At 72.3% G+C, this 53360-nt stretch carries 58 protein-coding genes and 4 tRNA genes (2 of these 62 cut by a window edge); 42 read left to right on the top strand and 20 right to left on the bottom strand.

The window, feature by feature from the left end; genetic code table 11:
- The 16 genes from thrS to FHS88_RS10415 form a co-directional block, all read left to right on the top strand.
- Positions 1 to 1381: the 3' portion of a threonine--tRNA ligase gene (gene thrS / locus FHS88_RS10490; protein ID WP_184484317.1), read on the top strand. Its footprint begins 560 nt before the window's first position; 1381 of the gene's 1941 nt are visible here — the last part of the coding sequence; its start codon lies beyond the left edge, outside the window; its stop codon occupies positions 1379 to 1381.
- A 139-nt stretch (positions 1382 to 1520) separates the two neighbouring features.
- Positions 1521 to 2045 (top strand): translation initiation factor IF-3, encoded by a 525-nt coding sequence (infC, locus tag FHS88_RS10485; RefSeq protein ID WP_184484315.1) that lies wholly within the window; start codon positions 1521 to 1523, stop codon positions 2043 to 2045.
- 9 nt (positions 2046 to 2054) lie between these two features.
- Entirely contained in the window at positions 2055 to 2468 is a 414-nt protein-coding gene (locus FHS88_RS10480) for a hypothetical protein (protein ID WP_184484313.1), read from the top strand.
- Between the two features lie 164 nt (positions 2469 to 2632).
- Positions 2633 to 4018, top strand: a complete 1386-nt coding sequence (gene ffh / locus FHS88_RS10475; protein WP_184484311.1) for a signal recognition particle protein — start codon at positions 2633 to 2635, stop codon at positions 4016 to 4018.
- A gap of 24 nt (positions 4019 to 4042) precedes the next feature.
- A complete protein-coding gene (gene rpsP / locus FHS88_RS10470) occupies positions 4043 to 4381 on the top strand; it encodes a 30S ribosomal protein S16 (RefSeq protein WP_184484309.1) in 339 nt (112 codons plus the stop codon).
- A 37-nt stretch (positions 4382 to 4418) separates the two neighbouring features.
- Positions 4419 to 4922 (top strand): ribosome maturation factor RimM, encoded by a 504-nt coding sequence (gene rimM, locus FHS88_RS10465; protein ID WP_184484592.1) that lies wholly within the window; start codon positions 4419 to 4421, stop codon positions 4920 to 4922.
- Positions 4919 to 5659, top strand: coding sequence for a tRNA (guanosine(37)-N1)-methyltransferase TrmD (trmD, locus tag FHS88_RS10460; RefSeq protein ID WP_184484307.1), 741 nt, complete (start codon positions 4919 to 4921; stop codon positions 5657 to 5659). The genes rimM and trmD overlap by 4 nt, the downstream gene beginning before the upstream one ends.
- Before the next feature lie 24 nt (positions 5660 to 5683).
- Positions 5684 to 6088, top strand: a complete 405-nt coding sequence (rplS, locus tag FHS88_RS10455) for a 50S ribosomal protein L19 (RefSeq protein ID WP_184484304.1) — start codon at positions 5684 to 5686, stop codon at positions 6086 to 6088.
- Positions 6089 to 6145: 57 nt separating this feature from the next.
- Complete coding sequence (gene leuC / locus FHS88_RS10450; protein WP_184484302.1) at positions 6146 to 7576, top strand: 3-isopropylmalate dehydratase large subunit; 1431 nt, start codon at positions 6146 to 6148, stop codon at positions 7574 to 7576.
- On the top strand, positions 7576 to 8187 hold the full coding sequence (gene leuD, locus FHS88_RS10445) for a 3-isopropylmalate dehydratase small subunit (RefSeq protein WP_184484300.1): 612 nt from the start codon (positions 7576 to 7578) through the stop codon (positions 8185 to 8187). Before leuC ends, leuD begins: the two co-directional genes overlap by 1 nt.
- A 66-nt stretch (positions 8188 to 8253) precedes the next feature.
- Positions 8254 to 9369 carry a 3-isopropylmalate dehydrogenase gene (leuB, locus tag FHS88_RS10440; RefSeq protein WP_184484298.1) on the top strand — a complete coding sequence of 372 codons (1116 nt, stop codon included), beginning with the start codon at positions 8254 to 8256 and terminating at the stop codon, positions 9367 to 9369.
- Between the two features lie 106 nt (positions 9370 to 9475).
- Positions 9476 to 9552 (top strand) — tRNA-Arg (locus FHS88_RS10435).
- Positions 9553 to 9577: 25 nt separating this feature from the next.
- Positions 9578 to 9654: transfer RNA gene (locus FHS88_RS10430), tRNA-Arg, on the top strand.
- An 87-nt stretch (positions 9655 to 9741) separates the two neighbouring features.
- Positions 9742 to 10491 carry a trehalose-phosphatase gene (otsB, locus tag FHS88_RS10425; protein WP_184484296.1) on the top strand — a complete coding sequence of 250 codons (750 nt, stop codon included), beginning with the start codon at positions 9742 to 9744 and terminating at the stop codon, positions 10489 to 10491.
- Positions 10478 to 12274 carry a glycoside hydrolase family 15 protein gene (locus tag FHS88_RS10420; RefSeq protein ID WP_184484294.1) on the top strand — a complete coding sequence of 599 codons (1797 nt, stop codon included), beginning with the start codon at positions 10478 to 10480 and terminating at the stop codon, positions 12272 to 12274. The genes otsB and FHS88_RS10420 overlap by 14 nt, the downstream gene beginning before the upstream one ends.
- Complete coding sequence (locus FHS88_RS10415) at positions 12259 to 13623, top strand: alpha,alpha-trehalose-phosphate synthase (UDP-forming) (RefSeq protein WP_184484292.1); 1365 nt, start codon at positions 12259 to 12261, stop codon at positions 13621 to 13623. Before FHS88_RS10420 ends, FHS88_RS10415 begins: the two co-directional genes overlap by 16 nt.
- Positions 13624 to 13628: 5 nt before the next feature.
- Here the strand turns inward: FHS88_RS10415 and FHS88_RS10410 are convergent, their stop codons facing one another.
- Positions 13629 to 15020: a M20/M25/M40 family metallo-hydrolase gene (locus tag FHS88_RS10410; RefSeq protein ID WP_184484290.1), complete on the bottom strand. Its 1392-nt coding sequence runs from the start codon at positions 15018 to 15020 to the stop codon at positions 13629 to 13631.
- Between the two features lie 98 nt (positions 15021 to 15118).
- Here FHS88_RS10410 and FHS88_RS10405 point away from each other — a divergent pair, with 98 nt between their 5' ends.
- The 4 genes from FHS88_RS10405 to FHS88_RS10390 all read left to right on the top strand — a co-directional run bounded on the left by FHS88_RS10405 (position 15119) and on the right by FHS88_RS10390 (position 18793).
- On the top strand, positions 15119 to 15976 hold the full coding sequence (locus FHS88_RS10405; protein ID WP_184484288.1) for an isocitrate lyase/PEP mutase family protein: 858 nt from the start codon (positions 15119 to 15121) through the stop codon (positions 15974 to 15976).
- A gap of 17 nt (positions 15977 to 15993) precedes the next feature.
- The gene (locus tag FHS88_RS10400) at positions 15994 to 17118 is read left to right on the top strand and encodes an alpha-hydroxy acid oxidase (RefSeq protein ID WP_184484286.1); all 1125 of its coding nucleotides are present in this window, start codon (positions 15994 to 15996) and stop codon (positions 17116 to 17118) included.
- Complete coding sequence (locus tag FHS88_RS10395; RefSeq protein ID WP_184484284.1) at positions 17115 to 18332, top strand: MFS transporter; 1218 nt, start codon at positions 17115 to 17117, stop codon at positions 18330 to 18332. Before FHS88_RS10400 ends, FHS88_RS10395 begins: the two co-directional genes overlap by 4 nt.
- Before the next feature lie 89 nt (positions 18333 to 18421).
- A complete protein-coding gene (locus tag FHS88_RS10390) occupies positions 18422 to 18793 on the top strand; it encodes a response regulator (protein ID WP_184484282.1) in 372 nt (123 codons plus the stop codon).
- Between the two features lie 14 nt (positions 18794 to 18807).
- Here the strand turns inward: FHS88_RS10390 and FHS88_RS10385 are convergent, their stop codons facing one another.
- The 4 genes from FHS88_RS10385 to FHS88_RS10370 form a co-directional block, all read right to left on the bottom strand.
- Positions 18808 to 19188 (bottom strand): rhodanese-like domain-containing protein, encoded by a 381-nt coding sequence (locus FHS88_RS10385; RefSeq protein ID WP_184484280.1) that lies wholly within the window; start codon positions 19186 to 19188, stop codon positions 18808 to 18810.
- Positions 19189 to 19273: 85 nt separating this feature from the next.
- Positions 19274 to 19657: an MAPEG family protein gene (locus FHS88_RS10380; protein ID WP_184484278.1), complete on the bottom strand. Its 384-nt coding sequence runs from the start codon at positions 19655 to 19657 to the stop codon at positions 19274 to 19276.
- Positions 19657 to 20130 carry a YbaK/EbsC family protein gene (locus tag FHS88_RS10375; protein ID WP_184484276.1) on the bottom strand — a complete coding sequence of 158 codons (474 nt, stop codon included), beginning with the start codon at positions 20128 to 20130 and terminating at the stop codon, positions 19657 to 19659. The genes FHS88_RS10380 and FHS88_RS10375 overlap by 1 nt, the downstream gene beginning before the upstream one ends.
- Positions 20131 to 20140: 10 nt before the next feature.
- Positions 20141 to 20533 carry an MAPEG family protein gene (locus FHS88_RS10370; RefSeq protein ID WP_184484274.1) on the bottom strand — a complete coding sequence of 131 codons (393 nt, stop codon included), beginning with the start codon at positions 20531 to 20533 and terminating at the stop codon, positions 20141 to 20143.
- A 50-nt stretch (positions 20534 to 20583) separates the two neighbouring features.
- Between FHS88_RS10370 and hemW the strand changes: the two genes are divergently transcribed.
- The 4 genes from hemW (at position 20584) to FHS88_RS10350 (ending at position 24214) form a co-directional block, all read left to right on the top strand.
- A complete protein-coding gene (gene hemW / locus FHS88_RS10365) occupies positions 20584 to 21735 on the top strand; it encodes a radical SAM family heme chaperone HemW (protein ID WP_408902381.1) in 1152 nt (383 codons plus the stop codon).
- A 57-nt stretch (positions 21736 to 21792) separates the two neighbouring features.
- Positions 21793 to 22644 (top strand): SirB1 family protein, encoded by an 852-nt coding sequence (locus tag FHS88_RS10360; RefSeq protein WP_184484270.1) that lies wholly within the window; start codon positions 21793 to 21795, stop codon positions 22642 to 22644.
- A 71-nt stretch (positions 22645 to 22715) separates the two neighbouring features.
- Positions 22716 to 23489 carry a (Fe-S)-binding protein gene (locus FHS88_RS10355; RefSeq protein WP_184484268.1) on the top strand — a complete coding sequence of 258 codons (774 nt, stop codon included), beginning with the start codon at positions 22716 to 22718 and terminating at the stop codon, positions 23487 to 23489.
- Entirely contained in the window at positions 23486 to 24214 is a 729-nt protein-coding gene (locus FHS88_RS10350; RefSeq protein ID WP_184484266.1) for a 2OG-Fe dioxygenase family protein, read from the top strand. The genes FHS88_RS10355 and FHS88_RS10350 overlap by 4 nt, the downstream gene beginning before the upstream one ends.
- Here the strand turns inward: FHS88_RS10350 and FHS88_RS10345 are convergent.
- Genes FHS88_RS10345 through FHS88_RS10335 form a run of 3 tightly spaced genes read right to left on the bottom strand, consistent with a single transcriptional unit; the run spans position 24211 to position 27763 of the window.
- Complete coding sequence (locus FHS88_RS10345; RefSeq protein WP_184484264.1) at positions 24211 to 25026, bottom strand: amidohydrolase family protein; 816 nt, start codon at positions 25024 to 25026, stop codon at positions 24211 to 24213. The genes FHS88_RS10350 and FHS88_RS10345 overlap by 4 nt on opposite strands.
- A gap of 53 nt (positions 25027 to 25079) precedes the next feature.
- Positions 25080 to 25922 (bottom strand): hypothetical protein, encoded by an 843-nt coding sequence (locus FHS88_RS10340; RefSeq protein ID WP_184484262.1) that lies wholly within the window; start codon positions 25920 to 25922, stop codon positions 25080 to 25082.
- A complete protein-coding gene (locus tag FHS88_RS10335) occupies positions 25922 to 27763 on the bottom strand; it encodes a gamma-glutamyltransferase family protein (RefSeq protein WP_338146519.1) in 1842 nt (613 codons plus the stop codon). Before FHS88_RS10335 ends, FHS88_RS10340 begins: the two co-directional genes overlap by 1 nt.
- Positions 27764 to 27842: 79 nt before the next feature.
- On the opposite strand from FHS88_RS10335, the gene phnN reads away from it, so the two are divergent.
- Entirely contained in the window at positions 27843 to 28376 is a 534-nt protein-coding gene (phnN, locus tag FHS88_RS10330; RefSeq protein WP_184484260.1) for a phosphonate metabolism protein/1,5-bisphosphokinase (PRPP-forming) PhnN, read from the top strand.
- 4 nt (positions 28377 to 28380) lie between these two features.
- Here the strand turns inward: phnN and FHS88_RS10325 are convergent, their stop codons facing one another.
- From FHS88_RS10325 to phnG, 8 genes are read right to left on the bottom strand one after another with little or no spacing between them, the layout of a single operon-like run.
- A complete protein-coding gene (locus tag FHS88_RS10325) occupies positions 28381 to 29061 on the bottom strand; it encodes a DUF1045 domain-containing protein (RefSeq protein ID WP_184484258.1) in 681 nt (226 codons plus the stop codon).
- Positions 29058 to 30200, bottom strand: coding sequence for an alpha-D-ribose 1-methylphosphonate 5-triphosphate diphosphatase (locus FHS88_RS10320; protein ID WP_184484256.1), 1143 nt, complete (start codon positions 30198 to 30200; stop codon positions 29058 to 29060). Before FHS88_RS10320 ends, FHS88_RS10325 begins: the two co-directional genes overlap by 4 nt.
- Positions 30197 to 30895: a phosphonate C-P lyase system protein PhnL gene (gene phnL, locus FHS88_RS10315; RefSeq protein WP_184484254.1), complete on the bottom strand. Its 699-nt coding sequence runs from the start codon at positions 30893 to 30895 to the stop codon at positions 30197 to 30199. Before phnL ends, FHS88_RS10320 begins: the two co-directional genes overlap by 4 nt.
- A complete protein-coding gene (gene phnK / locus FHS88_RS10310; protein ID WP_184484252.1) occupies positions 30892 to 31650 on the bottom strand; it encodes a phosphonate C-P lyase system protein PhnK in 759 nt (252 codons plus the stop codon). Before phnK ends, phnL begins: the two co-directional genes overlap by 4 nt.
- Positions 31647 to 32507, bottom strand: coding sequence for an alpha-D-ribose 1-methylphosphonate 5-phosphate C-P-lyase PhnJ (locus FHS88_RS10305; protein WP_184484250.1), 861 nt, complete (start codon positions 32505 to 32507; stop codon positions 31647 to 31649). Before FHS88_RS10305 ends, phnK begins: the two co-directional genes overlap by 4 nt.
- The gene (locus tag FHS88_RS10300) at positions 32504 to 33589 is read right to left on the bottom strand and encodes a carbon-phosphorus lyase complex subunit PhnI (RefSeq protein WP_184484248.1); all 1086 of its coding nucleotides are present in this window, start codon (positions 33587 to 33589) and stop codon (positions 32504 to 32506) included. Before FHS88_RS10300 ends, FHS88_RS10305 begins: the two co-directional genes overlap by 4 nt.
- 3 nt (positions 33590 to 33592) lie before the next feature.
- A complete protein-coding gene (phnH, locus tag FHS88_RS10295; RefSeq protein ID WP_184484246.1) occupies positions 33593 to 34168 on the bottom strand; it encodes a phosphonate C-P lyase system protein PhnH in 576 nt (191 codons plus the stop codon).
- Positions 34165 to 34611, bottom strand: coding sequence for a phosphonate C-P lyase system protein PhnG (gene phnG / locus FHS88_RS10290; protein WP_184484243.1), 447 nt, complete (start codon positions 34609 to 34611; stop codon positions 34165 to 34167). Before phnG ends, phnH begins: the two co-directional genes overlap by 4 nt.
- 96 nt (positions 34612 to 34707) lie before the next feature.
- Between phnG and phnF the strand changes: the two genes are divergently transcribed.
- Together phnF and FHS88_RS10280 are read left to right on the top strand one after the other, a co-directional pair.
- Entirely contained in the window at positions 34708 to 35436 is a 729-nt protein-coding gene (gene phnF / locus FHS88_RS10285) for a phosphonate metabolism transcriptional regulator PhnF (protein ID WP_338146517.1), read from the top strand.
- A 5-nt stretch (positions 35437 to 35441) separates the two neighbouring features.
- Complete coding sequence (locus FHS88_RS10280) at positions 35442 to 36638, top strand: alpha-D-ribose 1-methylphosphonate 5-triphosphate diphosphatase (RefSeq protein WP_184484239.1); 1197 nt, start codon at positions 35442 to 35444, stop codon at positions 36636 to 36638.
- On the opposite strand, the gene FHS88_RS10275 is transcribed toward FHS88_RS10280, so the two are convergent.
- Positions 36604 to 36679 (bottom strand) — tRNA-Asn (locus FHS88_RS10275). The two genes, FHS88_RS10280 and FHS88_RS10275, sit on opposite strands and share 35 nt — an antisense overlap.
- 61 nt (positions 36680 to 36740) lie before the next feature.
- Positions 36741 to 36811: transfer RNA gene (locus FHS88_RS10270), tRNA-Cys, on the bottom strand.
- A 108-nt stretch (positions 36812 to 36919) separates the two neighbouring features.
- On the opposite strand from FHS88_RS10270, the gene FHS88_RS10265 reads away from it, so the two are divergent.
- The 7 genes from FHS88_RS10265 (at position 36920) to FHS88_RS10235 (ending at position 44982) form a co-directional block, all read left to right on the top strand.
- Complete coding sequence (locus tag FHS88_RS10265) at positions 36920 to 37576, top strand: protein-L-isoaspartate O-methyltransferase family protein (protein WP_184484237.1); 657 nt, start codon at positions 36920 to 36922, stop codon at positions 37574 to 37576.
- A 178-nt stretch (positions 37577 to 37754) separates the two neighbouring features.
- Positions 37755 to 39278, top strand: a complete 1524-nt coding sequence (locus FHS88_RS10260; RefSeq protein ID WP_338146515.1) for a TolC family outer membrane protein — start codon at positions 37755 to 37757, stop codon at positions 39276 to 39278.
- On the top strand, positions 39275 to 39832 hold the full coding sequence (locus tag FHS88_RS10255; RefSeq protein WP_338146514.1) for a DUF2497 domain-containing protein: 558 nt from the start codon (positions 39275 to 39277) through the stop codon (positions 39830 to 39832). The genes FHS88_RS10260 and FHS88_RS10255 overlap by 4 nt, the downstream gene beginning before the upstream one ends.
- Positions 39833 to 39882: 50 nt before the next feature.
- Positions 39883 to 42582, top strand: a complete 2700-nt coding sequence (locus FHS88_RS10250) for a valine--tRNA ligase (protein ID WP_184484235.1) — start codon at positions 39883 to 39885, stop codon at positions 42580 to 42582.
- A gap of 23 nt (positions 42583 to 42605) precedes the next feature.
- A complete protein-coding gene (gene ilvD / locus FHS88_RS10245; RefSeq protein WP_184484233.1) occupies positions 42606 to 44324 on the top strand; it encodes a dihydroxy-acid dehydratase in 1719 nt (572 codons plus the stop codon).
- Between the two features lie 96 nt (positions 44325 to 44420).
- The gene (locus tag FHS88_RS10240; RefSeq protein ID WP_184484231.1) at positions 44421 to 44642 is read left to right on the top strand and encodes a hypothetical protein; all 222 of its coding nucleotides are present in this window, start codon (positions 44421 to 44423) and stop codon (positions 44640 to 44642) included.
- Between the two features lie 19 nt (positions 44643 to 44661).
- The gene (locus FHS88_RS10235) at positions 44662 to 44982 is read left to right on the top strand and encodes a hypothetical protein (RefSeq protein ID WP_184484229.1); all 321 of its coding nucleotides are present in this window, start codon (positions 44662 to 44664) and stop codon (positions 44980 to 44982) included.
- A 6-nt stretch (positions 44983 to 44988) separates the two neighbouring features.
- Here the strand turns inward: FHS88_RS10235 and FHS88_RS10230 are convergent, their stop codons facing one another.
- Both FHS88_RS10230 and FHS88_RS10225 read right to left on the bottom strand, forming a co-directional pair.
- Positions 44989 to 45756: an exodeoxyribonuclease III gene (locus FHS88_RS10230; RefSeq protein WP_184484227.1), complete on the bottom strand. Its 768-nt coding sequence runs from the start codon at positions 45754 to 45756 to the stop codon at positions 44989 to 44991.
- 97 nt (positions 45757 to 45853) lie between these two features.
- Positions 45854 to 46207: a HesB/IscA family protein gene (locus tag FHS88_RS10225; protein WP_184484225.1), complete on the bottom strand. Its 354-nt coding sequence runs from the start codon at positions 46205 to 46207 to the stop codon at positions 45854 to 45856.
- 110 nt (positions 46208 to 46317) lie between these two features.
- Between FHS88_RS10225 and FHS88_RS10220 the strand changes: the two genes are divergently transcribed.
- From FHS88_RS10220 to scpB, 8 genes are all read left to right on the top strand, one after another.
- Positions 46318 to 47466, top strand: coding sequence for a deoxyguanosinetriphosphate triphosphohydrolase (locus tag FHS88_RS10220; RefSeq protein ID WP_184484223.1), 1149 nt, complete (start codon positions 46318 to 46320; stop codon positions 47464 to 47466).
- 88 nt (positions 47467 to 47554) lie between these two features.
- The gene (locus FHS88_RS10215) at positions 47555 to 48079 is read left to right on the top strand and encodes a hypothetical protein (protein WP_184484221.1); all 525 of its coding nucleotides are present in this window, start codon (positions 47555 to 47557) and stop codon (positions 48077 to 48079) included.
- An 83-nt stretch (positions 48080 to 48162) separates the two neighbouring features.
- Positions 48163 to 50001, top strand: a complete 1839-nt coding sequence (locus FHS88_RS10210; protein WP_184484219.1) for an arginine--tRNA ligase — start codon at positions 48163 to 48165, stop codon at positions 49999 to 50001.
- 33 nt (positions 50002 to 50034) lie between these two features.
- The gene (locus tag FHS88_RS10205) at positions 50035 to 50766 is read left to right on the top strand and encodes an SPOR domain-containing protein (RefSeq protein ID WP_184484217.1); all 732 of its coding nucleotides are present in this window, start codon (positions 50035 to 50037) and stop codon (positions 50764 to 50766) included.
- Positions 50767 to 50827: 61 nt separating this feature from the next.
- Positions 50828 to 51856: a beta-N-acetylhexosaminidase gene (gene nagZ, locus FHS88_RS10200; protein ID WP_184484215.1), complete on the top strand. Its 1029-nt coding sequence runs from the start codon at positions 50828 to 50830 to the stop codon at positions 51854 to 51856.
- Positions 51856 to 52566: a site-2 protease family protein gene (locus tag FHS88_RS10195; protein WP_184484213.1), complete on the top strand. Its 711-nt coding sequence runs from the start codon at positions 51856 to 51858 to the stop codon at positions 52564 to 52566. Before nagZ ends, FHS88_RS10195 begins: the two co-directional genes overlap by 1 nt.
- Positions 52563 to 53324, top strand: a complete 762-nt coding sequence (locus FHS88_RS10190; RefSeq protein WP_338146512.1) for a segregation and condensation protein A — start codon at positions 52563 to 52565, stop codon at positions 53322 to 53324. The genes FHS88_RS10195 and FHS88_RS10190 overlap by 4 nt, the downstream gene beginning before the upstream one ends.
- On the top strand, positions 53305 to 53360 hold the 5' end (the start) of the coding sequence (scpB, locus tag FHS88_RS10185) for an SMC-Scp complex subunit ScpB (RefSeq protein ID WP_408902380.1). The gene runs 766 nt beyond the window's last position; only the first 56 of its 822 coding nucleotides appear in the window; the start codon lies at positions 53305 to 53307; the stop codon falls past the right edge of the window. The genes FHS88_RS10190 and scpB overlap by 20 nt, the downstream gene beginning before the upstream one ends.

Below are 53360 nucleotides of genomic sequence, written 5' to 3'. Positions count from 1 at the left end.
CGGCACCGGCGATGTCGGCACGGCCTTCAAGCTGATGAAGGTGGCCGGCGCCTATTGGCGGGGCGACCACCGCAACGCCATGCTGAGCCGCATCTACGGCACCGCCTGGCGCGACCAGAAGGAGCTCGACGCCTACCTCCATCAGCTGGAGGAGGCGGAGAAGCGCGACCATCGCAAGATCGGCAGGGAGATGGGCCTCTTCCACCTGCAGGAGGAGGCGGTCGGCTCGGTGTTCTGGCACCCGAAGGGCTGGCGCCTCTACCGCACGGTGGAAGCCTACATGCGCCGGCGCCTCGATGCCGCCGACTACCAGGAGGTGAAGACGCCGCAGCTCGTGGACCGCAAGCTCTGGGAGGCCTCGGGCCACTGGGAGAAGTTCCGCGAGAACATGTTCATCGCGACGGTGGAGGACGAGGGCGAGAAGGACCGCGTCCTTGCGCTCAAGCCGATGAACTGCCCCTGCCATGTGCAGATCTTCAACCAGGGCCTGCGCTCCTATCGCGAACTGCCGCTGCGCATGGCCGAGTTCGGCTCCTGCCACCGCTACGAGCCCTCGGGCGCGCTGCACGGCATCATGCGGGTGCGCGCCTTCACCCAGGATGACGCGCACATCTTCTGCGCCGAGGAGCAGATCGCCTCGGAGACGGTGCGCTTCGTCGCGCTGCTCTCCTCGATCTATCGCGATTTCGGCTTCGAGGAGTTCCGCGTGAAGTTCTCCGACCGGCCGGCGAAGCGCGCCGGCACGGACGAGGTCTGGGACCAGGCAGAGGGCGCGCTCAAGGAGGCCTGCCGCATCGCCGGCGTGGAATACGAGCTCAACCCGGGGGAGGGCGCCTTCTACGGCCCGAAGCTCGAATTCGTGCTGCGCGACGCCATCGGCCGCGACTGGCAGTGCGGCACGCTGCAGGTGGATTTCGTGCTGCCCGAGCGGCTCGATGCCGAATACGTGGCCGAGGACGGATCGCGCAGGCGCCCGGTCATGCTGCACCGAGCCATCCTGGGTTCCTTCGAGCGCTTCCTCGGCATCCTGATCGAGCAGCATGCAGGGCGCTTCCCGCTCTGGCTCGCCCCGGTGCAGGTGGTGGTCGCGACCATCGTGGACGAGGCGGCCGACTTCGCGCGCGAGGCGGCGGCCGCGCTGCAGAAGGCCGGGGTGGCGGCGGTGCTCGACCTCAGGAACGAGAAGATCAACCGCAAGGTGGTGGACCACATCGAGCAGAGGGTGCCGGTGCTCGCCGTGGTCGGGCGGCGGGAGGCCGAGGAGCGCAGCCTGGTGCTGCGCCGGTTGCCCGGCCGCGAGCAGGAGAGCCTGCCGCTGGCCGAGGCCATCGCCCGGCTGGCCGCCGAGGCCACCCCGCCGGATCTCGCGGCCCCGGCCTGAATGGGCACCCGTGTGGGGCGGACGGTGGCGGGCCCGCGCCCTGCCTGCGCGAAGCAGTTGCGGCGGCCGGACTGCCGCCCCATAAAGCGCGTCTGATCCCTCGCAACTTCGACAGGAGACGACCATAGCCCGCGGTCCCATGCCCGCCACGCCGCCCACCAAGGACGGCCCGCGCATCAATGACGAAATCCGCGTTCCCCAGGTCCGGCTGATCGACCAGAACGGCGAGATGCTGGGTGTGATGTCCGCCCGCGAGGCGCTGATCCGCGCCTATGACGTGGGCCTCGACCTGGTCGAGATCTCGCCCAACGCGGTGCCGCCTGTCTGCAAGATCCTCGACTACGGCAAGTACAAGTACGAGCAGCAGAAGAAGGCGAACGAGGCGCGCAAGAAGCAGAAGGTCGTCGAGATCAAGGAGATCAAGGTCCGTCCGAACATCGACGACCACGACTACGAAGTGAAGATGCGGCAGATGAAGTCCTTCATCGCCGAGGGGGACAAGGTGAAGGTGACGCTGCGCTTCCGCGGGCGCGAGATGGCGCACCAGGATCTGGGCGTGAAGGTGCTGGACCGGATCCGGACGGAACTCGCGGAGACCACGAAGGTCGAGCAGTTCCCGCGGCTCGAGAATCGGCAGATGATCATGGTTCTCGCGCCCAAGTAGGGCGCGGCCATGCTGTGGGCAGGCGGGGATTCGCTGACGCGCGGAACCCGCCTTACCCGCGAAAATCGGAACGAACTGGTTGTCGTGTCGGGCGCCTACGGTGCGCAGGACCTGGTTTCTCGGGAGGCGTTTTGGCGTTCCGGGTGCCGGTCGCATCTGGTCGGAATGGTTGCCGCCATCGGTTGCGTGCTGATCGGGTGCTTGACCTACACCCTTCTTGGCGGGCCGGGCCCGGCCCCCACCGGGGATATGGTCGGCACGCTGAGCCTTGGCCTCGTTCTCTACAGCGGTTGGCGCTTCGTGGTTTCCTGGCGCGAGCGCCGTCGTCTGCTTGGGGCGCTCCGGGCGCTCGACGCGGTGCAGCAGCAGCGGGGCATGGCGGGGCTCGGGGCTGCGTTTGACGGCAGACCGCGCTTTCCTTGACCTTGGTGGCGGGGGGCGCTATTGGCCCCGTCATCCGGTTCACCCCGAACCGCTTTGGTCCGGCCCCCGTCGGGCTGGGCTCCGCCGCTCCGCGAAGGCTCGCGCAGCGGCGCAAAGCCTTTTGGGGCGACCGCAACGCGTTGAAGGACTGATCTGGCCGCCCGATGTTCGAGGCATTGTCCAGCAAGCTGAACGGGGTCTTCGACCGGCTGCGCCGCCGCGGCGCGCTGTCGGAGGCCGACGTGACCGAGGCGCTGCGCGAGGTCCGCGTCGCGCTGCTGGAGGCCGACGTCGCGCTGCCCGTGGTCCGCGACCTGATCGCCAAGGTGCGCGAGCGCGCGGTGGGGCAGGAGGTCATCCGCTCCGTCTCCCCCGCCCAGCAGGTCATCAAGATCGTCAACGACGCGCTGGTCGAAGCGCTCGGCGGCGGCGCGGCGGATGACGGCAAGCGCGGCATCGACCTCAACGCCCCCGCGCCGGTGCCGATCCTGATGGTCGGCCTGCAGGGCTCGGGCAAGACGACCACCTCGGGCAAGATCGCGCTGCGGCTGCGCACGAAGGACCGCAAGAAGGTCCTGCTCGCCTCGCTCGACGTGCACCGCCCGGCGGCGCAGCTGCAGCTGCAGGCCCTCGCGCAGCAGGCCGAGGTGACGTCGCTGCCCATCGTGCCCGGACAGACGCCGATCCAGATCGCCGCCCGCGCGATGGATGTGGCGCGGCGCGAGCTCTACGACGTCGTCATCCTCGACACCGCCGGCCGCCTCGCCATCGACGAGGCGCTGATGGAGGAGGTGGCGCAGGTCAAGCTCGCCACCAACCCGCACGAGACGCTGCTGGTCGTGGACGCCATGACCGGCCAGGACGCGGTCAACACCGCCAAGGCCTTCCAGGACAAGGTGGGCGTCACCGGCATCGTCATGACGCGCATCGACGGCGATGCGCGCGGCGGCGCGGCCCTGTCCATGCGGGCCGTCACAGGCGCGCCCATCAAGCTGCTCGGCGCGGGCGAGAAGCTCGACGCGCTGGAAGACTTCCATCCGGACCGCATCGCGTCGCGCATCCTCGGCATGGGCGACATCGTCTCCCTGGTCGAGAAGGCGGCGGCGACGATCGACCAGGAGGAGGCCGAGAAGCTCGCGGCCCGGATGCAGAAGGGCCAGTTCACGCTGGAAGACTACGCGAACCAGCTGAAGCAGATCGGCAAGATGGGCAGCCTTCAGGGCATCCTCGGCATGCTGCCCGGCGTGGGCAAGATCAAGCAGCAGCTCAACGACGCCAACCTCGATACCGCCATCCTGAAGCGCCAGGCGGCGATCATCGGTTCGATGACGCCGAAGGAACGCCGCACGCCGGACATCATCAAGGCGTCGCGCAAGAAGCGCATCGCCGCGGGCAGCGGCACCTCCGTGCAGGAGGTGAACAAGCTGCTCAAGCAGTTCGACGACATGTCCGCGATGATGAAGCGGATGAACAAGCTCGGCCAGAAGGGGCTGATGCGCGGCGGGCTCGCCGCCTTGCTCCCCGGGGCCGGAAACAAGCGACCCTTCTAGAGACGACAGACGAAAGGAAGCCTCATGGGCCTCAAGATCCGCCTTGCCCGCGCCGGCGCGAAGAAGCGCCCCTACTACCACATCGTGGTGGCCGACAGCCGCTCCCCGCGCGATGGCCGCTTCATCGAGGCGGTCGGCTCCTACAACCCGATGCTGCCCGCCGAGCACGCCGAGCGCGTCCGCCTGAAGGGAGAGCGCATCACGCATTGGCTGAGCCAGGGCGCGGTGGCGACCGACCGCGTGGCGAAGTTCCTCGGCAAGGCGGGGCTCGCGCCGATGCCGGCGCTGCGGGAGCAGCCGAAGCAGTCCGCGCCGAAGAAGAAGGCGCAGGAGCGCGCGGCCGCGGCCGCCGCGGCGGGCTGACGCGACTGGACGGCACGAGGTGGCGGTGAAGCGCGTGATGGTGGGCGAGATCGGCAGGCCGCATGGCGTGCGCGGCCTCGTGCGCCTGCGCGCCTTCACCGAGGATCCCGCCGCCATCGCCGCCTATTCCCCGCTGACGGACGAATCGGGCACGCGGCGCTTCGCCATCACGCTCAAGGGCGGCGACATCGCGGCCATCGAGGGTGTGACGGACCGCGACGCGGCGCAGCGCTTGACCGGCACGAAGCTCTTCGTCGAGCGCGACCGCCTGCCGCCGCCGGCGGAGGAGGAGTTCTACCTGACCGACCTGATCGGCCTGATCGCCGTGACGGAGGGCGGGGAGAACCTCGGGGCCATCCGCGCGGTGGAGGACCACGGCGCGGGCGCCTTCCTGGTGGTGGAAGGGCAGGGGCGCGAGCACCTGCTGCCCTTCACGAAGGCCGTGGTGCCGGTGGTGGACATCGCCGGCGGCCGGGTCATCGTGGTGCCGCCGGGCGAGATCCTCGTGCCGCCGCCGGCCGGAGAGGAGCACGCGGCATGAGTTGGCGCGCCTCCGTCCTCACGCTGTTCCCGGAGATGTTCCCGGGGCCGCTCGGCGTCTCGCTCGCCGGCCGCGCGCTGCGGGAGGGGCTGTGGTCGCTCGAGGCGCACGACATCCGCGCCTTCGCGACCGACCGCCATCGCAGCGTGGACGACACTCCGGCCGGCGGCGGGGCGGGGATGGTGATGCGGGCGGACGTGCTGGACGCGGCGATCGGCAGCGTGATGGCCGAGGGCGACGCGCGGCCGCTCATCTGCCTCACCCCGCGCGGGCGGCTGCTCGATCAGGCGATGGTCCGCTCGCTCGCGGCGGGGCCGGGCTGCGTGCTGCTCTGCGGCCGCTACGAGGGGATAGACCAGCGCGTCATCGAGGCGCGCGGCATGGTCGAGCTCTCGATCGGCGATTACGTGCTGAGCGGGGGCGAGACGGCGGCGCTGGTTCTCCTCGATGCCTGCGTTCGGCTGCTGCCGGGCGTGATGGGCGCGGCGGAGAGCGCGGCGGAGGAAAGCCACGGCGCCGAGGGGCTGCTCGAATACCCGCACTACACAAGGCCCACGCAGTGGCAGGGCCGGGCCATCCCGGCGGTGCTGCTTTCGGGCCACCATGCCGAGATCGCGCGCTGGCGTCGCGAACAGGCCGAGAAGATCACGAAGGAGCGCCGCCCCGACCTCTGGGCGCGGCACGAGGCGAAACAGCGCGGCGCGGGGGGCATGGACGGCCACCCCGCCGCCGCCTAAAGGACGCAAGGAAAGGATACTGTCATGAACCTGCTGCAGCAGTTCGAGGCCGAGCAGCTCGCCCGCCTCAGCGCCGCCCGCGCCACCCCGGATTTCGCGCCGGGCGACACCGTCCGCGTGATGGTGCGCGTCCAGGAAGGCGAGCGCATCCGCACCCAGGCCTATGAGGGGGTGGTGATCGCGCGCTCCAACCGCGGGCTGCAGAGCAATTTCACGGTGCGCAAGATCTCCTACGGCGAGGGTGTGGAGCGCGTCTTCCCGCTCTATTCCCCGAATGTCGCCGAGATCCAGGTGGTGCGCCGCGGCAAGGTGCGCCGGGCGAAGCTCTATTACCTGCGCGGGCGCACCGGCAAGTCGGCGCGCATCGCCGAGAAGCTGGGCATGAAGGCGGACGGCGCGGCCAAGGCCGCGGCCACGACCGAAGGCTGAACAGGACCGCGGGGCGCGGCCGGGGCCGCCCCCGCCCACATCTTCCGGGAGAACGCGATGTCAGCGCAGAAGCCGCGCACCTTGTTCGACAAGATCTGGGACGCCCATGTGGTGGAGACGCTCCCGGACGGCACGGCGCTGCTCTACATCGACCTTCACCTGACGCATGAGGTGACGACGCCGCAGGCCTTCGACGGCCTGCGCGCGGCGGGGCGCAAGGTGCGCCGGCCTGATGCGACGCTCGCGGTGGTGGACCACAACATCGCCACCGACGACAGCCGCCGCACCGGCATCGTGGACCCCGAGAGCCGCCTGCAGGTCGAGACGCTGGAGAGGAATGTCGCCGAATTCGGCGTGCCCTACATCCCGCTGCTCGACGACCGCCAGGGCATCGTGCACGTGATCGGGCCCGAGCTCGGGCGGTCGCTGCCTGGCATGACCATCGTCTGTGGCGACAGCCACACCTCGACGCATGGCGCGATGGGCGCGCTCGCCTTCGGCATCGGCACCTCGGAGGTGGAGCATGTGCTCGCCACCCAGACGCTGCTGCAGAAGCCGGCGAAGAACATGCGCATCAGCGTGGACGGCAACCTCGCCTTCGGCTGTTCGGCGAAGGACATCATCCTCGCGATCATCGGGCGCATCGGGACCGCGGGCGGCACGGGGCACGTCATCGAATACGCGGGCGATGCGATCCGCGCACTCGACATGGCCGGCCGCATGACGGTGTGCAACATGAGCATCGAGGGCGGCGCGCGGGCCGGCATGGTCGCCCCCGACCAGACCACCTACGACTACATCGCGCGCACGCCGAACGGGCCGAAGGGCGCGGCGCTCGCGCGCGCGATCGAGTGGTGGAAGACGCTGCCCTCCGACCCGGGCGCGCATTTCGACACCGAGGTGCGGCTGAACGCGCACGAGATCGCCCCGCAGGTGACCTGGGGCACCAACCCCGAGGCGGTCCTGCCCATCACGGGCGTGGTGCCGAACCCGGCCGACGAGCCGGACGAGGCGAAGCGCGCGCAGATGCAGCGCATGATCGAGTACATGGGTCTCACGCCCGGCCAGCGCCTGCAGGACCTGAAGGTGGACGTGGTGTTCATCGGCTCCTGCACCAATTCGCGCATCGAGGACATCCGCGCCGCCGCCGCCATCGCCAAGGGCCGCAAGGTGGCCGAGGGCGTGCGCGCCATGGTGGTGCCGGGCTCGGGCCTGGTGAAGAAGGCCGCCGAGGCCGAGGGGCTGGACCGCATCCTCAAGGAAGCGGGCTTCGAGTGGCGCGAGGCGGGGTGCTCCATGTGCCTCGGCATGAACCCGGACAAGCTGACGCCGGGGCAGCGCTCCGCCAGCACGTCTAACCGCAACTTCGAGGGGCGCCAGGGCCCGGGCGGGCGGACGCATCTGCTCAGCCCGGCGATGGCCGCCGCCGCCGCGGTAGCGGGGCGCCTCGCCGATGTCCGCGACTACCAGCCGAAGGAGGCGCTGTGATGCAGGCCTTCACCACCCTCACCGGCATCGCCGCGCCGCTGCCGAAGGCGAATGTGGACACCGACCAGATCATCCCGGCGCGGTTCCTCAAGTCCATCTCGCGCCAGGGATTCGGGAAGAACCTCTTCGCGAATTTCCGCTACCGCGAGGACGGCTCCGAGAATCCGGACTTCGTGCTGAACCAGGAGCCATACCGTCGCGCCGAGATCCTGATCGCCTTCGAGAATTTCGGATGCGGTTCCTCGCGCGAGCATGCGCCCTGGGCGCTGCTCGATTTCGGCATCCGCTGCGTGATCGCGCCCGATTTCGCCGACATCTTCCACAACAACTGCTTCAAGAACGGCATCCTGCCGGTGCGGCTTCCGAAGGAGGTCTGCGCGCAGCTGATGGAGGATGCGAAGCTCGGCGCCAATGCGCGCATCACCGTGGACCTCGAGCGCGAGGTGGTGGTCCGCCCGAACGGCGAGGAGATCCCGTTCAAGGTGGACCCGCTGCGCCGCCACCTGCTGCTGAACGGCCTCGACGACATCGGCCAGACGCTGCAGCACGCGCCGGCCATCGACAGCTTCGAGGCGAAGCAGAAGGCTTCCCAGCCCTGGCTCTACGCCTGACCTGACACTGCCCCGGCGGCGCCCTCCCCGGGGGGCGCCTCCGCCATCGAGGAGACGCCCCGACTCATGCCGTCCAACAAGAAGCTTCTTGTCCTGCCTGGCGACGGGATCGGCCCCGAGGTCATGCGCGAGGTGCGCCGCGTGATCGACTGGCTCGACCGTCGCCGTGCCGTTTCCTTCGACATCGAGGAGCGCCTGGTCGGTGGCTCGGCCATCGATGCCGAAGGCACGCCCTGCTCGGACGAGACGGTCGAGAAGGCGAAGGCGGCCGATGCGGTGCTGTTCGGCTCGGTCGGCGGGCCGAAATGGGACAGCCTGCCCTTCGACAAGCGCCCCGAACTCGGCATCCTGCGGCTGCGCAAGGAACTCGGGCTTTTCGCGAACCTGCGCCCGGCGGTGGTGCTCGACCCGCTGGTGGAGGCCTCCTCGCTCAAGCCCGAGGTGGTGCGCGGCGTGGACATCATGGTGGTGCGCGAATCCACCGGCGGCGTCTATTTCGGCGAGCCGCGCGGCATCGAGACGCTGCCCGACGGCAAGCGCCGCGGCTTCGACACCGATGTCTACCACGAGGACGAGATCGCCCGCGTCGCGCGCGTCGCCTTCGACCTCGCGCGCCAGCGGCGGAAGAAGGTGACGAGCGTCGAGAAGGCGAATGTCATGCAGTCCGGCCGGCTCTGGCGCGCGGTGGTGGGCGAGGTCCACAAGGCCGAATACGCCGATGTCGAGCTCGAGAACATGTACGCCGACAACTGCGCCATGCAGCTCTGCTCGCGCCCGAAGCAGTTCGACGTCATCCTTGGCAACAACCTGTTCGGCGACGTGCTCTCGGATCTCGCGGCGGCGCTGACGGGCTCGCTCGGCATGCTGCCCTCGGCGACGCTCGGCGCGGTGGATGCGGCCACTGGCAAGCGCCACGCGCTCTACGAGCCGATCCACGGCTCCGCGCCCGACATCGCGGGGAAGGGGATTGCCAATCCGCTCGCGCAGATCCTCTCCTTTGCCATGCTGCTGCGCTGGTCTTTCGGGCTTGAGGAGGATGCGGCGCTGGTCGAGGCGGCGGTCGGCAAGGTGCTGGCCGGCGGCCTGCGCACGGCGGACATCATGCAGCCCGGCATGGCGCGCGTCGGCACCTCGGTGATGGGCGAGGCGGTGGTGCGCGAGCTCGACAAGCTCGCCGCCTGACCCGCGCGGCGCTTTTCGCGCCGGCCACGCGACCGGGAGGCGGCGGAGGGGTTGCGCCCCATCGCCGCCTCCGCTATTTCCGCCGCCTCGCCGCGGTGTCGGCAGGGCGCCCGTAGCTCAGCTGGATAGAGCACCAGACTACGAATCTGGGGGTCAGAGGTTCGAATCCTTTCGGGCGCGCCATCCCACCGTCACCGCGCCGCCGGCTGCGCCCGTAGCTCAACTGGACAGAGCACCAGACTACGGATCTGGGGGTTGGGAGTTCGAATCTTCCCGGGCGCGCCACCGGACCGCGAGACTGAGCCCCCCTGATCGCAGAAGCACGTCGGCCGCCGGGGTGCATTTCATCGCGAATGCGACTACTTAGGGGTTGTGACTTCCCTTGGTGTTCCCGAGATCGAGGCCGGCTGGGCGCTCTTCCTCGATCTCGACGGCACCCTTCTCGACATCGCGCCCACGCCCGATGCGGTCCAGGTGCCGCCGGGCCTCGTTCCCACCCTGGCGGCCGTCGCGCAGCGCCTCGACGGCGCCATGGCGATCGTCACCGGACGCCCGCGCGAGACGGTGGATGGCCTCCTCGCCCCGCTCGCCCCGGCCGGCGGCTTCGGCCACGGCGCGGTGCTGCGCGATGCGGCCGGGCGGATCGGCGGCGCCGAGGCCATGCCGGCCCCGCCGCAGGACTGGGCCGAGCGGCTGCATGCCAGCATCGCCGCCTGGCCGGGCGTGATCCTGGAACGCAAGCCGCACGGCCTCGCGCTGCATTTCCGCGCCGTGCCCGAGCGGCAGCAGGCCGCGCGCGCGGCGCTGGAGGCGCTGCTTGCCGGGCATGGCGAGGATTTCGTGCTGCTGCCCGCGCACATGGCCTACGAGATCCGCCCGCGCGCCGCGAGCAAGGGCCGGGCGGTGGAGGCGCTGATGCGGACCGACCCGTTCTCCGGCCGGATGCCGGTCTTCGTCGGCGACGACGTGACCGACGAGGAAGGCATGGAGGCCGCGCGCCGCATGGGCGGATTCGGCCTGCATGTCGGGCGCGACTTCCGCCGCGGGCCTGAGGAGGTGCGCGCATGGCTCGCCCGCGCCGCCGCGCGCCTGCCGCAAGGGGGCCAGCATGCCCACGCTTGATCTCGCCGTCGTCGGCAACTGCGCCGTCGCCTCGCTGATCTCCCCGGCGGCGCGGCATGAATGGTTCTGCTTCCCCCGCCTGGACGGCGAGCCCGTGTTCAACGCCCTGCTCGGCGGCGAGAACCCCGAGCGCGGATTCATGGACGTCGAGTTGCGCGGGCAGGCGAGCAGCCGACAGCGCTACCTGCGCAACAGCGCGGTGGTCGAGACGCTGCTGACCGATTCCTCCGGCGGCGGCGTGCGCGTGCTCGATGTCGCGCCGCGCTATCGCCGGTTCGGGCGCACCTACCGCCCGCCCATGCTGATCCGCCGGATCGAGCCCGTCAGCGGTCGGCCCCGCATCCGCATCCGCATCCGTCCCTCCTTCGACTACGGCGCCGATCCGGGACGGACGAGCATCGGCAGCAACCATGTCCGCTACGTCGGCGCGGATACGGTGCTGCGCCTGACGACCGACGCGCCGCTCACCTACATCACGCACGAGGCCGAGTTCGGCATGGACCGGCCCGTCAGCCTCGTGCTCGGCACCGACGAGAGCCTGCCCGAGAACCCCGATTCCGTGGCCCGCACCGCGCTCGCCGAGACCGAGGCCTATTGGCTCGACTGGGTGCGCGGCCTCAACCTGCCCTTCGACTGGCAGGAGGCCGTGATCCGCGCCGCGATCACGCTCAAGCTCTGCTCCTTCGAGGATACCGGCGCGATCGTCGCGGCGCTGACCACCTCTGTGCCTGAGGCGCCGGGCAGCGGCCGCTGCTGGGACTACCGCTTCTGCTGGCTGCGCGACGCCTTCTTCACCGTGGGCGCGCTGAACCGCCTGAACGCCACGCGCACCATGGAAGGCTTCATGCGCTTCATCATGGATGCGGTGCCGGACGGCTCGAACGGGCCGATCCCGCCGCTCTTCCCGATCGCGCCCGGCACGGAGGTGACCGAGCGCATCGCGACCGCGCTGCCCGGCTATCGCGGCGACGGGCCGGTCCGGGTGGGCAATGCCGCTGTCTCCCAGGTGCAGAACGACGGCTTCGGCGCGATCGTGATGACCGCGACGCAGATGTTCCGCGACCAGCGCCTCGCGCGCATGGGGGACGTCTCGCTCTATCGCCAGCTCGCGACCATCGGGCGGCATGCCGAGGCCGCCGCCTTCGAGCCCGATGCCGGCCTGTGGGAATACCGCGGCCGCGCCGCGCCGCACACGCATTCGGCCGCGATGTGCTGGGCCGCGCTCGACCGGCTCGGCGCCATCGCGCATCACCTCGGTCTCGATGCCGAGGCGCGGGACTGGGACCAGCGCGCGCACGCTCTGCGCCGCCGCATCCTCGATGCCGCGACGGTCGCGGGGGAGGGCTGGATCTCGGGCGTGCTGGACGGCGGCGCGGTCGCGGATGCCTCGACCTTCCTGCTGCCCGAACTCGGGCTGATCCGCGCGACCGACCCGCTCTTCCTGCGCACGGTCGAGGTGCTGGAACGGCGGCTGGTCCGCGACGGCATCGTGCTGCGCTACGACCACGCCGACGATTTCGGCACGCCCGAGGTCGGCTTCCTGGTCTGCACCTTCTGGTACATCGACACGCTCCAGCGCGTCGGGCGGCGGGAGGAGGCGTGCCGGCTCTTCGAGCGCGCCCTTTCCTGGCGCAACCATGTGGGCCTGCTGTCGGAGGACGTGCATCCGGCGACCGGCGCCCTGTGGGGCAACTATCCGCAGACATATTCGCAGGTCGGGCTGATCCTTTCCGCCATGCGCCTGTCCCGCACATGGGAGGAAGGGCTTTGGCGCGCCTCGTGATCGTCTCGAACCGCGTTCCCGCGCCCAAGGTCAAGGGCGCAGCGAGCGCGGGCGGCCTCGCGGTCGCGCTGCAATCCTTCGTCGAGCCCGGCACGCTGTGGTTCGGCTGGTCCGGCCGCGTGGCGGAGCGCACCTCCACCAGGCCGCGCACCGTGGACGGGGACGGCGTGACCTACGCCACCATCGACCTCGGCGCGGAGGACTACGACCGCTTCTATGTCGGCTTCGCCAATTCCTCGCTCTGGCCTCTGCTGCATTTCCGCCTCGGCCTGATGCGCTACCGGCGCGAGGATTTCGAGGGCTACCTCGCGGTCAATGCCGCCTTCGCCGCCGCGCTGATGCCGCTGCTGCGCGAGGACGACCTGGTCTGGGTGCACGACTACCACCTGATCCCGCTCGCCACCGCGCTGCGTGCCCTCGGCTTCAAGGGCCGCATCGGCTTCTTCCTGCACATCCCCTTCGTGCCGCCCTCGGTGCTCGAGGCCCTGCCGCCGGCGCGCGGCGTGATGGAAGCGCTGTGCGACTACGACGTGGTCGGCTTCCAGACGCGGACGCATCTGCAGGACTTCCTCGATTGCGCGCGCCGCTTCAACGGCTTTGCGGTGGAGGGTGAGGAGGTCGTCACGCGCGGGCGCCGCGTGCGCGCCATCGCCGACCCGATCGGCATAGACGCGGCGGGCTTCGCGCGCATCGCCGCGCGCTCCGCCGGCACGGCCTACATCCAGCGCGTGCGCGAGAGCCTCGTCGGCCGCGCGCTGGCGATCAGCGCCGAGCGGCTCGACTATTCGAAGGGCCTGCCCAACCGCTTCGAGGGCTTCGCGCGGCTGCTCTCCCGCTTCCCGCAGCACCAGCGCCGCGTCTCCATGCTGCAGATCGCCGCGCGCTCGCGCGAGGATGTCGCGGAATACCAGGCGCTTCGGCGCGAGCTCGACCGGCTGGCCGGCGACATCAACGGCCGCTTCTCCGGCTTCGACTGGGTGCCGCTGCGCTACATGACGCAGACGGTCGCCCGCACAAAGCTCGCGGGCCTGTTCCGCATCGCGCGCATCGGCCTCGTCACGCCGCTGCGCGACGGGATGAACCTAGTCGCGAAAGAGTTCGTCGCCGCGCAGGATCCTGCCGACCCCGGGGTGCTGATCCTCTCGCGCTTCGCGGGCGCGGCCGAGGAACTGACCGAGGCGCTGCTGGTCAATCCCTACGACCCGGACGAGATCGCCGAGGCGATGGACGCCGCGCTCGAGATGCCGCTCGAGGAGCGGCAGCAACGCCACGCGGCGCTGCGCCGCGCCGTGTTCGAGGTGACGTCCGCGCGCTACTGCAACGTCTTCGTGGACGCGCTGGCGGCGTGACGCGCTCAGGCCCGGCGCAGCGCCGCGGGGTCGAGCCGGCCCAGTTCCGTCAGCAGCAGCGGCCAGGCCCGCAGCCCTTCCTCGAGCGAGGAGAGGCGGAAGAACTCGTTCGGCGCGTGCACGTCCTCGTCCGGCATGGCGAAGCCGAAGGTCAGCGTGTCGATGCCGAGCCTCTCCTTGAAGATGGCCGTGATCGGGATGGTCCCGCCCGCCCGCGCGCGCACCGGGGCGCGGTTGGTGGTGCGGCGGATGACGCTCTCCGCCGCCGCGAGCAGGGGGTGCCCCTCGCCCAGCGTGAAGGCCGGCGTGCCGGGACCGCCCGCTTCGAAGGTCAGGCTGACGCCCTCGGGCGCGCGCGCCAGCAGATGCTCGCGGACCACGCGCTGCGCGCGCGCGGGGTCCATGCCCGGGCCGAGGCGCATGGTGAGCTTCGCATGGGCCTCGCAGGGCAGCACCGTCTTGGTCCCGGCGCCGGTGTAGCCGCCCCACATGCCGTTGACCTCGATCGTCGGCAGCAGCGTGATGCGCTCGCGCACGCTGCGTTCCGGCGTGCCGTAGGGCTTGGCGCCGATCGCGCCGTAGAAGGCGGCCTCGTCCACCGGCAGGGCGGCCGCATCCGCCGCCTCGCGATCCCCGATCGGGGCGAGGTCGTCCATGAAGCCCGGCACGGCGATGCGCCCCGCCTCGTCGTGCAGGGAGGCGATGAGCCGCGCCATCTCGTGGTTCGCATTGCGCACCGCGCCGCCATAGCGGCCCGAATGCATGTCCTTCGACGCCGTGCGCAGGCTGAAGCGCAACGCCGTGAGGCCGCGGGAGCCGACATTGATGGTGGGCACCGTGGTGCTCGCCCGGCCGCCATCGGCGGAGATCATGGCATCGCCCGCGAGCGCGTCGGGATGCCGCTCGATGATGGCGGGCAGCGAGGGGCTGCCGATCTCCTCCTCGCCCTCGAGGAAGAAGCGGATGTTGACCGGGCAGCCGCCGGCCTTGATGAACTCGATCACCGTCTCGACCGCGATGAGCGTCGAGCCCTTCACGTCGGAGGCGCCGCGCGCGTAGATGCGGCCGTCGCGGATCGTGGGCTCGAAGGGCGGGCTCTTCCACAACTCCAGCGGATCGGGCGGCTGCACGTCATAGTGGCCGTAGATGATGAAGGTCGGCTTGCCGGGGGCGCCCGTCCAGGCACCGGTTATGGCCGGCTGCCCGCCGCCGTCGAGCAGTCGGACATCCGCGACCCCGCCCTCCCGCAGCCGCGCCATCAGGAATTCGCGCGTCGCCCTCATCCCCTCGGCATAGGCCGGGTCGGTGCTCACGCTGGGCAGGCGCAGGAGCGCCTTCAGCCGTTCCAGGATCTCGTCCTTGCGCGCCAACAGGCGCTCGGCGACCGCTTCGCTCATCGGGCATGACTCCCCTGTCCGTGCGCAGCCTAGACCGGTCCGCCGCGCGGTTGCAGAGTGCGCCAGACGATATCGGGAACCCCAGGGATGGAATCTCCATGAGTGCGGCGAAGCGCCGCGCGGATTTTCGCGCGATCCTGGCAGGCGGGGCCTGCATCCACCCGGCCTCCGTGCACGATCCCATCGCCGGGCGCATCGCGGCGGATCTCGGCTTCGAGGCGGCGATGTTCGCCGGTTCCGTCGCCTCGCTGACCGTCCTGGGCGCGCCCGACATCATCCTGTTGACGCTCACGGAGTTCGCCGAGCAGGCGCGGCGCATCTGCCGCGCCGGCGCGCCGCCGCTGCTGGTGGATGCCGACCATGGCTACGGCAATGCGCTGAACGTCATGCGCACGGTGCAGGAACTAGAGACCGCCGGCGTCTCCGCGCTGACCATCGAGGACACCGACCTTCCCCGCGCCCATGGCGGCGGCGAGCCCGGGCTGCTGAGCCTGGAAGCGGGCCTGGGCAAGATGCGGGCGGCGCTGGCGGCGCGCGAGGATGCGGGCCTTGTCGTGGTGGCGCGCACCAGCGCGCTGAACCTCGCGAACCTCGACGAGGCGCTGCGCCGGACCCGCGCCTATGCGACCTGCGGCGCCGATGCACTGTTCTTCACCGGCGTGAGCGACTGGGAGCAGTTGGCCGCGATCCAGGCCGCCGCGGGGGGGCTGCCCATCATCCTCGGCGGCACGCCGGCGAGCATGGCCGACAAGGCGCGCCTTGCCGCCCATGGCGTGCGCGTGGCGCTGCAGGGCCACCAGCCCTTCGCCGCCGCCGTCGCGGCCATCCACGCCACGCTGAAGGCGCTGCGCGAGGGCACGCCGCCCGGGGCGCTCCAGGGCATCGCCCCGCCCGCGCTGATGAAGGCCGTGACGCGCGAGGCCGAATACGACCGCTGGACCCGCGACTTCCTTTGACACCGGACGAGACCGCCATGCCCGTGAACCCCGAGACCCTCGCCGCGCTGCAGGACAAGTACCTGGTGCTGCATGAATTCGTGAAGGCGGCGAAGAACCGGCTCGACGCGAATCTTTGGGACTACCTGGTTGGCGCGACGGAGACCGAGGCCACCATGCGCCGCAACCGCTTGGGGCTCGATGCGCTCGCGCTGCGCCCGCGGGTGCTGCGCGACGTGAGCGAGATCGACACCTCCTCGACGCTGTTCGGCCGCAGGATCCGCCTGCCGGTGCTGCTCGCCCCGGTCGGCGGGCTCGAGTTCATGGCGGTCGGCGCGCATGGCGCGGTGACGGCGGGCGAGGGGGCCTCGGGCTTCGGCGTGCCGATCATGCTCTCCTCCGTCTCGAAGCCGGGGCTCGAGGAGGTCGCGGCGGCGACCCCGGGGATGAAGATCTACCAGCTCTATGTCCGCGGTGATGCCGCCTTCATCGAGGACAGCATCCGCCGCGCCAGGGGCAACGGCTACGACGCCTTCTGCCTGACGGTGGACACCGCGATCTATTCCCGGCGCGAGCGCGACATCGCCCGCCGCTTCGCCAAGCCCTGGCGCGCGAGCGCGACCGGCGAGGCGCAGCGCTATCAGGCCGCGCTGAACTGGGACGACGTGAAGCGCATCAAGGACGCACATCCCGACTTCCCGCTCATCCTCAAGGGCATCGGCACCGGGGAGGATGCGGTGATCGCCTGCGAGCACGGCGTCGAGGTCGTCTATGTCTCGAACCATGGCGGGCGGCAGCTCGATGCCGGGCGCGGCTCGATCGAGGTGCTGCCCGAAGTGGTCCAGGCGGTGGCCGGCCGCGCCAGGGTCTGGGTGGATGGCGGCTTCTCGCGCGGGACGGACATCGTGAAGGCGCTGTGCCTGGGTGCGGAATGCGTGGGCCTCGGGCGGCTCTACTGCTACGCGCTCGCGGCCGATGGCGCGGCGGGCGTGGTGCGGATGCTCGAGATCCTGGAGAACGAGTTCCGCTCGGCGCTGGGGCTTCTCGGCGTCACCTCGGTCGGTGAGCTCGGCCCGGGATACGTCGCGCCCGCGATGCCGACCAACCTGCCGCATGTGCACAGCGCCTTCCCGCTGCTGCGCCTCGACGATTCGGGGTATTGAGCCCGCCCTCCGCCGATCCGGGCCGAAGTCCGGTCCGCGAGCTGCTCGCGGACGCGACCTATGTGCGCCTCTGGGGCGCGGGCGGGCTGACGAATGCGATGCGCTGGGTGGAGATGCTGGTCAGCGGCCTCTTCGCCTACGAGTTGACGGGCTCGGCCTTCGCCGTCTCGCTGGTGCTGATGGCGCGCGCCCTGCCGATGCTCCTGGTCGGCGGCCTGTCCGGGGCCATCGCCGAGAGCATGGACCGCAAGCGCCTGCTCATGGCGGGGCAGGCGGCGACCGCGGCCGGCGCTGCGGTGATCGCCCTGCTTGCCGCGACGGGGATGCTGGCGCTGTGGCACCTGTTCCTCAGCGGCATGCTGGGCGGGCTCGTCTGGACCAACGAACTGGCGACGCGGCGGCGCATGGTCGCCGAGGCGGCGGGGCCGCAGCGCATCGTGCAGGCGGTCGCCTTCGACAGCATGACGAACAGCACGACGCGCATGGTGGGCCCGCTCGCGGGCGGGTTCTTCTACCAGGCCGTCGGCGTCGCGGCCGCCTTCGCGATAGCCGCGGCGCTCTATCTCGTCGCGCTCTGGCTGGTGGCCGGCGTCGCGCACAGCCAGGCGCGCCGGGCGCTCGTGCCGCGGCGGCTGCATGCCGAGGTGCTGGAAGGCGCGCGCATCGCGCTCGCCCATCCGGTGCTGCGCCTCGTGCTCGGCGTGACGATCGTGATGAACGTCTTCGGCTTCTCCTATGCCGGCATCCTGCCCGCCTTCGGCGCCATCGCCTTCGATGCAAGCCCGGTGCAGGTCGGCCTGCTCGCCGCGGCCGAGCCGCTCGGTGCGCTGCTCGCGGGCCTCGCGCTCGCGCTGCGGCGCGGCCCGCAGCCGGGCGGGGCGGTCTTCGCCTTCGGGTCCATGGGATTCCTCGTGGTCCTCGCGGTCGCGGCGATGGCGCCGTCGCTCTGGCTCGCGGTGCTGCTCCTGATGTTCGGCGGCATCGGAACCGCCGCCTTCGCGAGCCTGCAGACCGGGCTGATGATGACGCATGCTCCGGTCGAGGCGCGTTCGCGCGTGCTCGGCCTGACGACGATGTGCATCGGAATGGGCCCGATCGGCGTGCTGGTGGTCGGTGCGCTGGCGGATGGGCTCGGACCGCGACTCGCGATCATGCTGATGGCAGTGGCCGGGATCGGCGCGCTCGCGCTCGTGCTCGCCCTCGCGCGGCGCTGAGGCGTGGGCGCGGCATCGCGAGGATGCGGCGTGCCGGGCGGCGTGATAGAAGGAGAATCGTCGTCGCGTCGTGCCGGGGAGATGAGCGCATGCCGAACGAGCAGAGCCCGCGTCGCATCCTTGTCGTCGAGGACGAGGCGCTGGTGGCCATGCTCGTGGAGGATGCGCTGCTCGATGGCGGCTTCGAGGTGATCGGCCCGGCGCGCACCGTCGCGCAGGCGCTCGAACTGCTCGCCGCCGAGAGGCCCGCGGCGGCTGTGCTCGACCTCAACCTCGCCGGGGAGAGTTCGGTCGCCGTCGCCGATGCGCTCGCCGCGCGCGGCGTGCCCTTCGTCGTCGCGACGGGCTACGGCGCGGCAGGGCTGCCGCAGGGGCACCGCGACGTGCCGGTGCTGCCCAAGCCCTACGACCCGATGGATCTCACGACGGTGCTCGAGCGTCTCTGCGCCTCGGGGCGGTAGCCCTTCGGTGCGGATCAGACCTTCTCGATCTCGCCGCCGCCATCCACCCAGGCCTTGAAGCCGCCGAGATTGCGGACATTCGCGTAGCCCATGTCGTGCAGGGTCTTGAGCACGAGCGCCGAGCGCCCGCCCGAGGCGCAATAGGCCACGATGGTCTTGGCGCGGTCGAAGTTCGCGTCGTGCAGCGGGGAGGCGGGGTCGGCGCGGAACTCGACGAGGCCGCGCGGGATGGTCAGCGCGCCGGGCACCTTGCCCGAGGCCGCGACCTCGTTGGGCTCGCGCACATCCAGGAACACCACGTCGTCGCGCCCGACCAGGGCCTTCGCTTCCTCGGCGGCGATGCGCGGCACGACGGCCTCGGCGGCGGCGAGCATCTGCTGGACGGTCAGGGTCATCGGCGCGTCTCCCATGCAAGGCCCTCGACGGTAGTGCAGACGGGCCGCCGGACCAAGCCGGGCGGGTCTTCCGCTGCCGCGCGCCTCAGGCGATGGCGGCAAGCAGCGCCGCCAGCGCGGCCAGCGCGATGACGGAGAAGGTCGCCATCATGCCGCCGACGCGGAAGCGGTAGTCCTCGGCTTCGCGCGCGATTCCCCAGCCATGCGCGACCCGCCCACCCAGAAGCGCGGCGCCGAGGGGATGGATCGCCCAGCCCGGCGTGCCGCCCGCCTCGGCCAGCGCCATCAGCAGCAGGGCGAAGGGGACGTATTCGGCGAAATTCGCCTGGGCGCGCATCGCGCGTTCCAGCGCCGCGTCGCCGCCCGTGCCGATGGCGATGCCTCCGCGCCGGCGCCGGCCGATCACCCGCAGCGAGAGCCACAGGAGCACCGGGGCGAGCAGCGCGGCCCAGAAGGCGGTGGCGGGCATCAGGTATCCTCCTTCACCTCCGCTGGCCGCGCGCCGGTGATGCGCAGCAGTTCCGCCGGGGAGGTGCGGAAGACATGTTGGGGAGAACCGGCCGCCGCCCAGACCGGGTCGAGCGCCAGGAGGTCGGCATCGAGCAGCATGATCGGCGGCGCGATATGCCCCACGGGCGAGACCCCGCCGATGGCGAAGCCTGTCGTATCCCGCACCCAGCCGCCCTCGGCGCGCTTCACCGGCTGGCCGATGGCGGCGGCGACCTTGGCCATGTCCACGCGGTTGGCGCCGGAGGCGATCACCAGCACGGCGCGCGCGCCGGCGCGGAAGACGATGGATTTCGCAATCTGCGCCACGTCGCAGCCGACCGCCGCGGCGGCGTCGGCGGCGCTGCGGGTGCCTTCGGGAAAGGCGGCGATGGTGTCGGGGTGGCCCGCGGCCAGCAGGGCGGCGCGCACGCGCTCGACGGAGGATCCGCTCATGGGCGAGGGGCTACCACAACCCCGCCGCGCCGACGAAGGCGAGCCCGCCCGCCGCGGCAAGGGCGAGCAGCGTCAGCAGGATGCCCGCGGCGCGCAGCGGCACGATGTCGGGCTCCCGCCCCATCCCCAGCGCATGCAGCACGCGGCCGGCGAGCATGGCCGCCCCGGCGCCATGCAGCGCCCAGCCGGGCGCGCCGCAGAGCTCGGCCAGGGCGAGGCCGATCAGGAACAGCGGCACGTATTCCGCGAAGTTCCCATGCACCCGCACCGCGCGTTCCAGCCTGCGGTCGCCACCGGTGCCGAGCATGACGCCGCTCGGCGCGCGCACGGCGAAGACGCGCAGGGTCAGCAGGATGAACAGGCCGGTCAGCAGGCCGGCATGGAGCGCGGTGATGTGCGGCATGGGCCCTCCGCGGGTTCGACAGGGCGCGCCGGCCGCGCCATATGCGCGCCGTGACCGAGCCGATCGCCCTCTACATCCACTGGCCCTTCTGCGCCGCCAAGTGCCCCTATTGCGACTTCAACTCGCATGTGCGGGACCGGGTGGACGAGGCGCGCTTCCGCGCCGCCCTGCGGCAGGAACTGGCCCACGAGGCCGGACGGGTGGGGCGGCGGAGGCTCGCCTCGATCTTCTTCGGCGGCGGCACCCCGTCGCTGATGAGCCCCGAGACCGTCGCCGCGCTGATCGGCGACGCGCAAGCGCTGTTCGACGCCGCGCCCGACATCGAGATCACGCTGGAGGCCAATCCGACCAGCGTCGAGGCGGCGAGGCTCGAGGCCTTCCGCGAGGCGGGGGTGAACCGGGCGAGCCTCGGCGTCCAGTCGCTCGAGGAGGAGGCGCTGCGCTTCCTCGGCCGCCGGCACGATGCCGCGCAGGCGGTGGCCGCGCTGGAGGCGGCGCGGACGATCTTCCCGCGGCTCTCCTTCGACCTGATCTATGCGCGGCCGGGTCAGGCGGAGGCGGCCTGGCGGGCGGAGCTGCGCCGGGCGCTGGCGCTCGCGGCGGATCACCTCTCGCTCTACCAGCTCACCATCGAGCCGGGGACGCAGTTCGCGACGCTGCATGCGCGCGGGGCCTTCGCGCTGCCGGAGGGCGAGGCGGCTGCGCGGCTCTACACGGCCACGGCGGAGGAGGCGGCGCGCTTCGGCCTCGCGGCCTACGAGGTCAGCAACTACGCGAGGCCCGGCGCAGAGAGCCGGCACAACCTCGCCTATTGGCGCTACGGCGACTATCTCGGCATCGGACCGGGCGCGCATCAGCGCGTGCTCCTCGATGGGCGGATGCTGGCGGCGCGACGGCACCGGGCCCCCGAGGAATGGGCGGCGCGGGTCGAGCGCGACGGCCATGCCGCGGTGGAGGAGGTCGCCCTGGCCCCGGCCGAGCGCGCGCGCGAGGCGCTGCTGATGGGCCTGAGGCTGGCCGAGGGCGTGGATCCCGCCCGCATCGAGGCCCGCGCGGGTCTGCCCTTCGCCGAGGCGGTGGACGGCGCGATGCTCGAGGCGCTGCGCGAGGAGGGCTACCTCGCCTGGCGCGACGGCAGGCTGGCCGCGACGGCGGAGGGGCTGCTGCGGCTCGACGCCATCCTGCCGGTGCTGCTGCGCTGAGGGCGTGCGCGACTCGCCTCGCTTGCCGTGGCGCGGCGGCGCCGCGAGACTGGCGTCATGGCTGCCGACCCCCTGGAGGAAGCGCGCGCGGCGCTCGATGCCGCCGGCCACCTGCCCGATGCCGAGCTCGACATCGCGGCGGTCGCGCTGCAATTCGCCCGCGTGGACGCCCCGGAGGCCGATTGGCGCGCGGCCTCGGCCGAGCTCAGCGGGATCGCCCGCGCCGCGGTCGCCGCGGCGGCGGCGGATGCGGCGGCGGATGAGGGCGATCCCGGGCGGCGCCGGGCGGTGCTGGCGGGGCTGCTGCACGGCAGCCTGGGCTTCGCGGGGGATGCCGAGACCTATGACGACCTCGCCAACGCCAACCTGATCCGGGTGCTGGAGCGCCGGCGCGGCCTCCCGGTCGCGCTCGGCATCCTGTGGCTCCACGCCGCCGAGGCGGCAGGCTGGGCGGCGCATGGGGTGGACTTCCCGGGCCATTTCCTGGTGGCGCTGGAAGGGCCGCAGGGGCAGGTGGTAGTGGACGTGTTCGGCGGCGGGGAAGCGCTGGAAGCCCCGGACCTGCGCGCGCTGATCAAGCGTTTCGAGGGGCCGGCGGCGGAACTGCGCCCCGGCCTGCTGCGCCCGATGGGCAAGCGCGAGGTGCTGCTGCGGCTGCAGAACAACATCAAGCTGCGGCGGCTGCGGGCGGGGCTGCTCGACCGCGCGCTCGCCTGCACCGAGGACATGCTGCGCCTCGCCCCCGATGCGGCCGCGCTGTGGCGGGAGGCGGCGCTGATGAACCAGCGGCTCGACCGCGTCGGGGCGGCGCTGCTCTGCTTCGACCGCTTCCTCGATCTGGTGCCGGAGGGCGAGGCGGCGGCGCGGATCCGCGGGCTGGCGGCCGAGTTGCGGCAGCGGCTGAACTGAGCCCGCCGCAAGGCTGACCGGCGCGCGGCGGGGGCTGTCAGGACGCCGCCGCGCTCCCTATTCTGCATGCCATGTCCCAGGGCCAGCCCCGCGTCGCGCTGTTCGTCACCTGCCTCGTGGATCTCTACCGGCCGACGGTGGGGTTCGCCGCGATCCGCCTGCTCGAACGGGCGGGCTGCCTGGTCGAGGTGCCGCCGGTGCAGACCTGCTGCGGCCAGCCGGCCTACAATTCGGGGGACCGCGCCTCGGCCCGCGACATCGCGCGCGCCGTGGTGGATGCGTTCCAGGGTTACGATTACGTGGTCGCCCCCTCCGGCTCCTGCGCGGGCATGATCGCGCACCACTACCCCTCGCTGTTCCAGGACGACCCGCAGTATCGCGCCAGGGCCGAGGCGCTTGCCGGGCGGACGCACGAGCTCGTCTCCTTCCTGCGCGACGTGATGGGGATGGAGCGCGTTGCGGCCCGCTATGCGGACAGCGTGACCTATCACGATTCCTGCTCGGGCCTGCGGGAGATGGGGGTGAAGGCGCAGCCGCGCGCGCTGCTCGCCACCGTCGAGGGGCTGCGCCTGACCGAGATGGCCGAGCCCGAGATCTGCTGCGGCTTCGGCGGCACCTTCTGCGTGAAGTATCCGGAGATCTCGACCCGCATGGTGGCCGACAAGTGCCGCGACATCCAGGCCTCCGGCGCGGGCACGCTGCTCGCGGGCGACATGGGCTGCCTGCTGAACATGGCCGGACGTCTGAAGCGCGAGGGCAGCCCGGTGAAGGTGCGCCATGTCGCGGAGGTGCTGGCCGGGATGACCGGCGAGGTGCCGCCGATCGGCGAAGGGGGCGGGTCGTGACCGTTCCCGCGGGACCGCTGGCCGAACTCGCCGCGCGCGGCTTCGCGCGCGTGCCGGGCGCGGTGATGGCGGGGCTGCTCGGCGAGGCCGGACGGCCCGAGGTGCTGGCGCCCTTCTTCGCCTCCTGGAACCGGCTTGAGACCGATGCCTTCATGCGCGACGGCGGGCGCTACCGCCGCCGGCGGATCGCCAATTTCAGCGCCGAGCCGGGCGTGCCCGGGCATGTGCGCGGGCCGCACCGTCCGCACTTCCAGGCGGTGGTGCACAACAGCCTGAACGGCGGGGTGCACCGCTGGTTCGCGCCGATGGAGGAGGCGGTGGCGGCGAGCGCGCCGCTGGTCGGGCTGCTCGACCTCGGCCGCGCCATGGCCGAGGCGCTGCACGGCGCGCATCCCTGGTTCGTCGAGGCGCACCAGTTCCGCATCGAGGCCGCCGCCGGCGCCCCGGGCTACCCGACGCCCGAGGGCGTCCACCATGACGGGGTGGATGTGGTGCTGATCGCGATGATCGCGCGCACCAACCTCGAAGGCGGCGAGACGGTCATCGAGGACGATGCCGGCAACCGCCTCGCGCAGTTCGTGCTGCGCGATCCGCTCGACACCGCGCTGGTGGACGACCCGCGGGTGAAGCATGGCGTGACGCCGGTGGCGCCGGCCGATCCCGCGCTGCCCTCCTGCAGGGACGTGCTGGTGCTGACCTGGAAGCGCGGCGGCCCGCCGGGCTAGGCCTTCCAGCCGATCCAGTCACGGATCGCCCCGCCCATGACGCGCGCCATCTGCGGGCCCTGGAGCCAGGGCAGCTCCTCGGTGAACAGCGTGATGCACTGGCGCCAGGTGCAGGGCATGCGGGTGATGTCGGTGCCCCAGAAGAAGCGGTCCGGCCCGAAGGCGTCGTAGAGGCGGTGCAGCCCGTCATGGATGTCGCGGAAGGGATAGGGCTGCAGCGAATAGGCGGGCGCGCCGGTGGCCTTGAGCGCGACATTCGGGAAGCGCGCCAGCGCGGTCACGGCGTCGAGGTTGGCGAAGGCGGCCGGACCCTTCTCGTGCCGGATCAGGCCGCAATGGTCGATGATCAGCCGCAGGCGCGGATGGCGTTCGGCGATGGCGGCGAACTCGGGCAGGAAGCGCCAAGCCATGGTGGCGACGGGCAGGCCCTCCTCCTCGGCGGCGGGCCAGAGCCAGTCGAGCGTGCCGTCGAAGGGCCAGGATTGCTGGTCGGCGCGCACCAGCGGGTAGCGCAGGCCGCACTGGCCTGGGCGCTGGCGCCAGCCCTTGAGCAGCGGGCGGCTCGTCTCGGGCGTGTCGAGCGGGACCTGGCCGAGGATGGCGAAGCGGTCGGGATGCTTCGCGGCGGCGGCCTCGGCGATGGCGTTGGCGTCCGGGTCCCAGGAGACGGGCGGGTGGATGATGGCGGCGTCCACGCCGGCCTCGTCCATCTCGGCGAGCAGTTCCTCGACCGTGAAGACGGAGGTCTGGCGGTGGTCGCCGCTCGGCGTGCCGCTGCCCCAGATATGGACCTGCGCGTCGGTGATCTGCATGGCGCTTTCTCCCTCGGTCCGCAGTCTCGGCCCGGCGCGCGGCGCGCGCAATGTCAGGCGCGCGGGAGGGTCATGGAGGAGAAGCGCGTGTCGAGATGCTCGAGTTCGAGGAAGCCCGCATCCGGACCGAAGGGCTTGTAGATCGCGAAGGTCTTGAGGACGCCGAGCGTCGCCGCGCTTTCGAGCGGGGAGACGAAGCCGACATCGTGCTCCGCGAAATGCGGCTGGCGCATCCAGTGGGCGAGCTGCACCGCGGTGATGGCATGGAAGCCGCTGTGCGGGTTCAGCGCGCGGCGGAAGGTGGTGGGGCCGAGGCGTAGGAAGTCCTCGTCGGGCAGCGGGGCGCGCCAGCCTTCGGTGGCGCCGGGGCGCAGGTCGCCGTCGATCCAGGTCTTCAGCGTGGGGCCCTTCGGGTTCCATTCGAAGCGGTTGGGCATGAGCAGCCGCCGCCAGCCGAAGGCGTCCTGGAAGGCGGCGATCTTGGCGACGAAGCCCGGATCGGCGAGGCGGAGATCGTCCTCGGAATAGCAGAACAGGTCGTAGGCGTTGCGGGCATCGGCGAAGAGCCGGCGCGCGGCGAAGCCCAGCATGCGCGGGTTGTCGAGCCGGACGGTGACATGCCGCGCGCCGCGCGCCTTCGCATGTTCCGCATCCAGCAGGTGGTCCGTGCCGTTGGTCAGGACGACGATGTCGAGCCCGTCCACCGCGCCGCGGAGGCGCTCGAACCGCTTGTGCTCGATGTTCAGCGTGGTCGTCGCGCCGAGCGTCCCGCGCCAGGAGTCGATGGTGGCGCGCAGGGCCGCGGCGCGCTGCTCGCGCCGATGCGCATCGGTCGAGGAATGGGTCGAGCCCTCCTCGGGCCGGTAGAAATGCGCGATGGCGAGCAGGACGCGCATCAGCGCCCGACCGCGTAGCCCTGCATTCCACGCGGGTTGGCGCCGGCGCGGATGGTGCCGTCGGCCTCGCGCCGCACGCCGGTCAGCCGGCCTTCCGACCATTCGCCGCCCATCTCGGCGGCATGGCCGCGGGCGATGAGGTCCGCCAGCACCTCCGGCGCGTAGCGGCCCTCGATCACCACCTTCCCCGGCTTGGCGCCGCGCGGCCAGAAGGAGCTGATCCAGTGCTCGGAATGGAAGGAGGGCATGTCGATCGCCTGCTGGATGTTCAGCCCGTGGTGGATCATGCGCAGCAGCATGATCGGCTGCCACTGGTCCTGCTGCTCGCCGCCCGGCGTGCCGAAGGCCATCCAGGGCCTGCCGTCCTTCAGCACCATCGAGGGCGAGAGCGTGGTGCGCGGCCGCTTGCCCGGCTTGAGGCCGTTGGGCAGCGTCTCCTCCAGCCAGAACATCTGGCAGCGGGAGCCGAGGCAGAAGCCGAGTTCCGGAATGGCGGGGGAGGATTGCAGCCAGCCGGCCGAGGGCGTCGCGCTGACCATGTTCCCGTCCTTGTCGATGACATCGACATGGCAGGTGTCGCCGCCCGAGGCGCCGAGGCGCGAGACGGTCGGCTCGCCCGAGCCCATCGCGGCCGCGAGATCCTGCGCGCGGCGGATGGCGGCGGCGTAATCGGTGCGCGGGATTCGGCCATCAGGGCTGCCGGGGCGGAACTCGAGCGAGGCGCGATCGCCGATCAGCGCGCGGCGCGCGTCGTTGTAGGCGGGCGAGAGCAGCGTCGCCATCGGCACGTCCACGAAGTCCGGGTCGCCGTAGAAGGCCTCCCGGTCCGCGAAGGCGAGCTTCTGCGCCTCGACGACATGATGGATGAAGTCGGCGCCGAGCGGGTCCATCGCGCCCACATCGAAGCCTGCCATCAGTGCGAGCGTCTGCAGCATGGCCGGGCCCTGGCTCCAGGGGCCGCACTTCAGCACCGTGTGGCCCTTGTAGTCGAAGGCGAGCGGCGCCTCGACGGTGGCGGACCAGCGCGCCATGTCCTCGGCGCTCAGCACGCCGCGGTGGCGCCGGCCGGAGGTGTCCATCGCCTCGGTCGCGGCGCAGAAGCGGCCGATGGCCTCCGCGACGAAGCCGCGATACCAGGCGGCGCGGGCGGCATCGACCTGCTTCTCGCGGCTGCCGCCGGCGGCCTCGGCCTCGCGCACCACGCGCTCGTAGGTGTCGGCCAGCGCCGGATTGGCATAGAGGCCGTTCGGCTCCGGCCCGCCGTTGCGCAGCCAGAGCGCGGCGGAAGTCGGCCATTCGGCTTCGAACAGCGGGCGGACGCTCTCGATGGTGGCTCTCACGCGCGGGACCATCGGCGCGCCGTCACGTGCGTAGGCGATCGCGAAGGAGAGCACCTCGCGCACGGACCAGGTGCCGTGGTCGCGCAGCATCAGCATCCAGGCGTCGAAGGCCCCGGGCACGGGTGTGGCCAGCAGCCCGGTGCCGGGCATGATGTCGAGGCCGAGATGATCCCGCACATGCGCGACCGTCAGCCCCGCCGGCGCCGGGCCCTGGCCGCAGATGACCTGCTGCGTGCCGGTCCGCGCGCTGTGCAGGATGATGGGGCAGTCGCCGCCGGGGCCGTTCAGGTGCGGCTCCACGATCTGCAGCGTGAAGCCCGCGGCCGCCGCCGCGTCGAACGCATTGCCGCCGCGTTCCAGCACCGCCATCCCGACCTGGCTCGCGAGCCAGTGGGTGGAGGCGACGGCGCCGAAGGTGCCGATGATCTCGGGGCGGGTGGTGAACATCCGGGGTGGTTCCTTGGCGGGGAAGCCGATCATTTCCGGCGAGACGGCGGACATGGTCGCGGCTCCTCGGGCTTGCTTCGAGCCTCGTCGCGCAGCAGAGGAGGCACGTCAATCCTCGCGAGGGGCAGGGGCGATGCTGGTGGCGGTGGTGGGGCCTTCGGGCGCGGGCAAGGACACGCTGATGGGCCTTGCCCGCGCGCGGCTTGCCGGCGATGCGCGCTTCCGCTTCGTCCAGCGCGCCATCACGCGGCCGGCGGAGGCGGGCGGGGAGGCGCATCGCGCGCTCGACGTCGCGGCCTTCGAGGCGGAGCGCGCCGCCGGCCGCTTCGCACTGTGGTGGGGCGCGCATGGGCTCTTCTATGGCATCCCGCGCGACATCGAGGCTGATCTCGCGGCGCGGCGGGTGGTGGTGGCGAACCTCTCGCGCGGCGTTCTGGCGGAGGCCGCGGCGCGCTACCGGCTGCGCGTGCTGATGGTGACGGCGCCGGCGGCGGTGCTCGCCGCGCGACTCGCGGCGCGGGGGCGGGAGAGCGCCGAGGACATCGCACGGCGCCTCGCGCGCGAGGCGGTGGCGCCCGCTGGGCTTGACGTCGTCACGGTGGTGAACGACGCGACGCCCGAGGAGGGCGCGGCGCAGGTCGAGGCCGCGCTGCGGGCCTGTCTCTGACGCTTCACCCGCCGAGCGGCAGGCGTTCGGCGATGGTGAAGGGCTCGCCCGGGCCGGGCTGCACGAAGATCGAGAGGGCCGCGACGCGGCGCGGGCGCGACGGCGCGGTGCCGAGGAAGCGGGTGACGGCGGGCAGCGCCGCCTCCTTCTCCTCCGCCGTCAGCCGCCGCGTCAGCGTGACGTGGAAGCGCCATTCGCCGAACACATAGGGATAGCCCCAGCGTTCGAGGTTCATGCGCTGCGCGACGGTCAGGCGCTCGGGACGGCGGCGGGCTATCTCGGCCTCGGTTGGCGGCGCGCGATGCGCGTCGAGTGCCTCGACGCAGGCTTCCGCGAAGCGGTGAAGCGGCGGGCAGGGGATGGTCTCGCGCAGTGCCAGGAAGCCGTCGAGGTCATGGACTGCGAGCGGCGGCAGGTCGAAGGGCGCAAGGCGCGCGACCAGCGCCGCGGCGGCATCGCGCGCGGCGGCGTAGCCGTGCAGCGGGCGGAAGGGCGGCTTCAGCGTCGCGTGCAGCCCGTAGCCGCGCGGGTCGGCGGTGATCTCCGCGATGTCGTGGCCGGGCAGTGCGGGCTGCGCCAGCGCCGCGCCCGTGCCGGCATCGCGGCCGAGCCACGCGCTGCCCGCGGCATGCAGCGGGTCGTCCGGTTCCGGCGCCCAGTAGAGGGCCAGGCGATGGACCTTCATGCGACGCGGCTGCCCTCGCGCCAGACCCGGCGCACGACGGGAATGTCCTCCACCGTGCGGATCTGCGCGAGATCCGCGCGCAGGCCCGGGGCGAGCCTGCCGCGGTCATCGAGGCGGCACATGCGCGCGGGGCGGTCGGTGATCATCGCGACCGCCTGCGGCAGCGTGATCCCCGCCTCCTCGACCGCGCGCCAGGCGGCCTCGACCATGGAGGCCGGCACGTAGTCGGAGGCGAAGGCATCCGCGGCCTTGGCGCGCACCAGGTCGGCGGCGGCGACATTGCCCGAATGGCTGCCGCCGCGGACGATGTTGGGTGCGCCGGCGATCACCTCGACGCCCGCATCCCGCGCCGCCTCGGCCGCCACCATGGTGACGGGGAACTCGCTGATGCGGATGCCGTCGGCGAGGTTGCGGCGCACATCCTCGGCCGTCTCGTCGTCATGCGAGGCGATGGGCAGGTCGCGGTGGCGGATGCGGTCGAGCAGCCAGGCACGCTGCGGCTCGCGCAGGCGGGCGCGCTGGTCGAGCAGGGAGGCGATGCGGTCCTGAACCTGCTCCACAGTCATTTGCGTCTGTTTCCGGCGCATCGCGACGTAGCGCTCGATGTCGCGGTACTGGCCCACGCCCGGCGAGTGATCCATCAGGCTGACCATGCGCACGCGCGGATGGTCGGCGACCGGGTCCATCGCGGGCTTCATGTCAGCGGCGGGGAGTTCGCAGCGCAGATGGAGGAAGTGCTCGGAACGCAGCACGCCGGTATCGGCGAGCGCATCGAGATCCGCCACGCCGTCAAGGAAGGTCTGCCCGCGCCCCTGGTCGAAGCCGAGATCGCCGAGGCAGAGCGCGTCCAGCACCGTGGTGACGCCTGCCGCGGCGCATTGCGCGTCATGGGCGATCATCGCCGAACGCGACGGCCAGCGCGCGTTCTGCCGCGGCTGCACCTGGCGCTCCAGGTTGTCGGTGTGCACGTCCACCACGCCGGGGATCAGGTAGTCGCCCTCGAGGTCGCGCGCGGAGGCGGCATGGCTGCGGCCGGGCTGGGTCTCGGCGATGCGGCCCGAGCGGATCACCAGCGTGCCGGGCAGCGTCTCCTCCGGCAGGACGAGGATGGCGTTGGTGAGGATGGTCTCGGCGGTCATGCGGCGTCCTGGATGGGGAGCACGTCGAACAGGCGGTCGGCCACGGCCTCGCGCACCTCGGCATCGTGGAAGATGCCGACGATCGCGGCGCCCTGTGCCTTGGCCTCGTTGATCAGGGAAATCACGATGGCGCGGTTGGCGGCGTCGAGGCTCGCCGTGGGCTCGTCGAGCAGCAGCACCGGGTAGCCGGGGGCGAAGCCGCGGGCAAGGTTCACCCGCTGCTGCTCGCCGCCCGAGAAGGTGGCGGGCGGCAGGCCGTGCAGGCGCTCGGGCAGGTTCAGCCGGTTCAGCAGCGCGGTGGCGCTGGCCAGGGCGTCATCCTTCGGCACGCCGCGCGCGATCATCGGCTCGGCGACGATGTCGCGGGTCGCGACGCGCGGGATGACGCGCAGGAATTGCGAGACATAGCCGATCGTCTCCCGCCGCGCCTCGATCACCAGGCGCGGATCGGCCGTGACGAGGTCCAGATCGGCGCCGCGATGCCGCAGCAGGATCCGCCCCGCGCCCGCGCCGTAATTGCCGTAGAGGCAGCGCATCAGCGTGGATTTCCCGGCCCCTGACGGCCCCCACAGCGCCACGCATTCGCCGGGATGCACGGCAAGGTCCACGCCCTCCAGCACGGGGATGTGCGTCCCGCCCTGCAGATGGAGCGTGAAGGCCTTGGCAAGGCCCTCGGTCCGGAGCGCGGGCATCATGCGGCGAGCACCGAGGAGACGAGCAGTTGCGTGTAGGGATGCTGAGGGTCGTCCAGCACGCGATCGGTCAGGCCCTGTTCCACGACACGCCCGCGGCGCATCACCAGGATGCGGTCGGCGAGCAGGCGTGCGGCAGCGATGTCATGCGTGACGATGAGCACGGCGAGGCCCAGTTCGCGGGAGAGCGAGCGGATCAGGTCGAGCAGCCGCGCCTGCACGGAAACGTCGAGGCCCCCGGTGGGTTCGTCCATGAAGACGAGGCGCGGGCGCGTCACCAGGGTGCGGGCGATCTGCAGCCGCTGCTGCATCCCGCCCGAGAAGGTGCGCGGCAGGTCGTCGATGCGAGCGGCGTCGATCTCGACCCTGGCGAGCCAGGACAGCGCCTCGGCGCGGATCTTGCCGTAGTGGCGCGCGCCGACAGCCATCAGCCGTTCCCCGACATTGCCGCCCGCCGAGACCGCGAGCCGCAGCCCGTCGCGCGGGTTCTGGTGGACGAAGCCCCATTCGGTGCGCATCAGACGCCGCCGCGCGGCCTCGCCCATGGCGTGGACGTCCTGGCCGAGCCAGCGCACCGTGCCGGCATCCGGGGCTATCATGCCGGACAGCACGCGCAGCAGCGTGGTCTTGCCCGAGCCGGATTCCCCGACGATGGCGACGACCTCGCCCTCGGCGATGTCGATCGCGACGTCGAGCAGCGCGGGAATGGCGCCGAAGCGGAGCGTCAACCCCTCGGCGGCGAGCAGCGGCGCGCTCATTCCGCGGCCTCCTTCGGTGCGGCGGCGGCCTGGCGCTCGGCGCAGAAATCGGTGTCGGAGCAGACGAAGATCCGTCCGCCCGCATCGTCGGTGATCACCTCGTCGAGGTAGGTGTCGGTGCTGCGGCAGAGCGCGCAGGCATGGGGCGCGCGGATGGGGCGGAAGGGATGGTCCTCGAAGTCCAGGGAGCGGACCTCCGTGTAGGGCGGGATGGCGTAGATGCGCTTCTCGCGCCCCGCGCCGAACAACTGCAGGGCCGGCATCCGGTCCATCTTCGGGTTGTCGAAGGCGGGGATGGGGGAAGGCGACATCAGGTAGCGCCCGTTCACCATCACCGGATAGTCGTAGGCCTTGGCGATGTGGCCGAGCCGCGCGATGTCCTCATAGAGCCGCACATGCATCAGCCCGTAATCGGCGAGCGCATGCAGGCGCTTCGTCTCCGCCCGGCGCGGTTCCAGCCTGAACAGCGGCTCGGGCTGCGGGACCTGGTAGACGATGATCTGGTCCTCCCGCAGTGGCCGCTCGGGGATGCGGTGGCGCGTCTGGATGATGCTGGCCTCGGCCGTGTGCTCGGTCGTCGCCACGCCGGCGACGCGTCGGAAGAAGCGGCGGATCGAGATGGCGTTGGTGGTGTCGTCCGAGCCCTGGTCGATGACCTTCAGCGTATCCTGCGGGCCGAGGATCGAGGCCGTGACCTGGATGCCGCCCGTGCCCCAGCCATAGGGCAGGGGCATCTCGCGCGCGCCGAAGGGAATCTGGTGGCCCGGGATCGCCACAGCCTTGAGGATGGCGCGGCGGATCATCCGCTTCGTCGCCTCGTCGAGATAGGCGAAGTTGTAGCCTTCCATCGTGCTCATTCCGCGGCCTCCGGCAGCGCGGCTTCCGCGGCGCGGCGGATGGTGCGCAGGTTCTCGAGTTCGGACTGGAAATCCACGTAGTGCGGCAGTTTCAGGTGCTCGACGAAGCCGGTCGCCTCGATGTTGTCGGAGTGGTAAAGGACGAACTCGGCGTCCTGCGCGGGCGCGGTGATGTCCTCACCGAGCTCCTGCGCGCGCAGTGCGCGGTCAACCAGCGCCATCGCCATGGCCCGTCGTTCCCCATGCCCGAACACCAGGCCGTAGCCGCGGGTGAACTGCGCGGGCTCGGTCCGGCTGCCCTTGAACTGGTTGACCATCTGGCATTCGGTGATGCCGATCTCGCCGAGTTCGACCGGGAAGCCGAGTTCGGGCGGGGTGAACTCCACCGTCACATGCCCGAGACGGATCTCCCCCACGAAGGGATGCGCATTGCCGTAGCCGCGCTGCGTGGAATAGCCGAGGGCGAGCAGGAACCCCTCGTCGCCGCGCGCGAGGTTCTGCAGCCGCGCGTCGCGCGCGGCGGGGAAAGAGAGGGGCTGGCGCGTCAGGTCGCCCGGCTCGGCATCGCCGGCCTGCTCGCGCTGCATCAGCCCTTCGCGGGTCAGCAATTCGGTCACGCGCGGCGCCTCGCCCACGGGCGCGCTGCCTTCCGGCGCGCTCGCGCGCGGCTCGCCCTCCGCCGCCAGCGCGAAATCGAGCAGCCGATGCGTGTAGTCGAAGGTCGGCCCCAGCACCTGGCCGCCGGGCAGGTCCTTGTAGGTCGCGCTGATACGCCGGCGCAGGCGCATTCTCGCGGTGTCCAGCGGCTCGGAGGCGCCGAAGCGGGGCAGGGTGGTGCGGTAGGCGCGCAGCAGGAAGGCGGCCTCGATCAGGTCGCCCTTGGCCTGCTTGATGGCGAGCGCGGCGAGGAAGCGGTCATGGCAGGAGCCTTCCGCCATCACCCGGTCCACCGCCAGCGGCATCTGCTGCTCGATCTGCGCGACGGAGAGTTCCGGCACGGCGGGATCGCCGCGGCGAGTCTCTTCCAGCCAGGCATGGGCGGCGCTGATCGCGCGCTCGCCGCCCTTCACGGCCACATACACGCCTCAGCCCTCCGCGATGGCAACGGTGCGGGGTAGCGCCGCGAGATGCTCGCCGGCGCAGAGCACCACGTCCACGCCGCAGGGAAACGCGGCGCGGTTCGCCGCCCAGGCGGCGACGAAGCCCGGCGGCGCGCCCGCGACGCGAAGGCGGTGCTCATGCGCGATGCCCGGGCCGGTAAGCCGCCATCCCGCGCCTTCCTCAAGCCCGGCGACCTGCAGGACCAGCGTTGCGCCCTGCTGCGGTTCCTCCTCGCTCCCTTGGGCGAGCGAGGCCAACGCGGGCGCGGCGCGGGTGGCAAGCACGAAGGCCGCCGCGCCGGCCGCTGCGACGACCGGGGCGCCGCAATGGAAGCGGAGCCAGGCTTCGGCCTCGGCGCCGGCATCCAGCCACAGCGGCGTGTCGGCATCGGCGAGGCTCAGCAGCACCGCGGCCGCGGCCGCGTTCAGCGGCCCGGGCGGGCGCAGCCCGGCGCCGGCGCGCTGCACGCGCCCTGGGCGGCTCATCGCTTCCAGCACGGCGCGGAACGTCGCCTGCGCATCGAGGACGGGATCGGCGAAGCCGGCGGTCAGCGCGGTCATCGGGTCGTCTGCATGGCGAAGAACTCCACGCGGGTCGCGGCGGCCTTGCGTGCTTCAGCATCGCGCGCCGCCTGCTGGCGCTGGGCCAGCGGTGCGATCACGCCGGCGAGCAGCGCATCGCGCCGCGCCGGATCCTGCAGGGCCGCGTCGAGCAGCGCGGCGAGTTCCGCCTGCCGCTTGTCGCGCCCGGCGACATAGGCATGGCCGACCGCATCGCCGAGACGGACCGCGCAGCGCGTCACGGTCATCTCGCCAAGGTTGAAGGGTCCGCCGTCGCCGCCCATGCGGCCGCGCACCATCACGAGCCCGGTCTCGGGCGGGCGGAGCCTTTCGGGTTCGGGCAGCGGCGGCAGGCCGGCGAGAAGGCCGGCGATCTCCTCGGCCCGGGCGCGGGCCAGCACGGCCATCCAGCGGCGGCGTTGCTCGGTGTCGGGTGCGGTCATCGGAGCCATCGGATTTGTCTAGACAGATAGACATCCATCGGCCACAAAGTCCACACGGATATCCCACGGACTTGGCCGAGCATGGTTGAAGTTTCGGTGACAGGCCCCGCCCTCGCGCGCGGGCAGGGCGTGGCGCTCTGGCGCCAGATCGCCGCGGCGATCGAGCGCGAGATCGCGCGCGACAAGGCGGCGGGCGAGCGCCTGCCCACGGAGGCGGCGCTGACGGCGCGCTTCGGCGTCAATCGCCACACCGTCCGCCGCGCGCTCGAGGATCTGGAGGCGCGTGGCCTCATTCGCGTCGAGCAGGGCCGCGGCGCCTTCGTGGCCGAGGACGTGATGGACTACCGCCTCGGCCCGCGGACGCGCTTCTCGGAACTGGTGCGCCGACAGAATCGCGAGCCGGCGGGGCGCATCCTGCGCGTGACCGAGACGCCGGCGGAGACGACGCTCGCCGAGGCGCTCGGCATCCGCCGCGGTCGCCTCGTGCTGCGCATCGAGCGGCTGGGCCTCGCGAACGGGCGGCCGGTGGTCATCGGCACGCATCACCTGCCGCTGCCGCGCTGCGCCGCGGCGGCCGAGGCGCTGGAGCGCGACGCCTCGATCACCGCGGCGCTCGCCGCCTGCGGCATCACGGACTATCGCCGGCGCGCCTCGCGCATCACCGCGCGCCTGCCGACGCCGGAGGAGGCCGAGCTGCTGCAGCAGTCCCGCTCGCGCCCCGTCCTGGTGAGCGAGAACCTGAATGTGGATCCGGACGGCGCGCCGGTGGACTGGACGCTCGCGGTCTATCCCGCGGGGCGCGTGCAACTGGTGGTGGAGCCCTGAGCGACATGGACTGGACGATCCTGGGCGGCACCGTCCTGCGGGACGGGGCGATGGTGCCGGGCGCGCTCGCGCTGGCCGGCGGCCGCGTGGCCGCGGAACCCGCGCCGGCTGCGGCGCGCTTCGACGCCTCGGGGCTCCTGGTGCTGCCGGGGATCGTGGACATCCACGGCGATGCGCATGAGCGGCAGCTCCAGCCGCGGCCCGGCGTGGACCTGCCGGTGCCGCTCGCGCTGCGGGATTCGGCGGCGCAGCTCATCGCCTGCGGGATCACCACGGCCTATCTCGGCGTCACGCTGTCCTGGGAGCCGGGGCTGCGTTCGCTCGACGCCTGGCGCGCCCTGAAGGCGGCCCTGCCGGCGGCGCGCGCGCAGGCCGCGACGGATCTGCGCGTGCATCTGCGCTTCGAGGCCGACAATCTCGACGCGCTCGATGATGCGCTGGAAGGCATCGCGGATGGCAGCGTGCATCTGCTCGGCTTCAACGACCATACGCCGGCGATCCTGCGCAAGCTCGGCGACCCGGTGCAGGTGGCGAAGTATGCGGGGCGCGCGGGGATGAAGGCCGAGGCCTTCCGCGCGCTGGCCGAGGCGGTGGCGGCGCGGCGCCACGAGGTTCCGGCGGCGCGCGAGCGCCTGGCCGCGGCGGCGCGCCGCGCCGGCATCCCCATGCTGAGCCACGACGACGCGACGCTCGAGGACCGCGCGCATTACCGCGCGCATGGCGCGACGATCTGCGAGTTCCCGATGGCCGAGGAGGTCGCGCTCGCGGCGCGCGCGGCGGGCGAGCCGGTGGTGATGGGCGCGCCGAATGTGGTGCGGGGCGGCAGCCATCTCGGCTGGGCGGCCGCGGCGCCGCTCGCCGAGCGCGGCGTGGTGACGGTGCTGGCCTCCGACTATGTATGGCCGGCGATGCTGGAAGCCGCCTTCGCGCTGGCGCGGCGCGGCGTGCTCGACCTGCCGCGCGCCTGGGCGCTGGTCTCGGCCAATCCTGCGGCGGCCTGCGGGCTTGCGGACCGCGGGCGGCTGGAGCCGGGGCTGAGGGGCGATGTGGTCGTGGTGGATGCGGCGGTGCCCGCGCCCGTCGCGGTCTTCGCGCAGGGCAGGCTTGCCTGGCTGGCGCCGGGGGCGGCGGCGCGGATGGGACTACAGGCGGAAGGCTTCGGAAGGGTGGCTCCCCGAGTAGGACTCGAACCTACGACCTAGGGATTAACAGTCCCGCGCTCTACCAGCTGAGCTATCGGGGAACGGAGCCGGGCGCGCGATATAGTCCTCGCAGTGCGCCCTGTCAAAGCCTCCCGCGCGGCAAGGTCCGGAGCGGAATCGAACCGCTGTAGAGGGTTTTGCAGACCCTTGCCTGACCACTCGGCCACCGGACCGCGCGGGCGCCCCATATCGGCCGCAAGCCGCGCGCGGTCAAGCGGCGGCTTGGCGCCTGGCCGGGCCGCGACCTATAAGGCCGCGTCGAATGCAAGGGGCGGCAGGACATGGATTTCGCCGAGGCACGCCGGGTGATGGTGGACGGCCAGCTCAGGCCGAACCGCGTGGAGGATCCGCGCATCGTCGCCGCGATGCGCGAGTTGCCGCGGCACCGCTTCGTGCCGCCCGCGATGCTCGCGCGCGCCCATGCCGATGCCGATGTGCCGCTGCCCGGCGGCCGTGTGCTGCTGAAGCCGCTCGTGATTGCGCGCCTCGTGCAGCTTGCCGCCGTGCGCCGGGGCGAGCGCGTTCTCGTGCTGGGGGCCGGAACCGGCTACGGCGCGGCGCTGCTGGCGGCGATCGGCGCCGAGGTCACGGCGGTCGAAGCGGATCCCGCGCTGCTCGCCATCATGCGCGCGGCCCTGCCGGCGGCGGTGCCGGCCGGCGCCGTCACGGTCGTCGAGGCTCCGCCCGAGGCGGGCCATCCGGCCGGTGCGCCCTATGACGCGATCCTCATCGAGGGCGGCGTCCTCTCGGTGCCGCGGGCGGTGGAGGAGCAGCTCGCCGAGGGCGGGCGCCTCGTGACGATCGGGCTGGAGGGTGGCCCGCCGGGGCGTGCGCTGCTGCTGCGCCGGGCCGGCGGCACGGTGACGACGACCATCGCCTTCGACGCGCATGCGCCGGCCCTGCCCGGCTTCGCGGGCAAGCCGGCCTTCGCTTTCTGAGCCCCTGCGCACCGCCGGCCGCGCCCTCTGCGCGCCGGCCCGGGCCTGGAGACACATTTCTTTGCCGGCGCCGGGGTGGCGCCGCGATGATGCGCCGCGTTAAGGTCGTCGGGATACACTCGCTCAGCGTGGGTCCGGCCTTGCCGCCCGCGCCGCTTCCTTTCGGGGGTTCGACGACGTGAAAACCAGCCTGCGCCGGGCCATCCTCCTCTCCGCCGCATTGGCCGTTCCACCGGGTTCCGCCGCCTGGGCGCAGTCCCTGCAGGAGGCGCTGGCTGCCGCCTATGCGAACAACCCCGCGCTGCTCGCCGCGCGCGCGCAGCTCCGCGCGGTGGACGAGAACGTGCCGCAGGCGCTGGCGGGATGGCGGCCGACCGTGGTGCTCGGGGCTGCGGCCGGCTATGCCGACACGACCTCCCGCACCCAGGCGACGGTTCCCGTCCAGCGCGACTTCGCGGGCAATGTCCGCAACCCTGACACGGCGGGCCAGCCCTTCTCCCTGTTCACCGACATCCCGCGCAACACCGCGAACGTCACCGCGACCGTCACGCAGCCGCTCTATCGCGGAGGTCGCACCACGGCGGCGACCCGCCGGGCCGAGAACCAGGTCTATGCCCAGCGGGCGCGGCTGCTCGGCACCGAGCAGCAGATCCTGCTCGAATCCGTCGCCGCCTATGTCGCGGTGATCCGCGACCAGGAGGAGGTGCGGCTCAACACCAACAACGTGCAGGTGCTCCAGCGCCAGCTCCAGGCCACGAACGAACGCTTCCGCGTCGGCGAGATCACGCGCACCGACGTCGCCCAGGCCGAGGCGCGGCTCGCCCAGGCGCGCTTCCTGCTCGACCAGGCGCAGGGCAACCTGCAATCCTCCCGCGCCGTGTTCCAGCGCCTGATCGGCATCGAGCCCATGCGCGTCACGGCCCCGGCGCCGCTCGCCCTGCCGGTGCGGTCGCAGCAGGAGGCGGTTCGGCTCGCGACCGAGAACAACCCCGCCGTGGTCGCCGCGATGTTCGACGAGCAGGCGGCGCGCGACAACATCGACCTGCAGTTCGGCGCCCTCCTGCCTCAGGTCAGCGCGCAGGCGCAGGCCTTCCGGATCGACAACAGCGGCACGCGCGGCTCGCGCCAGACGGGGGCGCAGATCACCGCCAACCTGACCGTTCCGCTCTACCAGGGCGGGGCGGAGCACGCGGCGGTCCGCCAGGCGCGCCAGCAGGCCCAGCAGGCCCGCCAGGCGGTGCAGGACGCGCGGCAGCTCGCCGCCCAGCAATCCACCCAGGCCTGGGAGACGCTCGGCAGCGCGCGGGCGCAGGTGCAGAGCGTGCGCGCCCAGATCCGCGCGCAGGAGATCGCGCTCGACGGCGTGCAGCGCGAGGCGATCGTCGGCAGCCGGACCACGCTCGACGTGCTGAACGCCGAGCAGGAACTGCTCAACGCGCGCGTGCAGCTCGTCCGCTCGCTCGCGACGCTGATCAACGCCTCCTATGCGCTGGCGGCCACGATCGGGCGGCTGACGGCGCAGGATCTCGGCCTGCCGGTGCAGATCTACGACCCGCGCGCCTACTACAACGCGGTGCGGGACCGCTGGGTGGGCACGGGGGACTATTCGGATGTCGCGGCGCCGGCGCGGCCGGCAGGGGCGGTGCAGGTGCAGAGCCTCGCGCCCGCTGCACCCGGCCCGCAGGCGAGGACCCGGCCGTGAGCGACGCGGCCGGCAAGCCCGGGGCCGCGCCGGGAACGCAGACCGCGGCGAGCGACCAGTCCATGGAGGACATCCTCGCCTCCATCCGGCGGATCCTGAACGAGGACGAGGCGCCTGTCGCCGCCGGGGCGGGCACGCCGGAGGAGCCCGCGCCCGCCGAGGCGGCCGACACGCCGGAGGCCGGCATGGCCGGCGCCGAGGAGCCATTCCTGCTGACGGAGGAGATGATGGTCTCGCCCCCCGAGGGTCCGCCCTCCGCCCCCGCATCGGCGCCGCAGCCCGAGCCGGCGCCCCCGTCCGTGGCCCCGGCGGCGGAGAGCCTGCTCGCGCCCGCCGCGGCCGCGGCGGCGGCGGCCTCGGTCGGCCAGTTGCTGCGCGCGGTCAGCGCCGAGCGCGGCAGCGCCGTGACCCGCGGCGGCCCGACCATCGAGGATGTGGTGCGCGAGGAGCTGCGCCCGCTGCTCAAGGACTGGCTCGACCAGCATCTGCCGCCGCTGGTCGAGCGCCTGGTGCGCGCCGAGATCGAGCGCGTGGTCGGCCGCGCGCTGGGCTGACCCGGCGCCGCCCTTGACGCGGGGCGGCGGGCGGGGAAGGGATGCGCCCCATGCTCGACAAGTCCTTCGACCCCGCCGCGATCGAACAGCGCCTCTACGAGGGCTGGGAGAAGTCGGGCGCCTTCTCGGCGAACCCGTCCTCCCCCGCCCGGCCCTTCACCATCATGATCCCGCCGCCCAACGTGACGGGCTCGCTGCATATCGGGCATGCGCTCGACAACACGCTGCAGGACGTGCTGATCCGCTGGCGGCGGATGCAGGGGCGCGACGTGCTGTGGCAGCCCGGCACCGACCATGCGGGAATCGCGACGCAGATGGTGGTCGAGCGCCTGCTCGCCCAGCAGGGCAATGCCGATCGCCGCAGCATGGGCCGGGAGGCCTTCGTCGAGCGCGTGTGGCAGTGGAAGGCGGAATCCGGCGGGACGATCACGCGGCAGTTGCGGCGCCTCGGCGCCTCGCTCGACTGGCCGCGCGAGCGGTTCACGATGGATGAGGGCCTCTCGGCCGCGGTGCGCGAGGTCTTCGTCCGCCTCTACCGCGAAGGGCTGATCTACCGCGACCGGCGCCTCGTGAACTGGGACCCGAAATTCCTCACCGCCATCTCCGACCTCGAGGTGGAGAGCCGGGAGGTCAAGGGCTCGCTGTGGCACCTGCGCTACCCGGTGGAGGGCGAGCCCGGGCGCTTCCTGGTGGTGGCGACGACGCGGCCGGAGACGATGCTCGGCGACACCGCGGTCGCGGTGCATCCGCAGGATGCGCGCTTCGCCGACCTCGTCGGCCGGCGCGTCATCCTGCCGCTGACCGGGCGCGCCATCCCGGTGGTGGCGGACGAGCATTCGGACCCCGAGAAGGGTTCGGGCGCGGTGAAGATCACGCCCGCGCACGACTTCAACGATTTCGAGGTCGGCCGCCGGCACGGCCTCGCCATGCCCTCGGTGCTCGATGCCGAGGCGCGGGTGATGCTCGACGAGATCGCGCCCTCCTTCGCGGAGGTCGCGGGCGTGAGCGACCTTGCCTTCGTGCGCGGCCTCGCGGGGCAGGACCGCTTCGCGGCGCGCAAGGCGATCATCGCGCGGCTGGAGGAGATGGGCCTCGTCGAGAAGATCGAGCCGCACACCCATGCGGTGCCGCATGGCGACCGCTCGGGCGTGCCGATCGAGCCGCGGCTGACCATGCAGTGGTATGTGGACGCGAAGACGCTGGCCGCGCCCGCCATCCGCGCGGTCGAGACCGGGCAGACCGTGTTCACCCCCAAGCAGTGGGAGAACACCTTCTTCGCCTGGATGCGCGACATCCAGCCCTGGTGTGTCTCCCGCCAGCTCTGGTGGGGGCACCAGATCCCGGCGTGGTATGCGCCCGACGGCGAGGTCTTCGTCGCCCATTCCGAGGAGGAGGCGCGCGCGCAGGCGCGGGAGAAGTTCGGGCGCGACGTCGAACTCACGCGCGACGAGGACGTGCTGGACACCTGGTTCTCCAGCGCGCTCTGGCCGTTCAGCACCATCGGCTGGCCGGAGAAGACGCCGGAGCTGGCGAAATACTACCCCGGCGACGTGCTGGTGACGGGCTTCGACATCATCTTCTTCTGGGTCGCCCGGATGATGATGATGGGTATCCACTTCATGGGCGAGGTGCCGTTCCGCACCGTCTGCATCCATGGCCTGGTGCGCGACGAGAAGGGGCAGAAGATGTCCAAGTCGCGCGGCAACGTCATGGACCCGCTGGAGCTGATCGACGCCTATGGCGCGGACGCGGTGCGCTTCACCCTCTGCGCGCTGGCGGGCCCCGGGCGCGACATCAAGCTCGCGAAGCAGCGCATCGAGGGCTACCGGGCCTTCGCCACCAAGATCTGGAACGCCGCGCGGTTCTGCGAGATGAACGGCATCGCCCCGCGCAGGGACTTCGACCCGGCCTCGTCGCGCCTGCCGCTCTCGCGCTGGATCCTCGATGCCGCCAATGCCGCGGTGGCGGAGGCCAACGCCGCGCTCGAGGCCTTCCGCTTCGACGAGTATGCCGGCGCCTGCTACCGCTTCACCTGGAACACCTTCTGCGACTGGTTCCTCGAATTCGCCAAGCCCGTGCTGAACGGCCCGGACGGGCCGGAGAAGGAGGAGGTGAAGGGCGCCGCGCAGCATGTGCTCGGCACCATCCTGCGCCTGCTCCATCCCGTGATGCCCTTCATCACGGAGGAGCTGTGGCACCGCATGGGCTATGGCGCCGAGGGCTCGCTCATCCGCACCGCCTGGCCCGAGCCGGTGCCGGTCGAGGGCGCGGCCGAGGCGCGCGCGGAGCTGGACTGGGTGGTGCGGCTGGTCTCCGAGGTGCGCACGGTGCGCTCGGAGATGAACGTCGCGCCGTCCGTCACCGTGCCGCTGCTGCTCGCCGGCGCCTCGGGCGAGAGCCTGGGCCGCGCGAGGCGCTGGGAGGAGGCGATCAAGCGCCTCGGCCGCGCCACCGAGATCCGCGAACTGGCCGGCGAACCGCCGAAGGGCGCGGTGCAGGCCGTTCTGGGCGAGGCCACGATCATGCTGCCGCTGGCCGACGTGATCGACCTCGCCGCCGAGCGCGCGCGGCTGGCCAGGGAACGCGCCCGCATCGCCGGCGAGGCCGAGAAGATCGCAGCCAAGCTCGGCAACGAGACCTTCGTCTCCCGCGCGCCGGAGGAGGTGGTCGAGGAGAACCGCGAACGCCTCGCCGCCGCGCGCACCGAGATGGCGCGGCTCGACGCCGCCATCGCCCGCATTTCCGCCTGATCGAGAGAACCAGAGGAACCGCCATGCCGACCTGGGACAAGTCCCGCCTGCCGAGCCGCCACACCACCATGGGCCCGGAGCGCGCGCCGCATCGCTCCTACTACTACGCCATGGGCCTGACGGCCGAGGAGATCGCCGCCCCGCTGGTCGGCGTGGCCTCCTGCTGGAACGAGGCCGCGCCGTGCAACATCGCGCTCTCGCGCCAGGCGCAGGCCGCCAAGAAGGGTGTGAAGGCGGCCGGCGCCACGCCGCGCGAGTTCACCACCATCACGGTGACCGACGGCATCGCCATGGGCCACCAGTCCATGAAGTCCTCGCTCGCCTCGCGCGAGACCATCGCCGATTCCATCGAGCTGACGATGCGCGGGCATTGCTACGACGCGCTGGTCGGCATCGCGGGCTGCGACAAGTCGCTGCCGGGCGTGATGATGGCGATGCTGCGGCTGAACGTGCCGAGCGTCTTCATGTATGGCGGCTCGATCATGCCCGGGAAGCATCACGGGCGGGACGTGACGGTGCTCGATGTCTTCGAGGCGGTCGGCCAGCACGCCGCGGGCAACATGTCGGACGAGGAGCTGGACGAGCTCGAGCGCCACGCCTGCCCCGGCGCGGGCGCCTGCGGCGGGCAGTTCACCGCCAACACCATGGCCTGCGTGAGCGAGGCGATCGGCCTCGCGCTGCCCTTCTCGGCCGGCGCGCCTGCGCCGGATGAGGACCGCGACCGCTGGGCGGTGGAATCGGGCAAGGCGGTGGTGGAGCTCATCCGCCGCAACCTCCGCCCGCGCGACATCGTGACGCTCGATGCGCTGCACAACGCCGCGGCGATCGTGGGGGCCACCGGCGGCTCGACCAACGCTGCGCTGCATCTGCCGGCGATGGCGCACGAGGCCGGCATCCGCTTCACCCTGCAGGATGTCGCGGAGATCATGCGCAAGACGCCGCACATCGCGGACCTCAAGCCGGGCGGGAAATATGTCGCGGCCGATGTGCACCGCATCGGCGGCGTGCCCGTCATCATCAAGGCGCTGCTCGATGGCGGCTACATCAAGGGCGATTGCCTCACCGTCACCGGCCGCACCATCGCCGAGAACCACCGCGAGGTGATCATCCCCTCCGGCCAGGACGTGGTGCGCCCGACCTCCGACCCGATCAGCCCGATCGGCGGCGTCGTCGCGCTGCACGGCAACCTCGCCCCGGATGGCGCCATCGTGAAGATCGCGGGCATGACGAACCTGCGCTTCGAGGGCAAGGCGCTCTGCTTCGACTGCGAGGAGGATGCCTTCGCCGCCGTCGAGGCGCGCGCCTACCAGCCGGGCGATGTGATCGTCGTGCGCTACGAGGGGCCCAAGGGCGGGCCGGGGATGCGGGAGATGCTCTCGACCACCTCCGCGATCTACGGCCAGGGCATGGGCGACAAGGTGGCGCTGATCACCGATGGCCGCTTCTCGGGCGCCACGCGCGGCTTCTGCATCGGCCATGTCGGCCCCGAGGCCGCTGTCGGCGGGCCGATCGCGCTGCTGCAGAACGGCGACCGCATCGTGATCGATGCCGAGAAGGGCACCATCGACATGATCGTGCCCGAGGAGGAGATCGCGCGCCGCCGTGCCGCCTGGAAGCCGCGCGGGCACGACTACAACTCGGGCGTGCTGTGGAAATACGCCCAGCTCGTCGGGCCGGCGCATCTCGGCGCCGTCACCCACCCCGGCGCCGGCGCGGAGACGCATTGCTACGCCGACCAGTAGCCGGGCTAGACTGCGTTGCGGCTGATCGTGCCGCAACGCGGTGACGGCCGAGGCAGCGGGCCAGCCTCGCCGGCTCCGCGATGCAGGAGGCTCGGTATGGTGAAGCGTTTGCTCTGGGCGCCGGTGCTGCTGGGGCTTGGCGGCTGCGTGGTCGAGCCGGCGGTGGTCGCGCCCGCGCCCGCCCCGGTCTATGTCGCACCCACCCCCTACTACGCGCCGCCGCCGCGGCCGGTCTATGTCGCGCCGGCGCCGCGCCGTGTCTGGGTGCCGCGGCGATGCGACCGCTGGGGGCGGTGCTGGGGCGGGTATTGGCGCTGAGCGGGGAGGGCGAGGCAGCATGACGATGCGCGCCCGTTCCGCCGTTCTCCCGGCCCTCGCCTCGGCGATGCTGCTCGGCGGCTGCGCGGTCTATCCGGATGGCTCGCTCGGCCCGCTGCCGGCCGCGCCGCCGCCCGGCGCCACGGTGCCGCCGCCCGCGCCGCCGGTGGTCTATGCGCCGCCGGCCTATGGCTATGCCGCCTCGCCCGGCGTGCCGGTCCAGGTGGTGCCGGTGGCGCCCCCGGTCGTGGTGAGCCCGTCGGTAAGCCTCGGCATCGGCTGGGGCGTCGGCTACTGGGCGCCGTGGGGCTATTGGGGCCGTCCCCATCGCCGCTGGTAGCGGCGGTCAGCGAAGGGTCGCGATCACCGGCGTGTGGTCGGAGGGCTGGGCCTCGCTGCGCGGCATCGTGTCCACCTCGCAGGATTCCAGTCGTTCGGCCAGGTCCGGGCTCAGCAGCACGTGGTCGATGCGCAGGCCGCGGTTGATCTCGAAGGCCGCGCCGTAGTCCCAGTAGGTGAACAGCGTCTCGGCCGGATGCAGCGCGCGCAGCGCGTCCGTCAGGCCGAGATGCAGCAGCGCGCGGAAGCGGGCCCGGACTTCGGGGCGGACCAGGGCATCGGTCGGCGGCAGCGCGCCGGGGGCGAGGTCGGCCTCGGTCGGGCACACGTTGAAATCGCCGAGGATCGCGAAGGGCAGGAAGGCGTCCAGGCGATCGGCCGCGACCGCGCGCAGGCGGTCCATCCAGGCGAGCTTGTAGGCGAAGCCGGCCTCGCCGCCCGAATTGCCGTTGGGCAGGTAGATGCCGGCGGCGTGGATCCCGCCTGCGCGCACCTCGATGTAGCGGGCCTGGCCGTCCTCGGGGTCGCCCGGCAGGGCTTCGGCGACCACGTCGAAGGGCACGCGCGCGAGCACGGCGACGCCGTTGCGGCCGCCGGCCTGGCCCACCGCATGGGTGCGGTAGCCCAGCGCCTCGAATTCCATGGCCGGAACCTGTTCGGGCGTGCAGCGCGTCTCCTGCAGGAACAGCAGGTCGGGCTGCCGGCGCTCCAGGAAGCGCGCGACATGGCCGGCGCGCTGGCGGATCGAGTTGACGTTGAAGGTGGCGAGCCTCATGGCGACCATCCGGCGGAAGAAAGGACCTTCTCCCGCCGCGCCCCCCTCGACCTTTTCCCGAACCGGGTCGGCGGGGAGGGGGCGGCTGCGGTGGACGTCATCCGACCGAGAAGGATGTGCCGCAGCCGCAGGCCGAGACCGCCTGCGGGTTGCGGATGGCGAAGTGCGCGCCGATCAGCTCCTCGGCCCAGTCGAGCTCGGCGCCGGCCAGCAGCTCGAGCGAGACCGGGTCCACGAAGACGCGGCCCGGACCCTCGCCCACCACCAGATCCTCCTCGGAAGGCTCGTCCTCGAGGCCGAAGCGGTACTGGAAGCCCGAGCAGCCGCCCGCCTCGACGGACAGGCGCAGCCCGGCGCCGGGGCGGCCCTCGCGGCCGGCGATCTCGATGATCTGGGCGCGGGCGCGCTCGGTGACGCGGAAGGCGGATGCGGGGGTGGTTCCGTCAGGCATGGCGATGCGGACTCCTCGCGAGCAACATAGGGCCTTGCGCGGCCGCTTCCAACGCGCCGCGCGGGCACACGGTTGCCCGCCGGCGCGGCCCGGTGCTACGGCCCGCGGCCATGAGCCTCGCGCCCTATGCCGTCCGGCCCGAGACCTCCCGCGGCCGGCTCCATCCTGAGGAAGCGGGCGATCTGCGCTCGCCCTTCCAGCGCGACCGCGACCGCATCATCCACTCGACCGCCTTCCGGCGGCTCCAGTACAAGACGCAGGTCTTCGTCTATCACGAGGGCGACCATTTCCGCACCCGCCTGACCCACAGCATCGAGGTGGCGCAGATCGCCCGCTCGATCGCGCGGCTGCTCGCGCTCGACGAGGATCTCGCCGAGGCGCTGGCGCTGGCCCACGACCTCGGCCACCCGCCATTCGGCCATGCGGGGGAGGATGCGCTGAACGCCGCGATGAAGCCGCATGGCGGCTTCGACCACAACGCGCAGTCGCTCAAGGCCGTGACGCGGCTCGAAGCGCGCTATGCCGGCTTCGACGGGCTGAACCTGACCTGGGAGACGCTGGAGGGCCTCGCCAAGCACAACGGCCCGCTGCGCCGGCCCGCGCCCTACATCGCCGAATACGACGCGCGCCATCCGCTCGACCTCGACACCCATGCCAGCGCCGAGGCGCAGGTCGCCGCGATCTCGGACGACATCGCCTACAACAACCACGACCTCGACGACGGGCTGCGCGCGCGCCTCTTCACGCTGGAAGAGGTGGCGGCGCTGCCGCTGATCGGGCAGGCGCTCGCGGAGGCGCGCCGCGCGGGGCCGGATATGCCGCCCGAGCGCGCCGCGCCCGAGACGACCCGCCGCGTGATCGGCATGATGGTGGGCGATGTGGTGGCCGAGACGCGCCGCCGCCTCGCCGCGCTGCAGCCGCGGACGGTGGACGACATCCGCCGCGCGCGCGAGCCGGTCGTCGCCTTCTCCCCCGGCATGGCCGAGGCCAATGCGGCGCTGCGGGAGTTCCTGTTCACCCGGATGTACCGCCACTGGCGCGTCAACCGCACCATGGCGAAGTCGAAGCGCGTGGTGCAGATCCTGTTCAGCACGCTGCATGGCGGGCCGCAGATGCTGCCCCCCGCCTGGCGGGCAAGGGCGGGCGATCCGGGCTCGCCGGCCTGCGCGCTGGTCGTCTGCGACTACATCGCCGGAATGACCGACCGCTACGCGCTCGAGGAATACAGGCGCCTGACGGACCCGGACGTGCCCGGCTAGGGGCGAGCCGGGTGGGCCGGATACCCGCAATGGTTGTTGAAGCCGTCCGGCGCTTCTAGCATCCCGGCGGCAACCGGCGGAGGCGGCCATGAGCGGCCATGACGGACGATCGCAACGCACCAGGATCGCCCGGACCGACCTCGACATCAGGGCCAGTTGGCGGAACTTCGCGGCCGCCGAGCAGGAGGGCGAGCATGACGACCATGCGCCCACATTCCGCGCGCGCCTGGTCGTCGCCGGCGGCGAGCGGCCGGAGGTGTTCGAAGGCGAGACCGGCAAGGGCAAGGGCCACGCCGAGATGACGGCGCTCGACGCGCTGATCGGGAGCAAGGGCGCGGAAGGGGCGGCGGCGCTGTTCCGCGGCGGGCTCGTCTATGTCGAGGCTGCCGGCAAGCCGTGCTGCGTGCATTGCTCGACCCTGCTGGGCTTCCTCGGCGTCCGGCCGCTGAGCGGGGCGACGACCAAGACGCGCAACACGATGCTGGCCGGCGGCGCCTGGGGCCTGTCGGCCCGGGTGAAGGAGTTCCTCTGCGGGCCGTGCCACCTGACGATGGAGTCCATCAACGGGCTGGAAGCCAGCCTCCAGAGGGATTTCGACCGGCTGCATCTGTAGCGCGGGGCTGCCCCTCGGCGGGCGGGCTACGCCTGCCGCCCGCTCTGGCGTATCAAGCGCCCGATCCGAACTGCCGAGTCCCCATGACCGAGAACATCTTCACCCTGCTGGCGCAGGAGGTGCGCGGCGCGCTGGCCGCCCTGGTGCCCGACCTGCCGGCCGAGACGCTGGCGCGCGTGCAGGTCGAGCCGCCGCGCGAGGCCGCCCATGGCGACATGGCGACCAACGCCGCGCTGGTGGCGGCGAAGCCTGCCCGGATGCCGCCGCCGAAACTCGCCGCGGCGCTGGCCGAGCGGCTGCTCGCCCTGCCGATGGTGGCCGAGGCCGCGCCGGCCGGGCCGGGCTTCGTGAACCTCCGTCTGCGCGAGGATTTCCTGCGCGCCCAGATCCCCGCCGTGCTGCGCGCGGGCGAGGCCTTTGGCGACAGCACGCTCGGCGGCGGGCTCAAGGTGAATGTGGAATACGTCTCGGCCAACCCGACCGGGCCGATGCATGTGGGCCATTGCCGCGGCGCTGTGGTGGGCGATGCGCTCGCCAACCTGCTTGCCAAGGCGGGCTTCGCGGTGACCAAGGAATACTACGTCAACGACGCGGGCAACCAGGTCGCCGCCCTCGGCTGGGCGGCCTATTGGCGCTACCTGCGCGCGGTCACGCTCGACGCCGACGAGTGGAACGCCGAAGCCGCCGAGCGGCGCTTCGGCGTCACGCTGCAGTATCGCGGCGACTACCTCGTCGCGGTGGGCGAGGCGCTGGCCGAGCGCCACGGCGCGAGCATGATGCCGCAGCGGATCGAGGCCGGCGCCCCGCCCTCCGAGGAGACCGTCTCGGTCTTCGCCCCGGCGCTCGAGCGCGGCTGGCTGGTCCGCACGGCCTGGCTCGACACCGCGCGCGAGACGGCGGTGGCGATGATGATGGCCGAGATCCGCGAGGATCTCGCGCTGCTCGGCGTGACGCAGGACGTGTTCCTCTCCGAGCGCGCGCTGGTCGAGGCCGGCGCGGTGGAAGGCGCGGTCAGGCTGCTGCAGGACAAGGGGCTGATCTACGAGGGCGTGCTCGAGCCGCCCAAGGGCAAGACGCCCGAGGACTGGGAGCCGCGCGCGCAGACACTGTTCCGCGCGACCGATTTCGGCGACGACGTGGACCGTCCGTTGCGCAAGTCGGACGGGACGAACACCTACTTCGCCAACGACATCGCCTGCCATGCCGACAAGATCGCGCGCGGCCACGCGCTGCTGATCGATGTCTGGGGCGCCGATCACGGCGGCTACGTGAACCGGATGCAGGCGGCGGTGCGCGCGCTCTCGGACGGCAAGGTGCCGCTCGAGGTGGTGCTCTGCCAGATCGTGCACGTGATGAAGGCGGGCGAACCGGTGCGCATGTCCAAGCGCGCCGGCACCTACGTCACGCTGCGCGACCTGATCGAGGAGGTGGGGCGCGACGCGGTGCGCTTCACCATGCTCACCCGCAAGTCCGACGCGCAGATGGAGTTCGACCTCGACAAGGTGGTCGAGCAGACGCGCGACAATCCGGTGTTCTACGTGCAGTACGCGCATGCGCGCTGCCGCTCCGTGCTGCGCCAGGCGGGGGACCCGAAGGCGGCGGAGCTGGCCTCGGCCCCGCTCGCGGCGCTGACCGATCCGGCGGAGATGGCGCTCATTCGCCGCATCGCAGCATGGCCACGGACGGTGGAGGCCGCCGCGGCAGCCCGTGAGCCGCACCGGATCGCGTTCTTTCTCCAAGACTTGGCCGCGGACTTTCATGTATTGTGGAACCGTGGTCGCGACGATTCGACGCTGCGCTTCATCCGCGCGGAGGAACCGGAGGCGACCCGGGCCCGGCTGGCCCTCGTCGCGGCGACCGCGACGGTGATCCGCTCGGGCCTTGGCGTCATGGGGGTGACGCCCGTGGAGGAGATGCGCTGACGGGGCCGGGGGTCGGGCCCCAGGGGGTGGGGCGTGACAGACATTCCGGTGCCGTCCTATCGCATGCGGCCGTCGCATGGCGGCGGGCCGCCCTGGCGGATGATCGCGGTGGGCGGCGGGCTGGCGGCGATGCTGGTGGCGGGCGGCGCGATCGCCTGGGGCCTTTCGCGCGGCGGCGCGCGGACGGTGCCGCTGATCGAGGCCGATGCGCGCCCCTTCAAGGTGCGCCCGGACGATCCCGGCGGGCTGCGCGTGCCGAACCAGGACGAGCTGATCTTCGAGCGCAGCCGCGGCAGCACCGCGCAGCCGCCGCCCGCGCGCCTCGCGCCGGAGCCCGAGGCGCCGCGCATCGACGCGCTGCGCGCCCAGGTGGCGCAGCCGCCGCCGGTTGCCGCGCCGGCGCCCTCGGCCCCCGCCCGCGCCCCGGCCGCCGAGGCGCCGCCGCAGGCGGCACCCGCTCCCGCTCCCGCCACGGCGCCGGCCGCCGCGCCGCCCGCGCGTGTCGCGCCCGCGCCGAATGGCGCGATTCGCATCCAGCTTGGCGCGCTGACCTCGGAGGAGGCGGCGCGCGCGGAATGGGACCGCCTCGCGCGGCGGCATCCCGACCTGCTCGGCGCCTTCCGGCCGCAGGTGGTGCGGTTCGAGCGGGAGGGTCAGCCGCCGCTCTTCCGCCTGCGCACCGGTGGCTTCGCGGACATCGCCTCCGCCCGCGAGTATTGCGAGCGCCTGCGCGCCGAGCGGATTCCTTGCCTCGTGGTGCGCTGACGCTCCGGGCAGGGCGTCCGCGCCGGCGTCGGGCGGCCAGCCTGCGCGTCACGGCCCGCGCATGACCCCGCGCGCGGCGATCATCGGGCTCTCCGGGCCGCGGCTCTCGGCCGAGGAGGCCGCCCTGCTGCGCGCGCGACGGCCGCTCGGCGTCATCCTCTTCGCCCGCAACGTCGTGGATGCCGCCCAGCTCCGGGCGCTGACGGAGGAGGTCCGCGCCATCCTCGGCGCCGAGGCGCCGGTGCTGGTGGACCAGGAAGGCGGCCGTGTGGCCCGGCTGAGGCCGCCCGCATGGGAGGCCTGGCCGCCCGCCGCCGCGCTGGAGGGCGCGCCGGCGCCGGCCATCCTGGCCAATGCGCTGCTGCTCGGGGCCGCCTGCGCCGCGGCGGGACTCGACGTGGTCTGCGCGCCGGTGCTCGACCTCCGGATCCCCGGCGCGCATGGCGTGATCGGGGACCGCGCCTTCTCGGCCGATCCGGCCGAGGTCGCGCGCTGCGGCGCGGCCTTCGCGGCGGGGCTGCAGGCCGGCGGCGCGATCCCGGTCATCAAGCACATTCCCGGGCATGGGCGCGCAACGGCCGACAGCCACCACGAACTGCCGCGGGTCGGCGCGCCCCGCGCGGCGCTGGCCGATGATCTCCTGCCCTTCCGGGCGCTGGCGGCCTCCGGCGCCTGGGCGATGACCGCGCATGTGCTCTACGAGGCCTGGGATGCGGCGCGGCCTGCCACCATCTCCCCCGCCGTGATAGGGGACATCATCCGCGGCGAGGTGGGGTTCGACGGCGTGCTGGTGACGGACGATCTCGCCATGGGGGCACTCAAGGGCGCCTCGAACGATCTGGCGGCGGCGGCGCTCTCGGCCGGCTGCGACATCGTGCTGCATTGCACGGGCCGCTTGGCGGACAGCGCGGCGGTGCTGGCCGACTGCCCGGCGCTGACCGACCGCGCGGCGGAACGGCTTGCGGCGGCGCGTCTCGCCCGGGATGCGCTGCGTGACCGCGACCCGGCGCGTCTGCGGGCGCTGCGCGACGCCGCGCTGCGCGCCCCCGCGGCGGTGGCGGGCGACGACCCGACGGCCCGGCCCGCCTGATGCCCGCCTGGCTGCCGGAGGTGGCCGCGGCGGTGATCGCCGTGGTCCTCGCCATCACCCTGCACGAGGCGGCGCATGGCTATGCCGCGCGCGCGCTCGGGGACGACACGGCCGAGCGGATGGGGCGGATCAGCCTCAATCCCTTCCGCCATGTGGACCCGGTGGGCACGCTGCTGGTGCCGGGGGTGATGATCCTGGGCCAGTTGCTGACCATCGGCCAGATCCAGGGGCTGTTCGGCTGGGCCAAGCCGGTGCCGGTGGACATCTGGCGCCTGCGCGACCCGCGGATGGGGATGGTGCTGGTGGCGGCCGCGGGGCCGGCGGTGAATGCCGTGCTGGCCTTCGCCTCGGCGCTGCTGGCCCATGCGGTGATCGGCGGGCAGGCCATGCTGGGGCCCGAGGCGACGGGCTTCCTGCTGCGCTTCGTGGCGCTGTCCATGCTCGCGAATCTGGTGCTCGGGCTGTTCAACCTGATCCCGCTGCCGCCGCTCGACGGCGGGCGGATCATGGTGGGGCTGCTGCCGCGCGGGCCGGCCATCGCGCTGGCGCGTGTCGAGCCCTATGGACTCCTGATCGTCATCCTGGGCCTTTTCGTCCTGCCCATGGCCGTGCCGGCCTGGGACCCCATGGGGTGGTTCGTCCGCGGCATCGTCGCGCCGGTCTTCGATACCGTGCTGTGGCTCGCCGGGCATGGAGGCATCGGGCGGTGAGCGAGTCGCTGCACCTGCGGCTGGACGGGTTCGAGGGGCCGCTCGATCTGCTGCTCGAACTCGCGCGGGCGCAGAAGGTGGACATCGCCCGCATCTCGATCGTGGCGCTGGTGGACCAGTATCTCGCCGTGATCGAGGGCGCGCGCAGGGTGCGCCTCGAACTCGCCGCCGACTGGCTGGTGATGGCCGCCTGGCTCGCCTGGCTGAAATCGCGCCTGCTCGTGCCGCCCGATCAGGCCGAGGGCGAGGATGCCGAGGCGCTGGCCGAGACGCTGACCGAGAGGCTGGCGGAACTGGAGCGGATGCGGGCCGCGGCGTTGTGGCTCAACCGCCGCCCCTGGCTGGGCCACGATGTCTTCCCGCGCGGCGCGCCCGAGAGCCTGCGCGTCGAGGACCGCTCCGGCCTGCATGCCGACCTGCCCTCGCTGCTGCAGGCCTATGTGGCGGCGCGGCGGCGGGCGCTGGCGCGGCGCCCCTACCGGCCCAAGCCGCGCAAGCTGTTCACCGTGCAGGAGGCGCTGGAGCGGCTCGGCCGGCTGGTCGGCGCGCTGCCCTCCTGGTCCGTGCTGCAGGGCTTCCTGCCGGAGACGATCCTCGATCCGCTCGAGCGGCGGGCGGCCCTTGCCAGCACGCTCGTGGCAGGCTTGGAGATGGCCCGCGGCGGCGGCATCGAGTTGCGCCAGGAGGAGGCCTTCGGCCCGATCCTGGTGCGCCGCCGGCCGGAGGAGGATGCCGCGGATGACCAACCAGCAGGCTGAGGAGCAGGGGACGCCGTCCGGGCCGCCCGCCGAGCC

The organism is Neoroseomonas alkaliterrae (genome assembly GCF_014199195.1).
Lineage (GTDB): Bacteria > Pseudomonadota > Alphaproteobacteria > Acetobacterales > Acetobacteraceae > Neoroseomonas > Neoroseomonas alkaliterrae.
This window is presented reverse-complemented; position numbering and strand designations above follow the sequence as displayed.

What these genes read in the sequence shown, in the direction of transcription:
- FHS88_RS10210 (WP_184484219.1), top strand. Translation starts at nt 48,163, where the DNA reads ATGACCGAGAACATCTTCACCCTGCTGGCGCAGGAGGTGCGCGGCGCG.
- leuD (WP_184484300.1), top strand. Translation starts at nt 7,576, where the DNA reads ATGCAGGCCTTCACCACCCTCACCGGCATCGCCGCGCCGCTGCCGAAG.
- FHS88_RS10320 (WP_184484256.1), bottom strand. Translation starts at nt 30,200, where the DNA reads ATGACCGCCGAGACCATCCTCACCAACGCCATCCTCGTCCTGCCGGAG.
- FHS88_RS10480 (WP_184484313.1), top strand. Translation starts at nt 2,055, where the DNA reads ATGCTGTGGGCAGGCGGGGATTCGCTGACGCGCGGAACCCGCCTTACC.
- FHS88_RS10375 (WP_184484276.1), bottom strand. Translation starts at nt 20,130, where the DNA reads ATGAGCGGATCCTCCGTCGAGCGCGTGCGCGCCGCCCTGCTGGCCGCG.
- phnG (WP_184484243.1), bottom strand. Translation starts at nt 34,611, where the DNA reads ATGACCGCACCCGACACCGAGCAACGCCGCCGCTGGATGGCCGTGCTG.
- FHS88_RS10280 (WP_184484239.1), top strand. Translation starts at nt 35,442, where the DNA reads ATGGACTGGACGATCCTGGGCGGCACCGTCCTGCGGGACGGGGCGATG.
- phnN (WP_184484260.1), top strand. Translation starts at nt 27,843, where the DNA reads ATGCTGGTGGCGGTGGTGGGGCCTTCGGGCGCGGGCAAGGACACGCTG.
- FHS88_RS10390 (WP_184484282.1), top strand. Translation starts at nt 18,422, where the DNA reads ATGCCGAACGAGCAGAGCCCGCGTCGCATCCTTGTCGTCGAGGACGAG.
- FHS88_RS10235 (WP_184484229.1), top strand. Translation starts at nt 44,662, where the DNA reads ATGACGATGCGCGCCCGTTCCGCCGTTCTCCCGGCCCTCGCCTCGGCG.
- FHS88_RS10355 (WP_184484268.1), top strand. Translation starts at nt 22,716, where the DNA reads ATGTCCCAGGGCCAGCCCCGCGTCGCGCTGTTCGTCACCTGCCTCGTG.
- infC (WP_184484315.1), top strand. Translation starts at nt 1,521, where the DNA reads ATGCCCGCCACGCCGCCCACCAAGGACGGCCCGCGCATCAATGACGAA.
- FHS88_RS10380 (WP_184484278.1), bottom strand. Translation starts at nt 19,657, where the DNA reads ATGCCCGCCACCGCCTTCTGGGCCGCGCTGCTCGCCCCGGTGCTCCTG.
- FHS88_RS10230 (WP_184484227.1), bottom strand. Translation starts at nt 45,756, where the DNA reads ATGAGGCTCGCCACCTTCAACGTCAACTCGATCCGCCAGCGCGCCGGC.
- FHS88_RS10340 (WP_184484262.1), bottom strand. Translation starts at nt 25,922, where the DNA reads ATGCGCGTCCTGCTCGCCATCGCGCATTTCTACCGGCCCGAGGAGGGC.
- FHS88_RS10215 (WP_184484221.1), top strand. Translation starts at nt 47,555, where the DNA reads ATGAGCGGCCATGACGGACGATCGCAACGCACCAGGATCGCCCGGACC.
- FHS88_RS10305 (WP_184484250.1), bottom strand. Translation starts at nt 32,507, where the DNA reads ATGAGCACGATGGAAGGCTACAACTTCGCCTATCTCGACGAGGCGACG.
- FHS88_RS10420 (WP_184484294.1), top strand. Translation starts at nt 10,478, where the DNA reads ATGCCCACGCTTGATCTCGCCGTCGTCGGCAACTGCGCCGTCGCCTCG.
- FHS88_RS10240 (WP_184484231.1), top strand. Translation starts at nt 44,421, where the DNA reads ATGGTGAAGCGTTTGCTCTGGGCGCCGGTGCTGCTGGGGCTTGGCGGC.
- nagZ (WP_184484215.1), top strand. Translation starts at nt 50,828, where the DNA reads ATGACCCCGCGCGCGGCGATCATCGGGCTCTCCGGGCCGCGGCTCTCG.
- FHS88_RS10400 (WP_184484286.1), top strand. Translation starts at nt 15,994, where the DNA reads ATGCCCGTGAACCCCGAGACCCTCGCCGCGCTGCAGGACAAGTACCTG.
- FHS88_RS10410 (WP_184484290.1), bottom strand. Translation starts at nt 15,020, where the DNA reads ATGAGCGAAGCGGTCGCCGAGCGCCTGTTGGCGCGCAAGGACGAGATC.
- leuB (WP_184484298.1), top strand. Translation starts at nt 8,254, where the DNA reads ATGCCGTCCAACAAGAAGCTTCTTGTCCTGCCTGGCGACGGGATCGGC.
- FHS88_RS10335 (WP_338146519.1), bottom strand. Translation starts at nt 27,763, where the DNA reads ATGTCCGCCGTCTCGCCGGAAATGATCGGCTTCCCCGCCAAGGAACCA.
- phnH (WP_184484246.1), bottom strand. Translation starts at nt 34,168, where the DNA reads ATGACCGCGCTGACCGCCGGCTTCGCCGATCCCGTCCTCGATGCGCAG.
- FHS88_RS10370 (WP_184484274.1), bottom strand. Translation starts at nt 20,533, where the DNA reads ATGCCGCACATCACCGCGCTCCATGCCGGCCTGCTGACCGGCCTGTTC.
- FHS88_RS10250 (WP_184484235.1), top strand. Translation starts at nt 39,883, where the DNA reads ATGCTCGACAAGTCCTTCGACCCCGCCGCGATCGAACAGCGCCTCTAC.
- phnK (WP_184484252.1), bottom strand. Translation starts at nt 31,650, where the DNA reads ATGAGCGCGCCGCTGCTCGCCGCCGAGGGGTTGACGCTCCGCTTCGGC.
- rplS (WP_184484304.1), top strand. Translation starts at nt 5,684, where the DNA reads ATGAACCTGCTGCAGCAGTTCGAGGCCGAGCAGCTCGCCCGCCTCAGC.
- leuC (WP_184484302.1), top strand. Translation starts at nt 6,146, where the DNA reads ATGTCAGCGCAGAAGCCGCGCACCTTGTTCGACAAGATCTGGGACGCC.
- FHS88_RS10325 (WP_184484258.1), bottom strand. Translation starts at nt 29,061, where the DNA reads ATGAAGGTCCATCGCCTGGCCCTCTACTGGGCGCCGGAACCGGACGAC.
- FHS88_RS10265 (WP_184484237.1), top strand. Translation starts at nt 36,920, where the DNA reads ATGGATTTCGCCGAGGCACGCCGGGTGATGGTGGACGGCCAGCTCAGG.
- FHS88_RS10225 (WP_184484225.1), bottom strand. Translation starts at nt 46,207, where the DNA reads ATGCCTGACGGAACCACCCCCGCATCCGCCTTCCGCGTCACCGAGCGC.
- rimM (WP_184484592.1), top strand. Translation starts at nt 4,419, where the DNA reads ATGGTGGGCGAGATCGGCAGGCCGCATGGCGTGCGCGGCCTCGTGCGC.
- FHS88_RS10360 (WP_184484270.1), top strand. Translation starts at nt 21,793, where the DNA reads ATGGCTGCCGACCCCCTGGAGGAAGCGCGCGCGGCGCTCGATGCCGCC.
- FHS88_RS10345 (WP_184484264.1), bottom strand. Translation starts at nt 25,026, where the DNA reads ATGCAGATCACCGACGCGCAGGTCCATATCTGGGGCAGCGGCACGCCG.
- rpsP (WP_184484309.1), top strand. Translation starts at nt 4,043, where the DNA reads ATGGGCCTCAAGATCCGCCTTGCCCGCGCCGGCGCGAAGAAGCGCCCC.
- phnL (WP_184484254.1), bottom strand. Translation starts at nt 30,895, where the DNA reads ATGATGCCCGCGCTCCGGACCGAGGGCCTTGCCAAGGCCTTCACGCTC.
- FHS88_RS10385 (WP_184484280.1), bottom strand. Translation starts at nt 19,188, where the DNA reads ATGACCCTGACCGTCCAGCAGATGCTCGCCGCCGCCGAGGCCGTCGTG.
- ffh (WP_184484311.1), top strand. Translation starts at nt 2,633, where the DNA reads ATGTTCGAGGCATTGTCCAGCAAGCTGAACGGGGTCTTCGACCGGCTG.
- FHS88_RS10195 (WP_184484213.1), top strand. Translation starts at nt 51,856, where the DNA reads ATGCCCGCCTGGCTGCCGGAGGTGGCCGCGGCGGTGATCGCCGTGGTC.
- FHS88_RS10405 (WP_184484288.1), top strand. Translation starts at nt 15,119, where the DNA reads ATGAGTGCGGCGAAGCGCCGCGCGGATTTTCGCGCGATCCTGGCAGGC.
- FHS88_RS10220 (WP_184484223.1), top strand. Translation starts at nt 46,318, where the DNA reads ATGAGCCTCGCGCCCTATGCCGTCCGGCCCGAGACCTCCCGCGGCCGG.
- ilvD (WP_184484233.1), top strand. Translation starts at nt 42,606, where the DNA reads ATGCCGACCTGGGACAAGTCCCGCCTGCCGAGCCGCCACACCACCATG.
- trmD (WP_184484307.1), top strand. Translation starts at nt 4,919, where the DNA reads ATGAGTTGGCGCGCCTCCGTCCTCACGCTGTTCCCGGAGATGTTCCCG.